Genomic DNA, 57,201 nt, shown 5'->3' on the forward strand with positions numbered 1-57,201 from the left:
CCACGGCCGCCTGGATCTTTCCCGCGTCGATGAGCTCGCGCAGCCGACCGCCCGGGCCGCCCGACACGCCGCTCTCCTGGCGGATCGCGAAGACCAGCCGTTTGGCGTCATCCGGATCGAGGCCGAGGTCGTCGGTGGCGTGCCGCATCAGCGTGTGGTCGGTCGAATGCTCGCGGACGCGTTCGCGCAGTCTGGCGACGGTGTCGTAGAGCAGGAGCGCCGCGGGGTCCGGAGTGTTGCGCAGGGCGCTGAAGATCACGTCGGCGCTCACCGTCCACGGGCCCCGGGTCTTGCGCTGCGCGTCTTGTTCCAGCTTGGCGACCCGATCAAGGATGCCGGGGATCTCGCCCATGACCCGGATCCCGGTGCGGCGGTCGGGGAAGACGTACCCGGCGAGGTGGCGCTCGTCCAACGTGTCAAGCGCCGCGCGGACCTGGGCGTAGGCCGCGTACGGCGGCGACTGCGGCAGCGGGTCGGGTTCGCGCACCTCGATCCCCAGCGCGGCGGCCAGGCCGGTGGCGTCCTGGGCGCCGAGCCCCGCCGACGTGGCGATGCCCGCGACGACGCCGGGCGGCAGCAGCCGGAGCTTTCCCGCCGCGTCGTCCAGCCGCTGCCGCACATCCGCCAGGCGCTTGCTGTCGCGCTCGGCGGACCGCTTGATCTCGGCGTGCAGCGGGCCGCGATCACCGTCCGCCGCCGCCTGGAAGATCGAGGTGTAGTTCTTGGCGTGATCGGCTTCCAGGGCGTCGATCAGCTTGCGGAACTTCAGCATCTGCCGCGAACGCCGCCAGCACTGCCGGACCTGCCGGACGGTCTCGGTGACCTCGGCGGCGCTCATGTCCTCCGTGACCTGGTAGCGCTGCCGCAGGTCCACCGGGGGGGCGCCACCGGCCTGCCGGGCCGGATCGAGCACCTCCCGGACATATCTGGCCTCCTCGAACGGCATGGATCAGTCCACACGGATCTGGGACAGTGAGGCCCTCGACGAGGCGACCTCTTCCTCGGACATGCCGCCGATCTGGATGTCGAGGTCCAGTTGCTCGCCTCGTTCGTTCTCCCGGGCCGTGACGTGCAGCAGGCCAGAGGTGTCCAGCGTGAAGGTCACCTCGATCGGGAAGCCCGCGGGCTTGCCCGGGGGGATGCGCAGGTCGCCCTCTCCGATCTTGTCGTTGTCGTCGACCTCGCGGGACTCGAGGCTGCCGGCCTGCTCCATCACCTGGATGGCGACGGTCTCCTGGCCGTCGTCCAGGGTCACGAAGCGCTTGGTGACAGCGGCCGGGAGTGAGTCGTTGGCGTGCACGAGGTGGGTGACGTAGTCCCGCCGGGACTCGCCCTCCGTCGAGACGATGCCGAAGGCCCGCGAGGCGACCGTCTTGATCGTCCGGCCCTCGATCTGCTGCCGCTGCGTGCCGGACAGCCCCGCCTCGAGCGCCATCGTCTCGGCCTTGGCCCGATCCCCCGAGCTCAGCAGCCGGCGATATGTCTCCTCGAACGCGTAGAGGGCCGCGCCCTTGGCCACCGCCAGGTCGGGGTCCTGGAGCCGTGGCGTCAGTCCGAGTTCCTTCTGCAGGGTTTCGGCCACCGCGGGCATCCTCGACGAGCCGCCGACCAGCACGAGGTGGTCGAAGGCGGCGACCCCCTTCGTCCGCGCCGTCTCCTGCGTCCGCCGCACGATGGCCACGGTGCGCTCCAGCAGGTTCCGGGTGAGCGCCTCGAAGGCGTCCCGGGTGAACTCCACCGTGGTCGCGCGCCCTTCGTGCATGACTCGGGCGTTCTGCTTGACCCGGGTGGACAAGGTCTTCTTGAGGTTTTCCGCGATCTTGCGCAGGTCCTGCTCGGTGGCCTTGCTGTCCAGCGGATCGCTGACGTCGGGGTGCTCCCGCTTGAAGCTGTCCGCCAGGTGCTCGACCAGTTGGTCATCCCAGTCGGCGCCACCGAGGCTGTGGTCGCCGTCGGTGCACACGACCTCGATGTCGCCGCCGCGCAGAGTGATGACGGTCGTGTCGAACGTGCCGCCGCCCAGGTCATAGACGAGGATGTGGCAATCCTCCTCCGGGTTGAGCACACCGTAGGTGATCGCGGCGGCTATCGGCTCGGAGACGATGTCGATCACGTTCAGGTCGGCGATCTGGCCGGCCTTCCTGGTGGCTTCGCGCTCGGCCGCGCCGAAGTACGCCGGGACCGTGATCACCACGTCGGACACGGTCTTGCCCGTCGCGACCTTGACGTCTTCGGCCAGTTTGCGCAGCACCAACGCCGAGATCTCCTCCGGCGAGTACGCGCGACCGTGCAGGGTCCTGGTGACTTCGTGACCCATGTCGCGCTTGATGCGGCTGATCACGAGGTCCGGCTGGGCGACCGCGCTGTCCTTGGCCTCCTGGCCGACCACGACGTTGTCCGGCGTCTCGAAGAAGACCACGGAGGGCGTGGTGTCGACCCCCTCACTGTTGCGGTGCACCTCCGCCCGGCCGACCTCGTCGATGCCGGCGATGCATGAGTAGGTGGTGCCGAGGTCGATCCCGTATACGGCCATCTATCCGTCCTTCCTCTGCTCTTCCGCCGCCCCCTGCGGCTGTGCGTCGACGGCGCGGCCGACCACCACGTCGGCCTTGCGCAGGACTCGCTCTCCCTGCTGGAAACCGGCCGAGAGCACCGCCATGACCTGACCGTCCGGCCCCGGCTCCGCCCTGGTCGCCCGGTGCCTGGCGGAGTCGTACGGGTCGCCGGGCTCGACCTCGATCAGCTCGGCCCCGGTCCTGGCCAGCACCTCGGCCACCTCGGCGGCGATCGCCTCCAGGAGTGAGCCGACGTGGCGATCATTGCCCGGCGTCCCCCGGAGCCTGGCCGCTTCCCGGTCAGCCAGGTCGTACAGGCGGTAGAGGCCGGCCCGCACCGGTGCCAGCGCCTCCTGGAGCAGACCATGACGGAGTGCCTTGTTCTCTTCGAAGAGCCGGTCGATGATCTCTTCCCGATGAACGGCACGGTCATGGTCATGCTTGAACTTCGCCCTGATTTCCGCGGACAGCTGTTCGAGTGCGGCCGCAGTTGGGCCGATATCCGACATAGTGCTTATTTCAGGAGATTCTGGGTCGGATGGGGGGATTGTCATAACGAGTTTCCGTTTGCTAGGGGGACGGGGAAATTCGTGAACCAGAGTGTATCGGGCCGCGCCGCACAGTGAATACCAATAAAGGATGCGATTTTCGATTAAAACGGTATTTGGTCACCGACCTTATCCAGATTCGGCGCGTGCTTAATTCCGGTTTTCGGCTACCGATGCGCGAGCCGTTGGCCGGTGGCCGCGGCGAGCGCCTTTCCGTACAGCAGGCTGAGCGCCTCGGCGTCGTCGAAGCCCTCGGTGACGACCGCGGCCAGCCTGGCGTCGGCGGCGAAGCGTCTCGGCCGGTAGCCCGAGGGCTGGTCCGGCACGGCCAGGTAGACCCCATCGAAGTGGCGGACGAGCGGGACGAGCTGGTCCATGTCATCCGCGAACTCACCGTCCGTGATGGCGACGAGGACCCGCCTGGCGCAGGCGCCGCCCTCCTCGTCGTGGCCGCGATCGAGAGCCTTGATCGCGGGGATGAAGTACGTGTACTGGCCCGATTCCACGTTCCCGAGCTCTTCGGCGGCCCGCGTGAGGTCTGCCGCCCGAGTAGGAGCGAGGGTCAACGAGGCCGTGTTGGCGAACCTGACCGTCGTCAGCAGATCGTCCGGCCGCATCTCCCGGGCCATGAAGGGCTTGAGCAAGGCCAGCGCCGAGTTCCGCGTGTCGACGCTGTCGTCCATCGAGGCGGAGAAGTCACCGGCCACATCCAGGCATACGACGCCCTTGGTCTGCCGCGCCCCGGCCAGGGTGGCGTCTTCCAGCGAATCCCCCCGCCCGCTCAGATACCAGATCACCCCCGCCCCAACAACAGTCAGGAAAAGCACCCCAACTACGGCAATTCCGGCTAATCTTCCCGAACTGCCCGACAGGTCCCCACGCCCACTGCCGGGCAGCCGTCCCGGAGAATTCCCCGGGAGACCGGGGCGATTTGCGAACATCACTGACCTCCATCACGACAGAGCGCGGGGAATGCAGGATATGACGCTGTATGCCAGATGGAGTGATATTCCTCGAGAAGGGATCGAATTTGATATACGGGCGATTCACCTAAAACGCGAGAGCGACCGCGCGCATGTCACCTGACGCCCAAGACGCCACCTTAAGGTCACTTGGACCATATCGCGGCCGCCCGCTTTAAGTCAAGTTGACCCTAAAGAGGGGCAGGCTTCATGATCGACGGGGAGGCTGGTCCAGCCCGCCCGTACGCAGCACGTCGCGGACGAACTCGGCCGCGTTGTGCGCCGCCCGCTCGTGCCAGTCGTCGTCCTTGGCCATCCCCCAGTCGCAGATGGCCTTCACGACGATCCAGTCGACCTTGCCCTTGGCCGCCGCCGCATAGACGCCCAGCCCTTCCATCTCGCCGCCGATCGCGTCGGGATTCGCCTCGATCATGAGCCGGCGTGCTGTCTCCGAGTTCAGCAGCACGTTCCCGGAGAGGAGCGGGCCGTAGTGGATCTTGGGGCCGTCCTGCGTCAATCTGGCGTTCTGGCATCGGTCGAGCAGCGTCACCGACGGGGCCACCCGCTCGCCTCGCGGGATCTCGACCGGGGTCCCGGGCGTGGGCTCGACGATCTTCTTGTGATCCGTGATTCGCAACTGGGTGCACACCAGGATGTCCCCAAGCCGCTGCTTGCCCTCGCGCAGGCCGAAGCAGATGCCGGTGAGCAGCAGGTAGTCGGGGTTGAGCTGGGAGATCAGGGATTGGGCGGTCAGGGCGGCGCCGCCGGGACCGGTGGAACCCGGCTGGGTCTGCGCGAGCAGCACCCGGGCGCGGCTCACGATGCCCAGTTCGAACGCGGTGTGAAACGCCAAGAGGTGACGTCGCGGGGTCGTTCCGGTGACGCCGGTGACGGCATCGATCACGGCCTGCTTCTCCTCGGGCGTGGCGACCATGATCAGGACGGTTGATGTTCCGAGCACCGGCCGCATCTCCTCCCGGAAGTTGTCCATGCGCTCCCTCTGCATCACTGCCGCTCGCCGCAGCGTGACCACGAAGAGCAGCACGGCCATGATCCCCAGAATCGTGTTGAGCCACCCCACCACCCATGCCTGCGTGGTCGCGGGCACCAGATCGGCCGGGTTGCCACCGACGAGGCGCCAGGCGAGCCAGCGCAGGGCGGTGCCGTAGCTCGCGGGCCTGCCCGCGCAGTCGGCAGCACACTCCGCCCGCTCCCAGTCGGCCAGCAGACACGCCTCAACCGCCACGGAGACCGCGACCGCGAAGACGTAGAGGCCGAACCCGGGGACGGGGTTGGCGGACTTCGGGGTTCCCACGTCCGATGCCGACCCCATCGCGAAGAACGTCACCCCGGCGGTGCCGGCGCCCACGGTCGCCGTGATGGTCTCGCGCATCGCCCCGGTCGTCGCCCCGTCGAGAAGGCAGAGCAGCGGCCTGTTGACCTCGACGGTCTCCGTACGCGCTCCCAGGTCCCCGGCCGCCCGTGCCACCTGGGCCCGCACCAGCGCGCGCAGCCGATCCGTGACCTGGCCCAGCAGCGCGGGCGCCGCCGTGGTGTCGTCGCAGTGGCACAGCGGCATGGACCAGTACTGGAAGATCATCTCCTCAGCCGCCCACCGCTCCTGGCGACCGCGAGCCGGCAGGTTCAGGATCCACCTGACGGTCATGGTGCAGATCATCGCGCCCATCAGCACCGTGACGTACAGCAACGCCAGCACGGAGAGCAGCAGCCCGATCAGCCACGCGGCATACCAGTGCCAACTCGCACCCAGCAGCACCATCAGCGCCGCCACGGCCAGCGACACCGCTGGAGGCCCCATGAACATCATGAGGTCCCAGCTCTTGCCGACCAGGTGCAGCAGTTTGCCCGGCCGACCGGTGACCCGCTCGCCGCGAGGAGGCTCCAGCAGCGCGAAGGCGTCCAATCCGTGCCAGACGAGCCGCCCTTCGCGCGCGGCCGCGTACAGGATGATCGACAGTGGCGCCCGCTCGCGGATCAGGCCGAAAATGCCTCTTGGCCGGATCGTCCGGAGCACCTCGCGGCCGCGCTCGGCGCGGCGGAGCACCGCGGCCGCCTCACGCGCGGTACGGAACGATATTCGCAGCCGATCCGAGCTCGCCTCCCCCGGCGGGCGAGTCTCCGGCGAACGCTCAGGAGACACGGGATCCACCATGCCGCATCGACGGACGGCGCGCGACGGGTCGTCGTGGACGGCAGGTCAGGCGGTGACCGTTGACGGGTAGGCGTCGCGATCCACGTCGCCCGACCGCGGCAAGGGCGGGAACAGCAGCGCGGCCGCGCCCCGGCGGTAGAGCGCGGCGGGCCGGCCGATCTCGGGCGTGCTCAACTCTCCGGTAGGCACCACGAAGTCGGCCGCCTTGGTCACCTTGCGGCGGAAGTTGCTGGGGTCCAGCGGGAACCCCCAGATGACCTCGTAGATGTGCCGCAGGTCGGCGATGGTGAAGGGCTCGCGGCAGAACGCCGCCGCCGCCGTCGTGTATTCGAGTTTCGAGCGGGCCCGGTCGAGCCCTTCCCTGAGGATCGTCAGGTGGTCGAAGGCCAGCTCGGACGCCAGCGCGGTCTCGACGGGCACCCAGTGGGCGGTCGCGGCGTCGGTGCCCGCGACCGGCGCGGGCAGGTCGGGGCCGAGCGCGAGGTAGGCGACGGTGAAGGTCCGGCCGCGCGGATCGCGTTCGGGGGCCCCGAACGTGCGCAGCTGCTCCAGGTAGAGGCCGCGGCCGTCGACGCCCGTCTCCTCCGCCAGCTCGCGGAGCGCGGCCTGGTCGAGGTCCTCGCCGACCCGCACGTAGCCTCCGGGGAGGGCGAGCCCACCCTCGAAGGGCGGCTTTCCGCGCTCGATCAGCAGGACACGCAGGCTGGCATCGCGCACCGTGAAGATCACCAAGTCCACGGTGACCGCCGCGGACACCGTCCCGTCATGCTTTGATGCCCGGTTCACCACGCTCACAGAATATCTAAGGTCACCTTGACCCAATACCCGCCACCATTTATGGTCAAGTAGACCTTAACTAGAAATGAGGGCGGTATGAGCAGATCCGGGAGAGATCACGCGGGAGCCCTGCGCCAGGACGCGGCAACGAGGCATCTGTGCACAGGCGTGTATCTCGATCCCGAGCTACGGACCGTCGTCCTCCGCAAGGTCCACAACGACCCCCGGCACATGGTCGCGCCCTCGTACGGCTTCGACCTCGTGCCCGTCGTCGGGCACGCCTGGCTGGCGTGGCGGCTGGAGACGGCGCAGCATCTCGGCGTCCTCGCGGTGTTCACGGCCGGACTCATGATCCGCCCCGCCTCCGCCATCGTCGTCCTCAGCGTGCTCGCGTTCTGGTGGTCGGGCCGCCTGTTCCTCAGGAGCGCGCTCGTGGTGCTCCCCCTTCGCGCCAAGGAGATCGCGGACCACTGGCTGCGACGGGCGAGGTGGCGGAGCGAGGGCGAGGAGTTGCGCCGGCACGAACGCTTGTTGCGCCTGTGCGGCATGGGGTGCGTCGTTCTGATCGTCGTGGTGTTCCTGGCCGCCTCACTCTCCGATGCTCCGCTGGGCGAGACGGCGGGGACGGCGGGACTCCTCCTCCTCTCGATCGCCGTCGTGGTGGGAGGAAGAGGCGCCGCGCATCAGATATGTCTCAACCGCATGTACCACGCCGTCTCGTTGCTCCCGGCGAGGCTCTCTCCGCGGCTGCGGGCGATCTCCGAGCAGCAATCGCACCCGTACGTCGTCTACCGCAGACCTTCACCACCGGACCCGGAAGAGGAACAGGAGAGACCGGCCTGGGATTTGATCGACGAGGATCAGAGTCCCTTCGTCGGTAGCGGCACGCTCGTGCACCGATGGCTTCCCCCGCTGACCATTCAGCTGCTGGAGGCCATGAACGTCGTGGACGCCATGGAGCACAGGTCGATGGAGGAGCGCGAGTACGCCGGCCCCGCTTTCCAGGCGCACGAACTCGTGGACCATCTGAAAAAGGCCATGGCGCCCATGGGCGACGCCAACGACCCCAACGCGTTGAGCGGATTCACGGTCAACGACCGCGTGTACATAGCCGAGTCCGACGTGCCACCGCACGCCGAGTGGCTGCGGGAGTTACCCGACCGGCACAAGATGAACAGCATCATCGACGCCCCCTACGGGGCCGAACACCATTTCCTGGAGATCGGCGCGAGCCTGACCGGTGAAATAGTCACGACGGTCTTCGTCAGAGTCACGGTGAAAGGCAAGGCCTTGAGCCTCGACTTCGCCGCCTGCGCGCTGACCAGAACCCCCAGCGAATATCACGTGCTGAACGCCTTCGCCGAGAGCGGCGCGACCGCGGTTCTGCGGTCCGCGCTGCGCGAGCTGGGCGTTCTCCCCGACCGGGTCGCCGCCGTGCGGAGTCTGGCCCAGGCGCCCGCGCTCCTGATCGGAGCCGTAAGAGCCAGGAAGAACCGCTTGCTCAAACCCCGTCGCGGAATGGCCATCGGCGCCCAGCTCAGCATCAGACAGGAGAAATCTACTCCGTGGCGACAGTCGCAATTGGACGAGGTCACGATCCACGACCACATGAAACTCATCGAGCAACGCCTGCTGAAAGCCGTCGAGGACTTCCTCGAAGACCACAAGATCGACACCTCCGCGTTCAAGAGGCGGGCCATCGGCATCATCAATTCCGGCGTCCTGAACATGGGCGGCAAGGTCGAAATGAAGCAGTCAGCGGTGGGCGTCAACGCCCGGGTACGCGCGGACAGCCGCGAACCAGACAAGAACGCCGAGCAATCCTCGGCGCACGAGGGAGGCGAATGATGACCGGCAACAGCGGCGTCATCAATTACGGCGGCTCCATGAAGATCCGGCAATCCGCCGTCGGGGACGGAGCGACGGTCACCGTCCGCGAAAAGAACCGGACATCCGCCAGGCGAGCCGACGTGGGGGTCATCACCATACTCGGCAAAGAGGCCGGCGCGGTCCACGAAGTGCTCGGCCTGCGGCAGGTTTCCGACAGCTCGCTGCCCTTCTTCGAGGGAACCGTAGCCGCTCAGGGGACGAACCACCGGATCGTCGCGATCCGCGCCCTGGAGCAGGGGCAGCGCTCGACCGTGGTCGCCTTCGAGCAGCTCCGGCGGCATTACAACCCGGCCATTGTCGTACTGGCGGGAATCGGCGGCGGCATCCACCGCGACGTCAAAGTGCGCGACGTCGTGGTGACCACCCGAGTCATCTATTACGACCTGCGCAAGGAGACCCCTCACGGGCGGCGGCGCAGAGGGGAGGAGCTGAAGGCGCCCGCCACGACGGGGCACGCGGTCAACTCCTTCTTCACCGCCCACGGCGAGCCCGCCAAGTTCCCCTCTCTCGACGGCTCAGGTCACTTCCAGGTGCTGCCCGGCCCGATCGGCTCGGGTGACGCCGTCATCGCGGACGCCGAGTCGGAGATCATCCGGTATCTGAAGGCGTACAACGACAAGATCCTCGCCGTGGACATGGAGGCCGGCGGCCTGACCCAGGCCTTCCACGAGCAGGACGGCCCCCAGATCGTCCGCGGCTGGGTCGTCGTACGCGGAATCTCCGACGATTCCAGCGCGGGCAAGAACGACGACCACCAGGACCTCGCCGCCCGGCACGCCGCGCTCACCCTGCGCCATCTGCTCCCCTACCTGCCGGCCGCGAGCACGTGACGTCATGGCGGAGTTCGTGCTCGGCGTGGTGAGCTCCATGTTCGCGACCGCGCTCACCATCGTCGGCGGCTGGGCCTTCTCCCTGCGTTCCCGCCGATGGCCGGCCATCGTCCTGGCCCATCTGACCGGTCTGGGAGAGCTCCACGTCCTCCCGCGCCAGCAGTTGGCCGCGCAGGATCTGGCGGCCGAGCTGGGCCGCGCGCGATGGGTACGCGTCCTCGCCGGCCGGGGCAACGAGCTGACGCGCGACAGTTTCGCCCCGGTCTGGGAGGCGGCGGGCAAGGGCCTGACGTCCGTACAGGTGCTCCTGCCCGACACCACGAGCGGCAACGACTACTGGATCTCACAGCGAGAGTCGGACCTGCGCCGCGCCGACCTCGGCTTCTCCCCCGGTCTGCTCGCCGACCAGGTGCGGATCAACGCCGCGTACGTCAGCGAGGTCACGCGGCATCGGGGACCGATCTCGCTGCGCTTCTACGACCTGCCGAACCTCCACCGCATCGTGATCACCGACAACGTCGTCTACCTCACCGTGTACCGCCCCGCCGAGCACGGCCGCAACTCGCCGTGCATCGTCGCCCACCGGCCCGGGGTGCTGTACGACTACGCGTCGCAGCTGTTCACCATCGCCTGGGAGCACAGCCGTCCGGCGGAGTGAAGAGATCGCGATGGCGGTTTCAGCGCCTTCGTCGCCGGGCTTCCGCAGGTGCTTTTCGACGGCTTCATCTGATCATCTATCGACATAGCGAGGAACCGGTGAATCCATCTCCAGATTCCGCGGCCGCGCAGGGCTGGCATGACTCCTGCGTCCTGCGCGCCTCCGTACTGGCGGGAAGTCCGTTACCGACGTTCTCCGCCGGCAACGTGCGGCTCAACGCCTACGAGGTGGTCCACGGCGACACCCAGTTGATGCACGAGACCTGGTGCGGAATGGACGTCACCTACGAGCAGAACCGCATGGTCTTCGGCCATCCAGCCGTGATGGCGGCCGGGTTCGCGGCCAACCTGGTGGGCAACTCCATCCGGCGGGCGCGGGCAGAGCGACAGGCGCGAGAACAGTGGCGGCCGCTCGGCTGGGCGCAGACTCTGGTGACCAATCAGCGCGTCCTGGCGTTCATGGGCAACCAGTGGCGCGGTTGGCCGCTTGACTGGGTCATGGAGCTGTGGCCGGCGCCGAGCGGCTATGCGTTCACGGTGCTGCTTCAGGGAGAGGATCCGCTGCGCTTGTCCGGTCCCTGGGCGCCGTGGCACTGCGTGGTACTGGCGTACCTGCTGTATGGACCGGATTATCTGGCCGGGCATCCCGAGTTCCAGGCCATGGGCCGGCCACAGAGCCGGCAGCCGCCGACCGACAGGGCGCCAGGGACGTGATCGGCGCATCGGCCTAGCCGAGCCGCCGCGCGATCGGGCGGCCAAAGCGGCATGAGCCCGGACACCTTACGAACGGTCATGCCTCGGCGAGCAGGCGGCCCACCCCCGCCTGGCTGAAGGCCTCCCGGCTGGCCAGCGCGATCGCGCCGAAGATCCCCGCGTCGGCGCCGAGCTGGCTCGGCATGATGATGAGTTTGCGCGTGGCCAGCGGCAACGCCTGTTCGTACACCGCGGCGCGTACCCCCGACAGGATCTCGTCCTGCAGCTCGCTCAACGGGCCGCCGAGCACCAGCGTGCGCGGATTCAGCGTGTGGATCAGCATCGCCACCACCTCGCCGATGTCGGTGGCCGCCTGGCGGATGCGGTGCAGTGCGCTGGTGTCGCTGTCGGCGACCAGGCGGGCCAGCTCGCGCGAGGCGTGCAGCCGGTCGTCGAACGAGGACGGCGTGATGCCGAGGTCGGCCAGGACCGCGCGATGGCTGGCCACTGCCTCCAGGCAGCCGGTCTTGCCGCATCTGCAGACGACGTCGCGGCGCGTGGGCGCCCGAATGTGCCCGATGTCGCCGGCCGCGCCGTCGGCGCCGCGATGTACCGAGCCGTCGGCCGTCACGATGCCGGCGCCGATGCCCGAGGCGACCTTGATGAACAGCAGGGGCGTGTCGGCCATCTCCTGGGTCGCCTCGCCCAGGGCCATCAGGTTCACGTCGTTGTCCACCGTGACCGCGGCGCCGAACTGCCCGCGCAGGTAGTCCCCGACGGGGTAGGCGTCCCATCCGGGCATGATCGGCGGGCGTACCGCGCAGCCGCGCTGGAAGTCGACCGGTGCGGGCAGGCCGGCGACGACGTGGCGCACCCGAGCCGGATCGTGGTCGTGCTCGTCGAGCATCGAGCGCAGCCGCTCCGCCACCACGGCCAGCAGCTTCTCGGGGCCGCCGTCGACTGACATGTCCACGGTGTCGCGGGCGATGACGGTGCCGCTGAGGTCGGCGATCGCCAGCTGGGTCGCGGAGACGTCCACGTCGGCCACGGCGATGGTGCCGGCGCGCGGGCTGATGGTGAGCGCTCGTGGCGGCCGCCCGCGTACGGACTGGCTCGACTCGGTCTCCTCGACGATGCCGAGCTCGATCAGCCTGTCCACCTGCTGGCTCACCGTCGATCGGGCCAGTCCGGTGAGCCGCGCGATAGCCGCGCGGCTGGTCGCCTCGCCGGTGGCGATCATACGGAGCACCTTGCGCAGCGCGATGGCCACAGGTGTCGGCCCGTGCTCGTCGTCTTTTTGCATGCGACGAAACTAAAGACGGCATCTTGTGGCTGTCAATGGCCTCAATCATGCTCTTATACGGCAATACACCCGTCCGGAGGTCTGAACGTGGCGCATCCGCATATTCAAGCCGTGATCGTCGGCGCCGGCTTCATCGGTTCGGTACACGCGGCGGCCGTGCGCGGCGTCGGCGCGACCGTGCGCGGCGTCGTCGGCTCCACCCCGAGCCGTTCGGCCGCGCTCGCCGACGAGTGGAACGTCCCGGCGCGCTACCCGGACCTGGCGGCCGTACTCGCCGATGACGCGGTCGACGTGGTGCACATCTGCACGCCGAACGCGCTGCACGCCGACCAGGCGGCGGCGGCGTTGCGGGCCGGCAAGCACGTGATCTGCGAAAAGCCGATCGCGACGTCGCTCGCCGACGCCGAGCGGCTCGCCGCGGTGTCCGCCGAGACCGGCCGGACGCTCGCCGTCCCGTACGTCTACCGCTACCACCCCCTGGTACGCGAGATCCGGGCCCGCCGGATGAGCGGCGACTTCGGCGCCTGGCAACTCCTGCACGGCAGCTACCTGCAGGACTGGATGCTCGACACCGGCACCACGAACTGGCGCGTCGACGCCGCGCGGGGCGGGCCCTCCCGCGCCTTCGCCGACATCGGGTCGCACTGGTGCGACCTCGTCGAGTGGGTGGCCGGGGTACGGTTCCACGAGGTGACGGCCCGGCTCGGCGTCACCATCCCGGCGCGCCCGGCGGGCAGCGGCAACACTTTTAGTGCGAATGGTCCGGACAGTGGAACAAGCAGTGAAACGAGCAGTCCGGACGGTCCGGAGAGCGGGACGAACGGAGCGGCAGCGGACGAACTGCGGCCGGTCTCGACCGAGGACGTCGCCGCCGTCCTGCTGCGGACGGCCGACGGGGTCCTGGGCTCGCTGACGGTGTCACAGGTCTCCGCCGGACGCAAGAACCGCCTCTGGTTCGAGCTCGACGGCGCGGACGGCAGCGCCGTGTTCGACCAGGAGAACCCCGAGTCGGTGTGGCTCGGCGACGCCTACGGCGCCCGGCTGGTCGTACGGGACCCGGGCCGGGGCTCGGCCGAGCAGCGCCGCCTGGCCACGCTTCCGTCGGGACACTCCCAGGGGTACGGCGACTGCTTCCGCGCGTTCGTCGACGACGCCTACTCGGCCATGGCCGGCCACCAGGTGGAGGGACTGCCGACGGCCGCGGACGGTGTCCGCTCGGCGCACCTGATCGACGCGGTGCTGCGTGCCGACGACAGCCTCGCCTGGACCGTGGTCGAGCGGGCCCCAGCACGCATGTGAGGCAGGCCCTCACGATCAGGCACCTTTGAATCCCCTAAGGAAGGACAGCGAAAACATGGCGACACACCACCGCATCGGCATCCTCGGCAGCGGCAACATCTTCGGCCGGTACGTCACCGGCATGGCCCGCTACCCGGAGCTCGAGATCGTCCGCGTCGGCGACATCGACGTCGACCGGGCCAAGCGGGCCGCCGGCGAGCACGGCATCCCGGGGTGGGGGGACGCCGACGAGCTCTACGGTGACGACTCGATCGACATCGTGGTGAACCTGACCCCGCCGGCGCACCACGCGAGCACCATCATGCGGGCGCTCGACGCCGGCAAGCACGTCTACGTCGAGAAGCCGATCGCCACGACCGTCGCCGACGCGAAGACGGTGCTGGCGGCGGCCGCGGCCAGCGGGCGCGTTCTGGGCTCGGCCCCGGACACCTTCCTCGGCAGCGCCAGCCAGACCGCGCGCAAGGCGCTCGACGACGGGCTGATCGGCGAGCCCATCGGCGCGTCGGCGTTCATCCGGCACAGCAAGGCCGAGACCTGGCATCCGGACCCGCGCTTCCTCTTCCAGGCCGGCGGCGGCCCGGTGCTGGACATGGGCCCGTACTACCTCGCCATACTGGTGAACCTGCTCGGCCCCATCAGGTCCGTGGCGGGGGCCGCCCGCATCGGCGCCCCCGTACGCACGGTGACCGCGCCGGACCGGGCCGTGGACCACATCGACGTCGAGGTGGCCACCCACGCCTCAGGCGTCCTCGTCTTCGATTCCGGGGTCATCGGCACGACGCTGATGAGCTTCGACGTCTGGGACAGCGATCTGCCCGCCATCGAGATCTACGGCACCGAAGGCACGCTGTCGGTGCCCAACCCCAACCACTTCGACGGCGACGTCCGGGTGCGGCGGCACGGCGAGGCGGACTGGACCGTCCTGCCGCCGGTCGTGGAGTTGTTCGGCGCGGTCGGCACCAAGGAGCAGGCCCGCCGGGGGCTCGGCGTACGGGATCTGGCCGACGCGATCGAGGGCGGCCCGCACCGCGCCAACGCCGCGTTCGCCTTCCATGTGCTCGAGGCGCTTTCCGCGATCGACGGATCCGCGCAGGTCGTCACCTTGGAGAGCACGTGTGAGCGTCCGGCGGGCCGCTTCGAGAGCTGACCGTGATGGCGGACCTGACCGCTTTACAGGTCGCGACCCTGAGCGCGGTCGTCGACACGATCGTCCCCGCCGACGAGCATCCGGGCGGCGTCGAGGCCGGTGTCCTCGACTACCTCGAGGGGCAGTTCGGGCGCGACCTGGCGGGTCTGCGCGCGTACTACGGCGCCGGCCTCGACGCCCTCGACGCCGAGGCCGGCCAGACGTACGGCGTGCGGTTCGGCCTGCTCGAACCCGACCGGCGGGAGGCTCTGCTGCGCGCCGTCGAAGCCGGGGAGACGCGCACGCCGTGGCCGTTCGACGCGCCGGCGTTCGTGAGCACGGTGGTGGAGCACGTCATGGAGGGCTTCTACGGCGATCCGGGCAATGGCGGCAACCACGACGCCGTCTCATGGCGGATGATCGGGTTCGAGGTGAGCGACTGATGCGGGAAGACGCCGGGCGGGGCGAGCGGGTGGACGCGGTGGTGATCGGGTCGGGCGCCGGCGGCGGGGTGGCCGCCGCGGTCCTCGCTCAGGCGGGCAAGCGGGTGCTCGTCCTGGAGCGCGGTCGCGACCTCACCTACGAGCAGATCGGCCGCGACCACCTGCGCAATCACCGGATCGCCCGCTATCCGCACCGGTCCGGACCGGACCTCGAGGGGAGCCCACGCGTCGCCGTCGACATGACGGGCCGCGAGCAGCTGGTACGAGCACACGAGCCGGGCTTCCACGGCAACGCCACGCTGGTCGGCGGCGGCACCCGGCTCTACGGGGCCCAGGCGTGGCGCTTCCTGCCCGCTGACTTCACGATGGCCGGCACGTACGGCGTCCCCGCGGGCAGCAGCCTCGCCGACTGGCCCATCGGCTACGACGACCTGGCACCCCACTACGAGCGCGCCGAATGGGAGATCGGGGTGTGCGGCGACCACGCGGCGAGCAGCCGTCACTGGGCGCGCGCGAAGGCATACCCGATGCCCCCGCTTCCCGAGGGCCCGCAGGCCAGGGCGCTGCGGCGGGGCGCGGCCGCCCTCGGCTGGGACGTGCTGCCGGTGCCGCTGCTGATCAACTCGGTGCCGTACGCCGAGCGGGCCGCCTGCACCCGCTGCCAGCACTGCGTCGGCTTCGCCTGCCCGGTGGACGCCAAGAACGGCTCGCACAACACCGTCCTGCGCCGCGCGCTCGCCACCGGCCACGCCCGGCTGCAGCCGGAGGCCGTCGCCGAACGCGTCATCTGCGACGCTGGGGGCCGCGTCACCGGCGTCCGCTGGGTGGACCGCTCGGGAGCACGTCACGTGGTCGAGGCCGAGGTGGTGGTCTGCGCCGCCGGCGCGATCGAGACCGCCCGGCTGCTGCAGAACTCACCGACCCGGCGCGAGCCGTACGGGCTGGGCAACAACCACGATCAGGTGGGGCGACATCTGCAGGGCCACGCCTACGTGTGGGCGCTGGCCGAGATGGACGAGCCCATGCACGACGGACGCGGCCCCGGGGTCTCGGTCGCGACGCTCGACTTCGCGCATCACAACGACGGCGTCGTCGGTGGTGCGATGCTCGCGGACGAGTTCACGGTGCTGCCCATCGCCTTCTGGGCGCGGAACCTGCCGCCGGACCTGCCCCGCTGGGGCGCGCTCAACAAGCGGTACATGCGCGACAATTACCGGCGTGTCATGCGTGTGGGAGGGCCGGTCCAGGAGATCCCCAGCCCGCACGCGCGGACCCGGCTCGACCGCCATGTACGCGACCGCTGGGGCATCCCCGTCGCCCGCCTGTCCGGCACGACCCATCCCGAGACCCTGCGGACCGCCGCCCACCTCCGGGAACGGGCCCGCGAATGGCTCGTCGCCTCGGGCGCGCGCCGGACGTGGAGCGGGCCGGTTCCCTTGGCGTTGCACGGCGGACAGCATCAGTCGGGCACGTGCCGGATGGGCGACGACGAGCGGACGTCGGTCGTCGACCGGTGGGGCCGGGTCCACGGCCATGACAACCTCTACGTCGTGGACGCCTCGGTGCACGTCACCAACGGCGGCGTCAACCCGGTTCTGACGATCATGGCCCTCGCCTTCCGCGCGACCGAACGGCTCTGCGCGGAGTGGTGAGCACGGCTCTCAACGAGCCGCCGGCGTAAGCGTAAGTGAGTCTCAGCGACGCCCGGCGACGTCGAGCACGACCTTGCCGGACACGTGGCCGGACTCCACCAGCGCCAACGCCTCAGCCGCCTTGGCCAGCGGAAACACCCGGCCGACACACGGATCCAGCTTCCCGGCGGCCACGAGCTCGGCCAAGGCCGGCAGCGTCCCCGTACCACCCGTCCGCTTCAGCGGGCGCGCGCCGAAGCGGGCGGCGATCTTCTCGTCGGCCACGGTGGTCACCCGTGTCCGTTCGGTGATCACGCCCGCCACGCCGGTCAGCGCGTCACCACCGACCAGGTCGAGCACGGCGTCGGCGCCCGCCGGAAGTAGATCGCGGAGCCTATCGGCGACGTCGTCGCGGTCATAGGCCACCGCTGTGGCGCCGAGGGACAGGAGAAACGCGCGCTTCGCCGCGCTCGCGGTGCCCACGACGGCGACTCCGTCCATGGCCGCGAGCTGGACCGCGATCGTGCCCACTCCCCCACCGGCGCCCAGGATCAGCAGCCTCTGCCCCGGAGCCAGGCCGAGCTCGGCGAGGCTCTCATAGGCGGTGCCCGCCGCGATCGGCAGCGCCGCCGCGTCCGTGAACGACAGTCCGTCCGGCATGCGCGCCGCCTTGGCGGCCGGCAGCAGCGCCAGCTCGGCGTACCCGCCGCTGCCGCCGACCGTACTGCCGAAGACCCGGTCACCGGCGGCGAGGCCGGCCACTCCGGGGCCGGTCCGCACCGCGGTCCCCGCGACCTCGCGGCCGAGGGTCGCGGGCAGCCGCAGCGGCAGGAAGGCACGGTGCATGCCCTCACGGACCTTCCAGTCCACCGGGTTGACGCCGGCCGCGCGCACCTCGACGAGCACCTCGCCCTCGCCCGGCTCGGGCGCGGGAACGTCCAGGAAACGCTGGACGTCCGGACCGCCGTACTCGATGAACGCGTATGTCAGAGGCATGATCCCGGAGGCTACCCGGCTCCGGCCGACCGGCGTGGCGCCCCGTCTCGGTCAGTGAACCGGCGAGCAGGGGCGGGGACCACGGATGGGCTGTTCCGGTGAGCGAACCGGTGCGGGGGTACGTCGGAATCCTCCGGTCCTAGGGTGTGAGGCCACCACCTGAAGGACGGTGACGCGACGGTGCGAATGCCTGGCGATCACGCTGCCGACACCCGTTCGGCACCTGGTGATCATCTCGGCCGTCCTCGGCTACGGATGGCGTGGCCGTACCGAAAACGCTCCCTTTATGACGGGAACAAAACTAAAAGCGGCGGGTTGTGCCTGTCTGAGTCGCGAACCATGCTCCTCGCCAGGGGACAAATCGGGCCGACTGTACAATTCCCGACACCCCGGCATACACACCCCCCAGAACGTCTCGAGGAGTATCGATGTCAGTGACGAATTGGCGCCGCCGGCTCACAGCAAGCGCTGCCGGCGCGGCGCTGCTCGCGTCCGCCGCGTGCAGCGCCGCCACCCAGGGCGCCCCGGGGAACTCCGCCTCCGCCGGCCCGGCCACCCAGGGCGGCAACCTGGTCGTCGGGCAGACCACAGAAGCCGAGCCGGGCTCCTTCCTCAAGACCTCCTTCGGCAACATCCTGTGGGAGTACGCCGTTTTCGAGACGCTGACCCTTATCGATACCAAGACCGGGCAGCCCAACGGTGTCCTGGCCAAGTCGTGGACCCTGGCTCCCGACGGCAAGAGCATGGACATCAAGCTCCGTGACGACGTGACCTTCCACAGCGGCCGCAAGCTGACCGCGGCCGACGTCACCTTCGCCATCGAGAAGGTCCAGGACCCGAAGACCGGGGCGGCCAACCAGTCGATCGCCGCGCAGATCTCCGAGATGAAGGCGAAGGGCGACTACGAGCTGACGCTCACCTTCAAGCAGCCGCTGCCGAACATCTTCGACCTCTTCGAGACGATGCCGATCCCGAACAAGGACGCCTACGCCGACTACGCGGCCGGCACCAAGGTGGACGGCACCGGGCGCTTCGAGTGGAAGTCGTGGACCCCGGGCGGCAAGCTCCAGCTCACCAAGTACGCCAAGTACCGCGATGTCCAGAACACCCGCCTGGACAGCATCGAGGTCAACCTCATCAAGGACCCGACGGCGATGGTCGCGGCCATCCGCAGCGGCCGGGTCCAGTACGGCGTCGGCCTGGCGGGGCTGGACGCGCGAAGCCTGAGCCAGCAGCCGGGCTTCTCCCTCGTGTCCTCCGGCGGCGCGGCGATCCCGCTCGGGTTCGACGTGACCAAGCCGCCGTTCGACAACAAGGCCGTGCGCCAGGCGATCCACTACGCGATCGACCGCGACCGCATCGTGCAGCAGGTCGAAGGCGGGCAGGCCCAGGCGACGAACCTGCCGTGGCGGCCCTCCACGATCGGCTACGACGCCGCGCAGACCAAGCAGTACACCTACCAGCCGGACAAGGCCAAGCAGATGCTGGCCGCGGCGGGTGTGAAGGCGGGCACCTCGTTCGAGGTGACCATGCTGAACACGCCCGAGGCCACCGGAGTCTTCCAGATCGTCAAGAACAACCTGGCCGCCGTCGGGCTGGAGGCCAAGCCGGTCATCGCCACGGCCGACTATGACGCCAAGGTCGCGGCCAAGGACATGGGCACGCCCGCCTTCCTGATGATGAACAGCAACGGCCTCTCGCCGGCCAGCGCCGTCGTGAGCCGCCCGGAGCTGCTGGCGGACGAGAACGTCTCGCACTTCAAGAGCCCCGAGTACACCAAGCTCGTGAAGGCGGTCACCACCGCCAGCACCACGCCCGACCAGCAGAAGGCGCTCCACGACTACAGCGCCTACTTCGCCGACCAGGCGTTCGTGCTCCCGCTGATCACGCGCCCCACCCTCACGGTGCGCTCCAACGCCCTGAACGGCCTCGCGCCGACCCAGATGGGCTTCCTCGACATCAGCCGGGCCTGGCTGTCCAAGTAATCGACCTCTAGACCGACTGGCGGTATCGAGACGATGGTCCGGTTCCTGATACGCAAGATCCCATCGCTGGTGTTCGTGCTCTTCGCGAGCTCGATCGTCGCCTTCGCCCTGCCTCGCCTGGCACCGGGGGATGTCGCCGTCACCCTCGCCGGCACGGATCCGACCGCGGCCACCATCGCCGCGATCCGGGAGCAGCTGGGGCTGGACCGGCCCCTGGTGCTCCAGTACTGGGACTGGATCGCCGGGCTCCTCCAGGGCGACCTCGGAGAGTCCTACCTCCTGCACCGCAGCGTCGCGAGCCTGATCGGCGACCGGCTCAAGAGCACCGTGGAGCTGTCGGTGTTCGCGACGCTGCTGGTCATCCTGGGTGGAACGCTCCTGGGAGTCCTGGTCGGCTCCGCCAGACGCCGCTGGGCGCGGGCCGGCCTCGACCTGATCAACAGTTTCTTCGTCGCCATCCCGTCGTTCCTCACCGGGCTGGCGCTGATCCTCGTCTTCGGCGTACTGAACCGCTGGCTGCCCGTCAGCGGCGAGGTCAGCTTCGTCGACGATCCGGTGATCGGCTTCCAGTTCCTGATCCTGCCGGCCATCGCGCTGGCCCTGCCCTCGGCGGCGGTCGTCGCCCGCCTGTTGCAGGCGGAGATGCTCGCCGCCAAGAACGAGGACTACGTCGACCTGGCGCTGAGCAAGGGCGCGTCGGCCGCGCGGATCACCGTCCGGCACGTGCTGCGCAACAGCGTGGGCACGGCGGTCGTCGCCGTCGGGCTCCAGGTGGGCAACCTGCTGGCCGGCGCGGTCATCATCGAGGCGATCTTCAACCGCAACGGCCTCGGCCAGCTGGCCGTCTCCAGCGTGCAGACCCGCGACTTCACCGTGCTGCAGGTACTGATCCTCGCCATCGTCTTCGTGGCGGTGATCTGTCAGATCCTCACCGAGGTCGTCCTGGCGGCCCTCGACCCGCGCATCAAACTGGGAGAGTAGGGATGGCAGACCTTCCCCTGACCACCTCCGACGCGGCGCCGCCACAGGCCCGCCGTCGGCTGAACCCGACCCTGGCTCGCTACCTGTCCGCCTTCCGTACACCGAAGGGCGTGGTCGGGCTGTCGATGCTCCTCCTCCTGGGACTGGCCGCCCTGCTGGCGCCCGTGCTGTTCCCCGGGGGCTACGACCAGCAGGGCCCGCAGTCGCTGACCGGGATGTCGGGCGCGCACATCTTCGGCGTCGACGAGTTCGGCCGGGACATCTTCGTCCGCAGCGTCTACGGCCTGCGCATCGACCTGAGCCTCATCCTCACCGCGGTCCCCCTCAGCATGGCGATCGGCACGCTACTCGGTCTGACCGGCGCGATCTCCGAACGCCTGGGCGCCGCCGTGCAGCGACTGCTCGACGTGATCATCGGTTTCCCCGGCCTGATCCTGGGGATCTGCCTGGTCGCCATCCTCCAGCCGGGCTGGCCGGCGCTCTTCCTGACGATTCTGATCAGCGGCCTGCCCACCGCCGGGCGCCTGGCCCGCGGCGCGTGGCTGAGCCAGCAGAGCAGGGAGTACGTCCTGGCCGCCCGGGTGATCGGCGTCTCGCGCCGGCAGCTGCTCGTCCGCCACGTCCTGCCGAACGCGATGGACGCGATCGTCGTCAACGGCGCCGTCTGGATGGTCGTCGGCGTCTACATCGAGGCCGGACTGAGCATCGTCGGCCTCGGCGTGCAGCCGCCGACGCCCTCGCTCGGCGTGCTGCTGAACAACGGCCTGCGCTTCGTCACCCAGGCGCCGACGTACATCATCGGCCCCGCCCTGCTCCTTCTCCTGCTCGCGATCGGCTTCAGCCTGCTGTCGGACGCGCTCAACGAGGCGGTGAACCGCCGATGACCTCCCCCAACACCACCGAGTCACCGCTGCCGGCGACGGGCAAGGGCATGCCGCTCCTGCGGGTCGAGGGCCTGCGTACGGAGTTCCGCCTGAAGAAGGGCGGCGTCAAGGCCGTCAACGACGTCAGCTTCGACATCTACCCGGGCGACGTGCTGGGCATCGTCGGCGAGTCCGGCTCGGGCAAGTCGGTGACGGCCCGATCGATCATGCGCATGCTCCGCCCGCCGGGCGAGGTCGTCGCCGGCTCCATCCGCTTCGACGGCGAGGACCTGCTCACGCTGCCCGAACGCGAGATGCGGCGCCGGCGCGGCAGCAAGGTGGCGATGGTCTTCCAGGACCCGCAGTCCGCGCTCAACCCCGTCATGAAGGTGGGCGACCAGATCGTCGAGGCCATGACGGTACACGGCGTCGACAAGCGGGCGGCGCGCGAGCGCGCGATCGAACTCCTGGAGCAGGTCGGCATCCCTGACGTCCAGACGAAGATCAACCACTATCCGCACCAGTTCTCCGGCGGCATGCGCCAGCGCGTCGTCATCGCGATCGCCCTGGCCAACGACCCCGCGCTGCTGGTCGCGGACGAGCCGACCACGGCTCTCGACGTCACCATCCAGGCGCAGATCCTGCGCCTGCTGGCCAGGCTCCGCACCGAGCTGGGCATCGCCATCGCGATCATCACCCACGACATGGGAGTGGTGGCCGAGCTCTGCACGGACGTCGTCGTCATGTACGGCGGCCGCACGGTCGAGAAGGGGACCGTCGAGCAGGTCTTCGAGCGTCCGCGCCACCCCTACACGGCGGCGTTGCTGGCGGCCATGCCCCGCCTCGACGACGACCGGATCGGCCGGCCGCTGCCCGCGATCCCGGGAGCGCCGCCCGACCCCGCCGCGCCGCCACCCGGCTGCCCGTTCGCCCCTCGGTGCCGTTTCACCGAGGAAGCCTGCGAGCAGGAGCCACCGGCGTTGCTCCAGATCGGTGACGCGGGTCAGGCGGCGGCCTGCTTCGTCGCCCAGCGGGCCGTGGACATCTCGGTCAACGAACCCGCCGCGCCTGTGGAGGACGAACCCACCGTCACCGTACAGACCGAGCAGGCCGTTCCCCCTGCGGCCACGGCCGTGCTGGAGGTACGGGACCTGAAGGTCGACGTCGGATCCCGGCGGCGCGGGCTGTTCCACCGCGAGCCACCCGTGTACGCCGTCGACTCGGTGAGCCTGACGGTGCACCAGGGCCGCACGCTCGGGCTCGTGGGCGAGAGCGGCTGCGGCAAGTCGACGCTGTCGCGCAGCATCGTCGGCATCAACCAGGTCGCGGACGGGTCGATCCTCATCGACGGCGCCGACGTGAGTGGGCTGGGCGAGGAGGATCTGGGCCGGGTCCGCTCCTCGGTGCAGTACCTCTTCCAGGATCCGTACGCGTCGCTGAACCCGCGCCGCACCATCCGGCAGTCGCTGGCCGAGGCGCTCGCGTTCAGAGGCATCGGCCGGCGGGAGCGCGAGGACGAGGCGCGATCCCTGATGACGCAGGTCGGGCTCCGCCCCGAGTACCTCGACCGCTACCCCCACGCGTTCTCCGGCGGCCAGCGCCAGCGGATCGGCATCGCCCGCGCGCTGGCCCGGCAGCCGCGCGCGCTCATCCTCGACGAGCCGGTCTCGGCGCTGGACATGTCGATCCAGGCGCAGATCATCAACCTGCTGGAGAAGCTGCAGAACGAACTCGGGCTCGGCTACCTGTTCATCGCCCATGACCTGTCGGTCGTGCGTCACCTCAGCGACACCGTCGCGGTGATGTACCTCGGCCGGATCGTGGAGCACGGCGACGCCGCCGACGTCTACGGCAACCCGCAGCACCCCTACACCGCGGCCCTGCTGTCGTCGTCGCCCGTCCCCACGGTCTCGGCGCGCTCGCGCGAGCGCATCGTGCTGCCCGGTGATCTGCCCAGCCCGGCGAACCCGCCCTCCGGATGCCGGTTCCGTACCAGGTGCCCGATCGGCCCGCTGGCGAACCCGGAGCGGACGATCTGTACCGAGGTCGACCCTCAGCTCACCCTCACGGCCACCGGCCAGCGGGCCGCCTGCCATTTCGCCGGCGAACTCGCCCCCAAATCCTGACCCCCCATCTATTGAAAGGAAGCCATATGTCCGGCACACCGAAGATCGCGCTCAACCCGATCCAATGGATGGCCAGCGCCGACGGATGGCTGGACCCGTCCCTCGCGCCCGAGCCGAAGCAGCGGCTGTCCCTGATCAAGCAGGCCGGATTCGACGTCGTCATGGCGGAGGTCCCGGCCGGCTGGACCGTGGAGCAGTACCAGGCGCTCCTGGACGAGACCGGCCTGACGCTCGCTCCTGGCTACTTCGTCTGCCGCTCGGACGGCAGGGACGGCACCGAGGACGACGTCGTGGCCGGCGCCGCCGAGACCGCCCGCCAGCATGCCCGGCTCGGCCTGACCGAGATCGGTCTGGGCATGGGCATGGGCAAGGACAAGCCGCGGGTGGCGCACCCCGCGCAGGCGTACGACGCCGACGACTCCCGTGTGGAGGCGGTGACGGCGCTGATCGGACGGATCGCCGACGCCATGGTCGCCGAGGGCGTCCGGCCGTCGCTGCACCCGCACGTCGGCACCTGGATCGAGACCGAGGAGGAGGGCCGGGCGGTGCTCGACGCCATTCCGGCCTCCCGGCTCGGCTTCCTGCCCGACACGGGGCACCTGGCGTGGGCCGGCGCCGACGTCGGCCGGTTCGTAAAGGACTACGCCGAGCGGATCCCGTTCGTGCACGTGAAGGACTGCCGGCTCAGCGTCGCCGCCGAAGGGCGCGAGAAGGACTGGGGTTACCAGCAGACCGTCCTCGCCGGGCTGTGGGTCGAACCCGGCCGGGGTGAGCTCGACCTGCCCGGCATCATCGGCAACCTGCCCGGCGACTTCGACGGGTGGCTGATGGTCGAGGTGGACCGTCCCGACATCGCCGACCCCTACGAGAGCGCTCAGGTGTCGGCCCGCTGGATGCACAGCACGTTCCCCTCGCAGACCCAGGGCTGACGCCCACCGCCGGCGCGGCCCCCTTCCGGCCGCGTCGGCACTTCTGAACGACCCATGTCAAGAACTGCGAGAGGAGCGATTGTGGAGCCAGGCTCCGTGGAGAAGGCCGCCGCCGATCTGCTGGCGGCGTACCGTACCGGCGACCCGATCCAGCCACTTACCACCACTTATCCGGAGCTGTCGGTGGCGGACGCGTACGCCATCCAGCGCCACCAGATCGACGCCCTGGTCGCGGACGGCGCGGTCGTCAAAGGTCACAAGGTCGGCCTGACCTCGGCGGCGATGCGCCGCCAGCTCGGCGTGGACCAGCCCGACTACGGACACCTGCTGGACTCCATGTTCCACCTGGACGGCGCCCCGATCGACACCCGCCGCTTCCTGCAGCCGCGGATCGAGCCGGAGATCGCCTTCGTGCTCAAGCGCCCCCTGTCCGGGCCCGGGGTGACCACGGCCGAGGCCGTCGCGGCGGTGGACTTCCTGCTGCCCGCTCTGGAGATCATCGACTCCCGGATCGCGGACTGGCGGATCACCCTGGCCGACACCATCGCCGACAACGCCTCCAGCGGCGGCGTGGTGCTCGGCACCCGCCCGATCCGGCTGGAGACCGTGGACCTGGCGCTGGCCGGCTGCCTGCTGCACCGCAACGGCGACCTGGTCCAGACGGGGGCGGGCGGCGCCGTGCTCGGTTCCCCGCTCAACGCGCTGGTCTGGCTGGCCAACACCCTCGGTGAGCAGGGTGTCGCCCTGGAGGCGGGACACGTCGTCCTGCCCGGCTCGATCACCGTGGCCATCCCGGTCACCGCTGGGGACATCGTCAGCGCCACCTTCGCCGGGATCGGCACCGTGACCGCCCGTTTCCAGGAGGAGATCGCTTGACCAGGCTGAGCGCCGCCATCGTCGGCCCCGGGAACATCGGCACCGACCTGCTGGTCAAGCTGCTGCGCAGCGAAGCGATCGACGTGCACTCCATGGTCGGGGTGGACCCGGCCTCCGACGGCCTGGCCCGTGCCCGCGCCCTCGGCGTCGAGGCGTCCGCGGGCGGTGTGGACTGGCTCCTGGCCCAGGACCGGCTGCCGGACCTGGTCTTCGAGGCCACCTCGGCCAAGGCGCACCTGGCCAACGCCCCGCGCTACGCCGAGGCCGGGATCAAGGCCATCGACCTGACGCCCGCCGCCGCCGGACCGTTCGTGTGCCCCCCGGTGAACCTGGCCGGCCTGTCGGACGTGCCCAACCTCAACATGATCACGTGTGGCGGGCAGGCGACGATCCCGATCGTGCACGCGGTCTCCAGCATGGTGCCGGTGCCGTACGCCGAGATCGTCGCCTCGATCGCCTCCCGCTCGGCCGGGCCGGGCACCCGGGCCAACATCGACGAGTTCACCCAGACCACCGCCCGCGCGATCGAACAGGTCGGCGGCGCGGACCGCGGCAAGGCGATCATCATTCTCAACCCGGTCGACCCGCCGATGATCATGCGAGACACCGTGTTCTGCGCGATCCCCGCCGACGCCGACACCGACGCCATCGCCGCCTCGATCCACGCGATGGTGGCCGACGTCGCCGCGTACGTGCCCGGCTACGCCCTGCGCGCCGATCCCCAGTTCGACGGCCCGCGCGAGGTCTGGAACGGTCATGCCCGCGTGGCCGTGTTCCTGGAGGTGCGCGGCAACGGCGACTACCTGCCGCCGTGGGCCGGCAACCTCGACATCATGACCGCCGCGGCCGCCCGCGTGGGCGAGCAGCTCGCGCTCGGAAAGGTCTCCGCGTGACTGACAAGAGTTTTGGCGACAAGATCAGGCTCACTGACTCCACACTGCGTGACGGCAGCCACGCCATGGCCCACCGCTTCACCGAGGAGCAGGTACGTGGTGTCGTCCACGCCCTGGACCAGGCCGGGGTAGAGGTGATCGAGGTCACGCACGGTGACGGTCTCGGCGGTTCGTCCTTCAACTACGGGTTCTCTCTCGAGGACGACATCAAATTGGTCGCCGCCGCGGTGGACGAGGCGGTCTCCGCCGAGATCGCCGTACTGCTGCTGCCCGGCCTCGGCACGGTGGAAGATCTCAAGCAGGCGCACGGCGCGGGCGCGTCGGTGGCCAGGATCGCCACCCACTGCACCGAGGCGGACGTCTCCCTCCAGCACTTCGCCGCCGCTCGCGAGCTGGGCATGGAGACCGTCGGCTTCCTCATGCTGTCGCACCGCGTCGGCCCGGCCGAGCTGGCCCGGCAGGCGCGGATCATGGTGGACGGCGGCGCCCAGTGCGTCTACGTGGTGGACTCCGCCGGCGCCCTCGTGCTCGGCGAGGCGCAGGCGCGCGTCAGCGCGCTGGTCGCCGAGATCGGCCACGAGGCGCAGGTCGGCTTCCACGGCCACCAGAACCTATCTCTCGGCGTGGCCAACTCGGTCCTGGCCGCCCAGAACGGCGCCCGCCAGATCGACGGCGCTTTGTGCGCGCTCGGCGCCGGGGCGGGCAACGCGCCAACCGAGGTGCTGGTCGCCACGTTCGAACGGCTCGGCGTCCCGACCGGCGTGGACGTTCAAGGCGCGCTCGCCGCCGCCGAGGACGTGGTCAAGCCGTTCCTGCCGCGCCTGCCGTTCGCCGACCGCTCCGCGATCACCCAGGGGTACGCCGGGGTGTACTCCAGCTTCCTGCTGCACGCCGAGCGGGCCGCGCTGAGGTACGACGTGCCCGCGCACGAGATCCTGCAGCGGGTCGGCGAGGCGGGGTATGTCGGCGGGCAGGAGGACATGATCATCGACGTGGCCCTCCAACTCGCCGCCGACCGGGACCGCGTCGCCTGAGCTCTTCTGAAGCGAGGCCGGGCCGGGACCGCGTCGCCTGAGCCTCCGAGGCCGAGAAGTCCTCGGCCTCGGCCAGGTCATGTCCGGCGGTCGATGGCCAGGGCGATGCCCGCGGCGGTCGAGCGGAGTTCGGGCAGCAGCCGCCTGGTCACCAGGCGCGCCACCGGTGCCGCGGCCGACACCGACGCGACGACCGTTCCGTCGGCGAGCGCGACGGGCACCGCCATGCTGCCGAACCCCAGCAGGATCTCCTCCGTCTCGACCGCGTAACCGCGTTGCCGGACCACCTCAAGCTGCCGCCGCAGGTCTTCGACGGACCCGACCGTCCGTGGCGTCAGGGAGGGCCAGCCGGTCAGCGCGAGGCGGCGGAGCCGCTCCTCCCTGTCGGGGCACGTCGCGAGCAGCACCTTCCCCGTCGCCGTGCACGACGCGGGCAGCCGCCCGCCCACCAGGGAGTGCGTGTGGACGTTCGCCTCCCCCGCGACCTTCTCCACGTACAGCACATGGCCGCCGTCGAGGACCGCCAGGTGGATGGTCGCCCGGGTGGCGGCGAACAGGTCGATGAGCAGGGGCCGGGCCACCCGGCGCAGCACCGCCGCCACCGGCACCCGCTGCCCCAGCTCGAAGACCCGCATGCCGAGCTGGTAGACGTCCCCCCTGCGTTCGAGCAGCCCCCATTGCACCAGCTCCTGCGCGAGCCGGTACGCCGACGCCTTCGGCACCCCTGAGCGCCGGCTGAGCTCGCTGAGCCGGAGCTCGAAGGCCCCCGACTCGAAGGCGCCCAGCAGGAGCTGGGCCTTGCCGAGGACCGAGTTGGGATAGTCCGCGCCATCGCCGGAGCCGGACGCCTCAGCGAACATCTGTGACGACATCGGGACTCCTTCACGCCGGTCCGGTCACCGGTCCCCTCCGGTAGTGATCGCCGATGCGCCCGGCAAGACTCCGGATGGGAAAGCCAACCTTACCTCCGGCCGACATAAGAGGACGTTTTGGACATTACGCCGCCCCTTCGATTCGGGTACGCCGACTCGCCGTTCGGCCAGCTGCACTACGCCGAGCAGGGCGCGGGCCGCCCTCTCTTGCTCCTGCATCAGACCCCCAGGTCCTGGGACGAGTTCCGGGAGCTGATCCCCCTCCTGGCGCCGCACCGGCGCGTCATCGCCATGGACATGGTCGGTTTCGGGGCCAGCGCGAAGGCCCCGGCACCCCACACGATCGAGCTCTTCGCGGCGGGCGCGCTGGCCCTGCTGGACGCCCTGGACATCGAGTGCGCCGACGTCCTGGGCCACCACACCGGCGGCGTGGTGGCCGTCGAGCTGGCGGCGTCCGCGCCGGAGCGGGTCGGGCTGCTCGTCCTGTCGTCGACTCCGTGGACCGACTCCCGATTCCGCCGGTCCCACGCGGACGGTCCGGGGGTGGACGAGGCCGTGCACTCCCCCGGCGGCGACCACCTGCTGACGCTGTGGCGGCTGCGGCAGCCGTACTATCCCGACCCGGCCACGGGCCTGCTCGACCGGTTCGTCCACGACGCACTGGCCCCTGGAGTCGATCCGGCGGAGGGGCATCGGGCGTGCGCGCGGTACTACATGGAGGACAAGATCGGCTCGGTCAAGACATCCGTGCTGCTGCTGGGCGCCGCGGCGGACCCGTTCGCGCTACCGGCCATGGCCCCGCTCCGGGAGAACCTCACCGGGGCGCTGAGCGTGACGTCGGCCGTGGTCGACGGCGGCATGATCCCGCTCATGGAGCACAAAGCCGCGGAAGTGGCCGAGATCGTGACGATGTTCCTGACGGACCCGCCGGTCGAGGACGCCTCGTAACCTGCGGCCCTGATGAGCCTGGCCGGTCGAGGGCGCTTCGTGGCCGGTGTCAGCTTCTGCCGCCGTCGGCGACCATGATCGACTTCGTGATGCGCCTGCTCACCATGCTCAACAGCCCCACGTACTTGTTGACGTCGGCGCGGAAGGTCGGCGCCGTCACCGACAGCGCCGCGACCACCGTCCCGGTGGCGCCGGTCAGCGGGATGGCCACGCTGAGATAGCCGACGCGGGTCTGCTCCCGCTCGATGGCGTACCCGGCCTTGCGCGCCTGCTGGATCTCTTGGGCCAGCAGCTTGGGCGCGGTGATCGTACGGGGGGTCACGCGCGTCAGGGAGGTGGCCACGACGTCGTTGAAGAGCGCCCCCGGGCCGAAGGCGATCAGGGCCTTGCCGGTCGCCGTGCAGTGCAGCGGCATGCGTCCGGCGATGCGCGACGGCCTGGACACCTGGCCGTGACCGGACACCTTCTCCAGGTAGATCACTTCCAGCCCGTCCAGCACCGCCAGATGGATGGTCTCGCCCGTCGCCTGGTAGAGGTCCTCCATGAAGGGCCGCGCCGCGTCACGCAGAATCCGCTGGCGCGGCACGCGCTGCCCGATCTCGAACAGGCGCATGCCCAGCCAGTACTCGGAGCCGCGCCGCTCCAGCAGGCCCCATTGCAGCAGTTCCTGCGCCAGCCGGTGGACCGACGCCTTGGCGACGCCGGTGCGGCGGACGATCTCGGACAGGCCGAGGCTCTCGTCATCCGGGCCGAACGCCTCAAGGATCAGCCGCACTTTGCCCAGCACGCTGTTCGCCGACCCGTCGGGCTCGGCCGGGGAGGCGATCGCCACCGGCTGGGGTTCACCGTCGGCATCGGAGACGGGGAGGGGAGACGACGACGGGTAAATAAGGGACATTGGGTGATAATCAGGCCAATGTCCGGTTTCGTTCAACGGGACTGTTCCGGTGAGCGAGACAGCCCAGCGTGATTCTTCTCAGCGCCGATTTCGACGGTCTCGAACTACCTGTCCCCCGCGCAGTGCACCGGGATGGGCCACCATCGGACACACGCATCACGCCCGCAGGTTGATCCCCCGGCTGATCGGCGCACAGGACATACCCTCAGTCCCGAGGGCCTTTGCCCATAGAGGTACCCACCACGGCGACCGGGCACGGAGCGTGCTGGAGGAGCGAGGCGATCATTCCGAGATGGTCAGCCCTCTTGCGACCGGCCACGATGAGCGCCGGCGTCTCGCGCGCTTCCTGAACTCTGGAGGCGACGTTCGGATGGCTCTCCTGCCAGGTCTGAGGTTCGGCGGTGGTGACCAGGGCGAGCCGGCGCATGTCCGCCTCGCCGACGGCGAACTCCAGGACCGAGGCGGTCGGTTCCTTGTCGGCGACCACGATCGGCCCTGGATGCGCGGGGGCGGGCAGCGGGCCTGGTCCGCGTACGACGATCACCGGGCATTCGGCGTGCGCGGCGACGTATCGGGCCACTGAGCCCACGAGGGCCCCGGGCAACCCGTGCAGCCCTCGCGAGCCGACCACGACGAGGGCGGCGCCGCTGGACAGTTCGACGAGCCGCTGTGCCGCCGGGCCCTCGTGCAGGTCGGTCTCGATGCCGACGACCGAACTGGTCGCGCGGGCGCAGTCGGCACCGTGCCACAGTACGTGGTCGGCGGCCTTGCGCAGGTGGTTCTTGGTCTCCTCGTCGGCTTCGCCGTAGGGCCACTGCCAGGCGTGGGCGACGGTCAGCGGGAGTCTTCTGAGTTCGGCCTCGTCCAGCGCCCAGTCGAGGGCCTGCACGGAGAAGTCCGAGCCGTCGTAGCCGAGCACGATGTGGTTCATGGCAGTTGCCTCCTTACAGGCGGCGGTGCCGCCATAACAGATGCTGATCCGGTCGTCTCCGACGGAGAGCCCGCGTCCTCACGCGCGCGCTTTGCCTGCCACGCCTTGTGCGCGGTGTCGGCCAGGATCATGATGGGGATCGCCATCGCGGCCAGGGCCCATCCCGCGGCGGGTGGGAAGGCGCCGCCGAGCAGGTGCGAGACGGGCGGCAGGCCGAGGAAGGCCAGCAGCAGCACGGCTTCGACGGCGATCGCGCCGAGCAGCAGGGGGTTGGTGCGCCAGCGAATGCGCCCGATCCAGCGGGATTCGCTGCGGCAGGCGAAGGCGTTGGCGAACTGGCCCAGCACGACGGCGGCGAAGGCCGTACCGGAGGCTGCGGCGAGCAGGCCGAGGCTCGGGGCGGTGCCGACCTGCCAGCCGCCGAGCAGCAGGACGCCGATGAACGCGCCCATCTCGGCCAGGGCCTGGGCGGGCCCAAGCACGCCGAAGACGCGGATGAGTAGCCGCCGGTCGATGAGGTTTCCGGTGCGGGCGGGGCCGTGCATGGTGCGCGGGTTGGCCGGTTCGGCGCCCAGGGCGAGGGCGGGCAGCAGGTCGGTGCCGATGTCGAGGGCGAGCACCTGCAGCACGGTCAGGGCCAGCGGGATGGTGCCGCCGGACAGCGCCCAGATGGCGAACGGGGTGAGTTCGGCGACGTTGTCGGTCAGGTGGTAGGTGAGGAAGCGGCGCACGTTGGCGTAGGTGGCCCGGCCCAGCTCGACCGCGCCGACGATGGTGGCGAAGTGGTCGTCCAGCAGCACCAGGTCGGCGGCCTCACGGGCGACGTCGGTGCCCGACTTGCCCATGGCGATGCCGATGTCGGCCTCGCGCAGCGCCGGCGCGTCGTTGACACCGTCACCGGTCATCGCCACCACGTGGCCGCGCCCGCGCAAGGCTCGGGCGATGCGCAGCTTGTCCTCGGGCGTCACGCGGGCGATCACCACGCCGTCGTGGTCGAGCAGCTCGCCCAGTGCGGCATCGTCGGCGGGCAGTTCGGCCCCGGTGACCACCAGCTCGTCCGGGCCGAGCAGCCCTACCTCGGCGGCGATGGCGCGGGCGGTGCGCGGATGGTCGCCGGTGACCATGGCCAGCTTGATCCCGGCGATGCGGCATTTCCCGATCGCCTCGGCCACATCCTCGCGTGGCGGGTCGTACAGCCCGACCAAACCGAGAAGTTCCAGCTCCGACTCCTCGGCCGTGCGGCCACGCGCGACGGCGAGCACCCGCAGACCGTGGTCGCTCATCCGGGCCAGCGCCTCATCGGCCCCGGGTACGACCCGGCACAGCGGCAGCACGGCATCCGGTGCGCCCTTCAGATGCAGCCCGCCGTCCACCAGGACGGAGGCGCGGCGCCGTACCGGATCGAACGGGAAGCGCCGGGTGACCTGCCCTTCCACGTCAGCACCAAGACGCAGCGCTTCGACGTGCAGGGCCACCTCCATCGGGTCGCCCACGGGCTTGCCGCCGCTGAGGCGGCCGGTGGAGCTCAGCACCGCCGTGCGCATGACCTCGGCCGGTGAGCTCGACGGCGCCCACACCTCGGCCACGGTCATCTCGTTGCGGGTCAGCGTGCCGGTCTTGTCGGTGCAGATGAACGTGGCCGAGCCGAGCGTCTCGACCGCTTCCAGGTGGCGTACCAGGGCGTTGCGGGCGGCCATCCGCTGGGCGGCGCGGGCCAGGGACAGTGTGACGGTGGGCAGCAGCCCTTCGGGTACCAGCGCGACCGTGACGCCGATGGCGAACAGGAATCCCTGTCCCGGGTCCATCCCCAGCAGCACAGCCAGCCCGAAGAACACGGTGCCGACCGCCACCGCGATCCCAGCGACGATCTTGACGATCTTGCCGAGCTGGACGGCCAGCGGGCTGGGCGGCCTGATCGCCTCCCGGGTGAGCTTGGCGATCGCGGCGAGCCGGGTACGCGCCCCAGTGGCCACCACGACGGCCTCGGCCTCCCCCTCGACCACGAACGTGCCCGCGTAGGCCGGGCCACCCTCCCGTGGCCGGGCGGGACGGCTCTCCCCGGTCAGCATGGATTCGTTGACGGCCAGCGCATGCACCTCGGCCAGCTCCAGGTCGGCTGAGATCCGATCCCCCGCCTCCAGCAGCACGACGTCCCCGACCACCAGATCAGCCGCGCCGATCAGCATGCGCCTGCCGTCCCGCCGGACCACCACGTTGGCCGGGATCAGCTCCCGCAACCGCTGCGTGGCCCGATCGGCACGGTACTCCTGGGCGAAGGCGAAGCCACCGTTGAGCACCACGACCACCGCGATCGCCACGGCCAGCTGCGGCATCCCGGCCAACACGGCCAGCGCGGCGGCGCCCCACAACAGCAGAGCGAAGAAATGCACCATTTCGCGCAGCAGCAACACCACAGGCGAGACGTGGCGAGCCACAGGCAGGGCGTTCGGGCCGGCGGCGGCCAGCCGCTCCGCCGCTTCGACGGCGCTGAGCCCGCAACGGGATTGCGACAGGATGGTCATGACCACCACTCTTGCCGCGGCCCCCTGCGTTGGGCAGGGACTTTCGGCACCAACCCACGGGCCGTCCGGCACTGCCTGTGAGGCCCGGCCATACCCAGAAGCGGGCTGTGCTCGGACCCCGGCCGATGCCGCCTCATCTACGCCGGCCATTGGCCGGTCCGTCCGGGACTTCCTGCGAGACTTGCCGTCGGCCAGCCCCACACTGACCTCCAGGACGCCGCCGTTGTAGGTGGCCTTGACGTCATCCGTCTTGGCCGCGGCCGGCAGCGTCACCGATCGCGACAGTGACCCGTAGGAGAATTCCGATCGGTGCGCCTCGGAGACCTTGCGGGTCCTCTCTGCCCGGATGTGGAGTACGCCGTCACCCATGGTGACCTCGACGTCCTTGTCGGGGTCGATTCCGGGCAGCTCAGCGCGCAGCACGTACCGGCCGTCGGCGATGTAGTCCTCGACCCGGACGATCTGTCCGAACGGCAGGCGTGCCGCCTCGGCGTCGTTCAGCGCCCCAAAGGGCCTGCGTGATCACGTCCATGCCTCCACCTAGATGGCGACATTCGCCCCGGCGACCACTGTCGCCGTGGCGTCCATCCAAGTCGGCCTCATCACTGTCACCTCCTTTCCCCCGGGCATCCGCTCACCGGATCTGTGCGGCCAGTGTCTTTGGTCCTGCCACCCGGGGACGTTCGCCGCTGTCGCACAACGGCTGCGGGCGCCCACCATGTGCTTGTACCGTCTTATGGAGGTGAGCCGATCATGATCGGCGGACGCATGGTCATGGAGTCGTCGGCGCTCGACGTCGAACTGCTGTCGTTGAAGAGGCGGGTCGAGAAGCTGGAGGAGCTGGTCCGGACGCTGACCGCGGCAAACCTTACGCTCGTCCGGATCGTGGAGAACCTGCACCCCGCGTCAGCCGGCGTGGCTCCGAGCGACTGAGCGCACCGAGCCGACCCGAAGGCGCCATGCCGCCCGGCCGGTCGTCGTACCGTCCTCCTACGGCGAGTGCCGAGCGTTCGGCGCCGTGTGCACGGCACACGCTCTCACGTTTGCACGACGAGGAACTGTCCCCATCGTCCTACAGCTGTTGGCCACGGCGTAGCAGGCGCACCAGAGCGGCACCGGTGAGCGCCGCGACCGTGGCCGCCATGACCGCACCGCCGAGCACCCCTATGACGGCGATGAGCCAGCCCGGCTGACCCGGCTGCCACAACGGAGTGGTCACCGCCGTGAACGCGCCGAGCGCGACCAGCCACGCTCCCGCGGTCGCCGCCACCCACCGCCAGGCGCCTGGACGTGGCGCGCGAGCTGCTCGTCAAGCCAGTCGATGCCCTGCCAGGCGAGCAGGATCTTCGGGTACTGCGCCTGGAGTTCGTCGAACCACGCCTTCTCGGGCGGGGTGTGCTCCAGCGGAAGGATCAGCCTCCAGGCGATCGGCTTGTGCTGCGCGGCGGTGGCGAGTGACTTCTCGATCTGCCGCCTCGGGGAGGGGTCCACTGGATCACATGTCCTCCCCGGGAAACGATTCTGATCATCAACAGCGTCGAGGCTACGCCTCGTGCCGGCTTACGTCGTCTCGCTGATTCTCACCGGGGCGGCATACACCTTGCGCCATGAAAATGGCTCGTCTCACCTTCATGGCGTGGGACTGGTCGCCTTGCTTGCATCGGTACATGGTCGCTGTGTTGCAGCGTGCCGATCGAAGTACAGGCCAAGCCCCCCCACCAGCACCTGCCCAGTCTCGGCCGCTACGTACGCCTGGGCGAAAAGACCTCCGGCCCGCATCACGGCCGAGCACGACCCAGCCCGCCGCCGACACACCCGCTGACCAGACCAACCCTCACCCGATGCCGCCACTGCAGATCGCGAGCTCGGCCAAAACACCGGGACAAGCCTTGGATGCAACTTGCCTTCAGCGCCAGCCAACGTGCCCTACGTGCCTGAAAAGATCATCTCGCTCTAACCTGCGAGAAGTGGCAAAGAACCCCAGATAACGATCGCCGAGGCGGACCGGCAGATCAGGGTTTCAGTCCACTCGACTCAAGCTTCCAAGCGAGCCGACATGACGTGAGGATTCGACACGCCCGCGCGGACCAGCACAGCCGACAGATCACGCGGACTGTCCACCAAGCGCAGGTCCAGACGTTGCCATCCGACACGAAACTGCGGATCCTACAAGTGAGCTTCTACCTGGCGTTCTCCTCCCGAACCCGGCCCCAGCCCCAAAGTGGGCCGGTCCGCGCAGGTCATTGGACTTCCGAGAAGATCATGTTCTCGGAAGCGGAACGGCCACAACTTCCGAGAACATGCACGGCTGAGAGGCGGCTTCCCCGACGGCGCGAGATCACCTCAATGCGGGAGTTGCTTTGGTTCGGCTCAGGTTGGGCTCACCCAGTGCGCCGTGACTGTGGTCCGTCCGTCGGAGTTGCTGTAGACGCCGGCGGTGCCGGTCTGCCCGATGCGGAAGGCGTGGAGCGTCACGGTGTCCCCGGCGGCGAAGGTTTCTATGACCGTCTGCCCGATGGTGTTCTGGGTTCCCGGGACGTTCGAGGTGTTGAGGCCGGACAGTGCCTCACTTGCGGGGATGAGCGCGCCGTTCTTGAACAGCGCTGTGGTGACCCACAGTCCCGTGTTCGCGGTTGGGTAGGTCGCTGTGCGGGCGTGATAGGAGATCTCCCACACGCCGGGAAAGGGGATCGTGAGCGCCGGGACCTCGGAGACCTTCTCGTAGACATTGTTGGCACCGGCGAGGGCGTGTAGGAAGGTGAGCGGGCCGGTCTGGACCCATTCCTGGCCCCCCGATTGGGAGGCCACGGTGGCCGTGGATGCGCGGGCTTTGCCGGAGACGTTCGGCGTTCCGCCGGCGTAGGCCGGTGCGGCCATGAGGGCCGTCAACAGTGCGCTGCCGACGGCCGTGTTTGACGACGGCGATTGACCGTATGGATCGAGTGTGGGTTCGTGTGGTTGCTGCCCGCATGGCGATCTCCGTATCTGTTCGCGGCGACAAGGCTGGTGCATGCCCGCCGGGTACCACATGTCACCGAATCGTTACCATGTGTTACCGAACATGTCGATCACCAGGCCCATGCGGTTCGGCAATGCCTACCGCTTGGGCCCGTCGTAGGGGTTGATCTCGGAGTAGCGGTCATCGGCCTCGGTCAGGTCGAACCCTTCCGCCCATTCCTCGGGCGTGGGCCAGTTGCCGGGCGGACCGGCCCGCAGGTGGTCGTACTCCCCGCGCGGCCCGGCCTCGCTGAAGGCGTGCAGCCACGGCTGGTCGTCGTCGTGACGGCGGACGAACTTGGCGTCGTAGACCAGGAAGTGAAACCACCCTGGCCGCTCTCATTGACGCGCTGCGGGAACTGGACCGGCTGGAGCCGGTCGACCGGGCCCCCGAATACGGCCCCTGATCGACGCGGCCAAGAGTGTGCTCACCGAGGTCCGGGCTTCGCCCAGTTTCCAGGAGGGCTTCGGGTGCAGGTGCCTGGCGCCCTCGGACCATGGCTCTGGCCTCACGGTCGAGGATGTCTAGGCTGCGGCCTGGCGGTTGCAGAAACCGGCGATCTGATCCCACTCCTCGCGCAGGTTCGTCTCGAAGGTGCTCTCCAGCAGGCCGCCGACCCCGAACACCTTTGCTTCCAGCTCGTAGTCCACGATGATGCGGCAGCCGTCGCCGCGTTCCTCCGCTCGCAGGGTGCCTTCTTCGCGGAGCTTGTCGGTGATGGTGCTCGGCGTGACCTTCCACTGGTACACGCGGGCGGACTTGTTGAACTGTCCGTCCTCGGTCTGGCGGAAGCCCGAGCCGAGGAGCTTTGCCACTGGCCCGGGCAGTGACATCTGCTTGGCGAACGTGGTGGTGCGGGTCAGCTGCCCGTCAGCATCAGCAAGGCTGATAGTGCTGTAGTCGACGTAGCCCAAATGCCCCTGGTACAGATCTTCTGCCCGGCTCCGGTCGAAGAACCAGCCGAAGAACGCAGCCGGCTCACCGTGGAGGTCGTGGCTCACTGTGAATTTCCCCATCCCGCTACTATATGCGTTCGACTGATTACACAAAGGCGGCTTGCTGGACATCGCCTCGTCGGCCGTCTTCAGGCGACACCCGGCCTTGGGGCCCTTCGACCTCGGTCTCGCCGCCCGGGCGGCTGGAGGGCGATCCTGCAGAGGTGTCTCTTCGCCGAACCGGAGTGGAGATTACCTGCGACCACCTACCGTCACTTAAAGTCACAGAATGATCACACTTGGCAACATCACTCGCGAGGGAGACCCGCAGCGCCGGATGCGAGCGCTCGCAACGGTCCTGGCGGCCCTGGCGGTCGTCGCCGTCACGGCCGCCCCCACACCGGCCGCGGCACAACAGCGCGTACTCACCCGCGCCTGCGCCCCGAGCAGTGGTACGCAGACGATGGCATCCGAGGACACCTACACCAAGGCCAACGTAAATCTGTGCGTCAGCGTGGAGCAGCGCGACGACGGCACCAAGGTCATCAGGGCCGACCTCTCCGGCGACTACTTCTACTACTGGGGTGCGGCCTGGTACTCCGACTGCCCAACCTACTGCTACATGAAAGGCGCCTTCAAACTGCGCAAAGACGGCCGCGAGGTCGCCGCCGAGCCCTTCCATCGACGCTGGAGCGGCAGCAACCTCACCGTCACGCAGACCTTCGAGGCCGACAGCGGGCACCACGAGGTGCATTTCGAAGCACTCAAGTACGGCGGGTACTGGCGCGACGAACGCATCACGACCGCCTACGAGGGCGACCACATCTCCATGAACATCCACGTCGGGGTCGACGTCCCCTGAACGACGTCCGGCGCCGAGGCCCTCGGGCCTCAGCACCGGGCCCGGGACCACGGGCTACCCGTGGTCCCGGGGCATGTTTCAGAGGCCCAACGCCCGCACCAACGGCACTCGGGTGCACCTGTGGCAGTGCACGCCACAAGCAGGTCACGGCAAGAGCAACGCCGTGTGGCAGTTCACGAGCCCTCCGCTGACGATCGCGGAGGCCTGCTGGCCGAGGGTGCTCAGCGGCGACTGGAGCTGAAACTGGAAGTAGCCGCCATCACATGTCAGGTCGCCGGATGCCGCATGTGCCGGACCCGCCAGCACTGCGGTAGAGGCCACCAGCGCTGCACCAACCACCCATACGCCGATCCTCATCGCCCGTCTCCTTCCGCCGACCCCGAGCATCAATCTCTCACAGTGAACGTTCGTGCACGCAAGGTCAATATTGGTCTCAGCGGCAGAACCTGGTGCGGACGCTCGCCGCGACCAGACCGAGGGCGTAGCGCAGCGGTGTGCGGCTCTCGCGAAGATCGGCTTGCCATTCCTGCTGGCGAAAGCGGCGCGCCGGGCCGGCGATCAGGACGGCGATCTCACACAGTCCAAGGATGAGAACCTGGCGCGGCGGGTAGCGCCGCCACAGCGTGCGCGTGACGGCCAGAGGGCGTGGCGACCAGGGCTGGGCGTCGGCGTGGACCATGACCAGCGCCCCGACTGCCGCCGCGGTGCCGCCCGTCGCGGTGGCCACCTGGCCCAGAACGAACCAGAGCGTGGCGGAGGAGCTGAAGATCAGAACCACGGCGCCGGTGACCGACAAGGCGCCGCCCGAGCACAGCGCCGCGGCCGCCAGCTGGCGCTGACGACGCGTCTGGTCGACGAACGAATAGGAGTGCACTCATCCTCATTGGGGGGAGCCCGCCGAGCGCAGCCAGGCGGGACGAAGCAGGGCGCCACGGCGCGTGCTGCTGCGAGCCAGCGCCTCGGCGTACAACTGCCGCCCGGTGGAGGAGAAGGTGTACAACCGGCGGGCGGGCCTAGCGTGCGGAGTGTCCGCCTCCCACTGCCCGGTGATCCAGCCCGCCTGCTCGAGGCGTTCCAAGATCGGGTACACGGTGCCGGGGCCCAACTCGGTCTCGGCGCAGATCCGGTAGCCCCACGGCGGATCCTCCGCGTGGGCGGCCATTAATGCGCTGAGCACGAGCCGTACCGGCGTGGTGAGCCGTACCGGGCGAGTGGGCGTGGTCACACCGGGTCGCCTCCTTGTCGTCGGGGACCCTATATCGACAACGATAGTCACCTAGCGTCACGATGCGCAACTCACGGTGTGCAGTCGGGAGGGCTGCTTCCGGCAGCTGCCCAAACGGCACCTGGGCAGCCCGGTAGCAGGTGGCAGGTAGCAGGCCGATGGCCGTCTCATGCCGGAAAGCCCCAGGGCGTTCGCTCGGGGGCCCGTTTTCATTGATCCACCCACGAAGGCCCGCAGCCCATCCGGGCTGCGGGCGCCGTAGCAGCGCAAGGGAGTCAGTACCGCAGGTGCGCGGCGGTCACTCCGCCGTCCGCGCCCGCGCAGGCGGCCCGTAGCGCCGCCTGATGCACCTGCTCGGCGGAACGGCCGGCCAGTGCGACGGGGCTTCCGGTGAGGGTGTACCACTCCTCGGCTCCGGTGTACTGCACCTGCACCCGGACCGCCTGGGCGTCGTCGACGGCGGCTTCGGTGCGGATAGTGAGGTCACCGGTCACCACCCCGACCTCCTGGGTCATGACGCCGCCGGACCCGGCGGTGACCTGGTCTTCGTAAGAGGTGTTATCGGCCACGGCGAGCGCCGTCGGCCGGGCAGGTGTCCAGCATCCCAGCCAGGGCGGTCTTCTCCTCGGCCGTCACGGCCAGCGCGTAGCGCTGTTTGATGTCCACCCAGGCCCGGGAGTAGGTGCACCAGTAGCTGCGCAGCGTGGGCTACCACTGCGCGGGGTTCTGATCACCCTTGGCCCGGTTGCTCGCCGCGCTGACCGCGATGAGCTGCGGGTTTTGCAGGTCGTTCGCGAAGGCCTTGCGCTGGGGGGTGGTCCAGGTGTCGGCTCCGCTGCGCCAGGCGTTCGCCAGGGGCACGACGTGGTCGATGTCGACCTGGGAGGCGGCGGTGAGAGTACGGCCGTCGTACTCGGAATACCAGCTGCCGGCCGTCGCGCGGCACTGCTCGTCGCGCTCGACGCCCTGGCCGTCGCGGGCCAGCACGACCTCGCGTGAGTCGCACGCCTCTCCTTGGCCGCTCCAGTGCGGGAACTTGGCGCGGCTGTAGCCAGTCATTGGTCGCGGCTCTGCCACCAGCAGGACATCCAGTGCCGTCCGGGCGTCCGCCGCGGTGATGGGGGTCGGCAGCCCGGCCGGATGCGCGGGGACCAGAGCGCTGCGGGCAGCGGCGCCGGCGGGGTGGCGAGGACGGCCAGAGCGAGGGGCAGGGTGAAGACAGCGGCGGTGCGCCGCATTCAGGTAGACATGGATCACAGCTATCAGAGATCGTCGCTCTACGTGCAAGATCCATGACTTTGAGTGTCCGTAGAGGATTTTGGGACGAGTTTCGCGACGATCGCGGGAGTGGCGTGATCGCCTGAGCTGGAGAAGCGCGAAGAAGCCCCGGACAGGTTGAACCCGTCCCGTAAACGGGTCGAGCTCCGCAGAGGTCGCGGTCCGCTGCTTGGTACCGTGATTACGGCCCGATCTGTGTGATCAGGACAATGAGTTGCGGCAAGCCGTAGGCAACCGCCATGTTGCTGCGACGGTCTGGCTATTCTGCCCTAGCAACCTAAGGAGACTCGATCGCGGGACGATGGATCTGCCGCGCGAATGATGCCAGGGGCAGTACCAGGCAAGTCCGGGCAGCCTGCTGGAATATGTCCAACGCCGAGGTGTAGGCATCCAGGCCTAGCTGCCATTCCTCCGTCGAGCCGTTAATGGCCTCTCGCGCTATCCACTCCAGCCGCCAAACAGCCTTGTTAAGAATGTCGGCGGCATCTATGCAGTCCTGGCTGGCGAGCATGACCAGACGTTCGTACGCAGCTGTGCGAGTGCTCTCAAATCGATCCATCGCGGCGAGTCCGGCTTCGCGGTCGACCGGGCAGGCGATCTTATCCCAACCACGCCCCTGAGTGAGCTGGCCGGCCACCCGGGCCATCTGGGTGACCGCACCGATATAGTCCGCAAACGCTTCATATCTGCGAACATCCCAGCGGATGAGCATCTCTCTTTGGTTGCGCGCCTTCTCAGCACGCGATGTGAAGACGAAGGACACGCTTGCGCCGATCAAGACTCCTGCCAGAGTCAATATCTGAGCCCACACGCGCTGGCCCCCTTAATGATGGCGTGACGACAGTGTGGGCTCATCCCCTCAGGCCTGCAAGGCGCGCGCCTTTTTATCCTTATATGCGCCCTTTATTCCCGTTTCGTCGCCCTCAAGGTGATCTCGGCGGTGCCTGCAGCACCGGTGCCAGACGCCATCACCACCCAAAACATGACATTTTCGTGATCAAACGAGGATTGCCAGATTTGTATGCCTACTTTTACGCATTGCGCTCTGGTGTGGGCAAGCATTGCGAATACAGGAAACCCTGGGAATGCTGACCGAAATCGGCATCGAGCACTCCAGCGGCGATCGAGCTGCTCCTACGCGACCTCTAGCCGAGACGACGGCACCTGCCGAGACCCACCGGCCAGCTCACGAGCAGGCCGAGATGCCCGAGAGGCGGCGACAAGCGGCAGGGCACACGACCAATGACTCAACGCCGGCCTCGGTTGACCTCGCTGTCCACCACCTGCGCGACAGCCTGCGCCACGTCGTCCTGGGTGCGGTGAAGCCCGACGAACTGGGCGTAACGAACCAGGGCCGGAGCCATCGCATCACGACGCTCGGCGAAGGCCCTCATCTCCTGGCGCATCTCGGCGGAGACGGTAAGCTCACCGAGCAACTCCGCACCCTGCTCGGCGCTTTCGAACCGGAACTCTGGCCGGGCGCTGAAAGAGCTATCGTAGGCAGTGGACATGAGCACCGGCGTGCCAGCGCTGTTAGCGATCGCACGTCCTTGACCGTACGACTCGGCGTCCCGGGATTCCGGCTGGTTCTCCAGCCGTACTGGACTGACGCAGACATCCATCGCACCGTACAGCTCAGTAGCTTGGGCGCCGGTCAACTCGCCATGGATGCGCACGCAACCGGCGAGATCGTTTCGCGCCACGAAGGCGCGCATCTGATTCAGGTAAGGCTCCTCGGCGGAGTCCGACCGGCTCGGCAACTGCCACCCAGGCCCGCCGGCGAGCAGCAGATCGTGAGTGCGCCACAGCCCCGAGTCGAGGAAGATCTGGAGTGTGGTCAGCATGGCCTTGTTCGCATGGAAGTAGTCAATTTGACCAACCAGGGGACGCTCAGCGCGGAGGTGCAGGCCGGCATATGCGGGGTCACTGGATAGTCGGTTTCGCGTCAGCACGGGGTCTGCAGAGAATGGCACCGCATCAACCGGAATGCCGTCTGTCACGACCTCCATACGCTGCGCCAACGCGCCGAAAGAAGAGCGCTGAGCCTCACAGAGGCAGAAGAGCGTGACATCGGCGGCGGCGAGCAATGGCATTGTGTCGACGTTGTCAACCGGACCATTGTGCAGGACTGCTGCCGCCCGGGAATCGGCCGCTCGGGCGGCGGTCAACGTCTCCCGCAGGACCGGAAAGCTAGGGCCCAGCATCAGGACCGCATCCGCCCGTTCCACCTCGACAACTCGTCGCACATGATCACCGAAGCGGTCGAGCAGCGCCGTCGTGTCCTCGGCGTAGACCTGGGGCGTCCGATCCGGCCGACACCAGGACGGAACCGGCGACAATCCGCGCGTGGTGACAGAGGAGCCGAAGTCACTGTCGGCGGAGGCAATGGGCACCACGTCACAGCCGAGCGCTGTCAACATCCGCACCAACCGCCAGGCGACCCTTTCGACGCCGCCGTATCGCATTTCCGCAGGATTTTCGCATGCGACCGCGGGTGGAGCCACCACGATGACTTTCGCTGTACTCACCATGCTCCTCGGGAGAAGGCCACCGTATTACACAAAGATGGACAATGCTGGCCCCGCGCCGGGGCATGACGGCTCTTCGAACTTGATCGGGGTTGAGGCCTGACCGTTCGTGCTCGCGTGGCTGGGGTGCGGTCGGCTCTTGAGGGAGCTCGCGGCTTCCGTCGATCATTTCTGTTGTCGACGCAGAAGATCACGACAGAGAAGCCGCGAGCATGGTCAACGATACGACCCGATTACTGGGCTTGGATGGCCTGGCCGTCGCCGAGGTCATCGCAAGAGATGAACACGCTGGTCAGGGGCCAATCGTATGGTTGGCGACGATGGATGAACGGGCGAGGGTGTGCCCCGGCTGCGGGGTGCGGGCCACCCGGGTGAAGGAGTGGGTGACCACTCGGCCGCGGGATCTGCCGGTTGCCGGGCGTCGCTGTGAGCTGCTGTGGCGCAAGAGGCGCTGGATCTGTTCGACGGCGGTGTGCCCGCGCAAGACGTTCACCGAGCAGGTAACGATCGGCGAGACTCTCGCTCCCCGCTTGAACGCGATCGACTCCCTGACCTGCGTTCGAGCCTTCTACCTCGACATCGCTCAATGGGCCTTGGAAGACCCGGCTCGCTGGGGGCCCTGGGCCGCGCCCTGCCCGATCAGTTCGGCGGAGATCTCTCAGAAGAAGCAGCTCTCCCGCCGCAAGGCCCGCATGGATCAGCGCACTCGAGAACGGCTCCCGACCCTGCCGGACCTGGTCCGCGCCGCTGAGCAGCACCTCCGGAATGCTCAAGCACGGCTGGCCGCTCTGCGGCAGGCCCGCCCAAGCGAGGCCTTCACGGTCTTGGGCGAGACCTTCACCAAGGCCCGCGGCCACCACTTAGGCCGCCGCGACTCCCTGACCTCCTTCGACTCGACCGGGCGCCGCCGCGAGCTGGCCAGGGAGGAGAACCGAGCGTTTTGGGGCTGGGCCACGATCGAGATCCTTCGGCACACCGGTATCCGGATTGAGGAACTCCGCGAGCTCAGCCACCACAGCATCACCCAATACCGACTCCCCAACACCGGCGAACTGATCCCGCTCCTGCACATCGCGCCCTCCAAGACCGACGAAGAACGCCTGCTGGTCGTCAGCCCCGAACTCGCCGATGTTCTGAGCACGATCGTCTGTCGCATCCGCGGCGAAGACGGGGTGATCCCCCTGGTCTCCTCCTGGGACACCTCCGAAAAACTCCGGAACCCGCCCCTGCCGCTGCTGCTCCAGTGGACCAGCGGCGGCCAGATCCGAGAGATCTCGCCCGGCACCATCCGCCGGGCCTTGAACGAGATCCTGCTCTTCACCGACCTGACCGATGCCTCCGGCCGACCGCTCACCTACTCACCCCACGACTTCCGCAGGCTGTTCACGACCGAAGCCATCGTCAACGGGATGCCACCCCACATCGCCCAGCTCCTGCTCGGACATAAAGACATCAACACGACCATGGGTTACAAGGCGATCTATCCCGAGGAAGCGATCAACGGCCATCGCGCTTTCATCGCCCGCCGCCGCTCGCTGCGACCTGGCATCGAATACCGCACCCCGACCGACGAGGAATGGGATGAGTTCCTCGGGCACTTCGAACGCCGCAAGGTCGCGCTGGGCGACTGCGGTCGCGCCTATGGGGCCAGTTGCCAGCACGAACACTCCTGCGTCAGATGCCCACTTTTGAGAATTTCGGCGGATCAGCGGCCGCGTTTGGAGGAGATCCGCGCCAACTTGATCGCCCGCATCGCCGAAGCTGAACGTGAGGGCTGGCTCGGCGAGGCCGAAGGTCTGCGGGTCAGCCTGGCCGCGGCCGAAGGCAAGCTCGCCCAGCTCGACGAGCGGGCCCGCCGCGCGACCACCATCAACCTGGGCATGCCGGCCTTCCCGGACATCGCCGGCCGCACCGCCGTACTCCCGAAGAGGACCACATGACCCCGCCCATCGAGCTGGCTGCCGCATTGCGACACCAAGCCCAAGGAGTCCACTGCCTCCAAGCCGCCGCCGAGTTGCTCATCGCGCAGACCTGGCTGCAGCGCAGCGACTTCACCGGCCGGTTCGTGACCCTCGAGCACGGCCTGTTCGACGGCCTGCCGATGGCCACCGTCGACTGGACTGCCGCCATCACCGCCCTCGATAACGGGACACTGCCCTGCTCTGCAGGCGAGCAACGCATGCTGCGCATCATCGCGAGTCTGGCCGACGGCGTCCCGGTCGACCTTCGACAGACGGTGACTGGAATCGATCAGCACAAGGTCGATCTGCTGGTTATCGCCATACGCCGCGCGGTCGGCCAGCGCCGCATCGCCCTGTTGCCGGAAAGCCGTGGCCGCGATACCTGAAATGGGCCACGGTATGGACGTGAAGCCTGCCTCGATTGTGGTCCTCGTGGTTGGACTGGTGCTAGCCGCGGCGATCGGCTGGATGCTTGGCCCCGGCGCGTCCTGGTGGCTGGGGCACGTTGACGGCGTGACTGGCCTGACCGGCGAGAAGCTCGCCTCCGCGGTCGACGCGGTCCGCGGCCGCACCCTGGCGTTCGCCACCGGCCTGGCCGCCCTCGGCGCGGTCTACTACACCGCGCGCAACGCCGACACCGCCCGACGCACCTTCCAGCTCGGCGAGCGCGGTCATGACACCGACCGCTTCGGCAAGGCAGCCGAGCAGCTTGGCCACGATCAGGCTCCGGTCCGGCTGGCTGGCCTCTATGCGTTGGAACAGCTTGCCCAGAACAACCCTGCAATGCGGCAGACCATCGTGGATGTGATCTGCGCCTACCTACGCATGCCCTACACGCCGCCTCGGGACGGCAACCACGAGGATTTGGGCCCCGCGGTCCCGCGCGCGGCCATCGGTGGGATAACCAAATTGGACAGCACCAAAGGCCGCGATCCGCACGAGGAACGCCAAGTCCGGCTCACCGCCCAGCGCATTCTGGCCGCCCATATCCGCGATCCTGCTCCCGCGGCCCGCCGCTGGTGGCGACCCGCCACATCGCCTTCTGACGCCTTCTGGCCCGGCATCCGCCTGGACCTGACCGGAGCCACCCTCGTGGACCTTGACCTCAGCAGCTGCCGCATCGGGCCCGCTCTCTTCAACGGGGCGGTCTTCACAGACTTCACCACGTTCGAAGGAGCGACCTTCACAGACGCCGCTCAGTTCCCGGGGGCGGTCTTCGGCTTCACCACGTTCCAAGGAGCGACCTTCACTAATGCCTGGTTCGGCGGCGCGACCTTCAAAGGCAGCGCCTGGTTCAAAGGGGTGACCTTCACGAGTGACATCCAGTTCGTCCAGACGACCTTCATGAACGGCGCGAGATTCGACGGAGCGACCTTCACAGCTCCCGCCGCCATTGTCGCGGTGACCTTCAGGGGCTCTGCTCAGTTCGAGGGGGCGACCTTCATGAACGACGCCTGGTTCGAAGGAGCGACCTTTGCGAGTACGGCGGCGTTCAACGGGGCTGCCTTCAAGGGGGCAGCCAGTTTCAACGGGGCGACCTTCACCGGCGACGCGGGGTTCAACGGGGCGTCTTTCGCCGAAGAAGTCCGATTCCTCGGCGCCACCTTCACTGGCGAAACTACGTTCGACAAGGCGACTTTTGGCGGTATCGCCGAGTTCCCACGAGATGGCTGGGAACAGGCTGTCAACCTCGATGGGGCGTTAGTGACATCCTCGGCGATGGGCGCAAGGCACGTGTGGCCGCCCGGTTGGCAGGTGGAGCCAGAAGGGCGAAGTGGCGGAGTGCTGCGGCGAGATCCTTCATGCAACTCATAAACGAACAAACGGGCAGGCGGCGCCTACGCTCCATGCGCTAACAGGTCGCTTCTGACCAACTTCATGATCAATTTTTTAGTTCAGAGAAGGTGAAGGGCCAGCGTTCGAAGCCCTGCGACAGCAGGGCCACGCTGTCGAAGGCGCGGTCGCGGTCGAGGTGGGCGGTGTCGACGCCGTCCCAGGTGACCGACCCTTCCTCGGGCAGGTACAGGCCGGTGAGGAGTTTGGCGATCGCCACTTGGGAGCGCGCACTCCCAGGCTCGTCGCGACGCGGCCACGAGGAGCGCTTCCGCAATGATCACATCGACGCCTCGATCTCTTTGGATCCGATCGGGTTCCTGTTTTCGGCTCCATCGCCGGCGCGGGACGATCGCGCTATCGTCCGGGCTGGCCGCACCATGTCGAGTCCTTGGCGGACCGATGTCAGAACAGCTCGCTTTGCACCACTCGGGCTGCCTGGCGGCTGGGTTCGGGTTTGACGTACACCCCGCCGACGGCCTGCAGCTCTAGCAGAGTGCGCCAGCGGTCCGCCCGCACGCCCTCCACAGCCAGGCGAGTGAACACCTGCGCGGTCAGCTCGGCGTCGGGCAGGGCCCGGTGCCGGTCGGCCGGGATCGTCAGCCCCAGGCGGCTGGCGACACGATCCAGAGTGTGCGAACCCAGCTCGGGCAGCACGACGCGGGCCATCCGCACCGTGCAGATCAGCGGGATCGCGGCCACGGTCGGGCAGTGCCGACGCTGGCCGCCGATCAGCGTGGCCTCGGTATGCGCCGAGTGGGCAACCAGCCGGTACGGTGGCGCGACGAAGCAGGCATCCAGCGCGCACATCACCTGGTCCGCGGGCGGCGCCGCCGCGAGCATCGCCGCGGTGATGCCGCTCTGGGCGGTGGTGAAAGCAGTGACGGGCACGTCGGCGGGCGGGCTCATCAGCGAGGTGAACCGGCCGCTCTCCACCCACGCGCCGTCGCCGGTCAGGCGACCGGCCACAACGGCGACCTCGATCGGAACCGGCGAGCGGCTTGCGGGGGTGAGCCCCTCGAAGTCGATGACCGCCCACGTGACGCCCACCAGATCGCTCATGCCCAGGCTGCGCACACTCCCGCTCCCCTCGTGCCCCGCCAGGAACACACCCCGTCATCCACCGTCTCTGACCATTCGGCGATTCCTCGACTCGACCTATTTATCGCTGCTGGAACCGGGACCCTGCCAAGAGAACCTGAACCCTGCCAAGCCCGACCGGAACAGCTGGTACGGCAGCGTCTTCGGACTCCTCGGCACAGGCACCAGGGTGTCTCCCGGCCAGAACGCGCCCTGACTGCTGGCCTGCTTCACCAGCGCAGCGAGCTCGTCCAGGTGCCGCTGACGGCCAGCTGGATCAACGGGTACTCCGCCGCCGAAGCGGACGCTGGTCATGGGGCCGTTGGCCAGCAGTGCGGCCATCACATCCGGCAGCCCAAGCGGCATCGCATCACAGCGGCCGGCCCGCGTGAGTCCCACCAGGTGTTCGACGACCTGCTCCCAGTCGCCGATCTGTGCCCAGCTCCGGCCACCGTCCAGCTCGAACGTCAAGGTCGACAGCGGCACGACGCAGCCCGGCCGGCGATCGGGGAATTCGGTCAGGCAGCGGTAGATGAGCGCGCCGTCCGGCTGCGGCAGAGCCGAATGCAGCAGGGTACGGGCATGCACGATCGAGGCGTTGATCGCCACTGGATGCTGCGGCGAATGGTAGGGCTCATGCAAGGCGAGAAAGTAGACGTCCGAAACCATCAGAAAAGCTCCCTCAGTCACGACGTGGCCACGCGAAGTCGCAAGCACCTTCTCACAGGCTCTACCGCAATCGGCGGCGAACAGCCGGCGCATCGGTGCGGAGCCTGTGGCCGGCCCGGGTGTGGATGAGAGAGCGGTTGGTGCGGCGGACGGCGCCTAATTTAGTCGCGGGCGGCGGTCGCGCCCCTCGCCTGCCCGGTCCAGTTGGCGAGGGCGTGTCGGTTGGCCAAGGTGTGGGGGTGGTCGGCGCCCAGGACTCGCTCGCGTACGGGGAGCAGGGCTGCGTACTGGTCGCGGGCGGCGACGGGGTCCCCCGCCTGCCCCGTCCAGCGGGCGAGGGCGTGTCGAACGGTCAGGGTTTCGGGATGTTCAGGGCCTTCAACGCGTTCGCAGATGGGGAGTAGGGCAGCGAGCTGATCGCGGGCAGCGGCCGCGTCCCCCGCCAGCCCGGTGAAGTAGGCGAGCTGGTGCCATGTGTCTAACGTGCGCGGGTGCTCGGCGCCCTGGACGCGTTGGCGGATGGGGAGCAGGGCGGCGTACTGGTCGCGGGCGGCGGCCGCGTCCCCCGCCCACCCGGTGAAATGGGCAAGATTGTGTCGGGTCCTCAGGGTGTCGGGGTGCTCGGCACCCTGGACGCGTTGGCGGATGGGGAGCAGGGCGGCGAGCTGATCGCGGGCGGCGGCCGCATCCCCTGCATCCCCTATCCAGTCGGCGTAGTCGTGTTGGGTCCTTAGGGTGTCGGGGTGCTCGGCACCCTGGACGCGTTGGCGGATGGGGAGCAGGGCGGCGAGCTGATCGCGGGCGGCGGCCGCGTCTCCCGCCAGCCCGGTGAAGATGGCGAGATGATGCGAGGTCTCCAAGGAGTGCGGGTGGTCAGCACCCTGGACACGTTGGCGGATGGGGAGCAGGGCGGCGAGCTGATCGCGGGCGGCGGCCGCATCCCCCGACTGCCCCGTCCACTCGGCGAGGTTGTGCCTGGTGGTCAGGGTGTCGGGGTGTTCGGCGCCAAGGTGCTCGGTGCGGTGGTCGCACAGCTGCCTGGCCAAAGTGCGAGCGGTCCGGGAGTCGCCGGCGGCGCCGAGATACGTGGAGATTTCGTGGAGGGCATCAGACCCGGGAGGCAGGACGGTGAGGCCGTGCGGCAGCAGGCGCCGGTAATCAGGCCAGGCGGCAGGTACGTAGGGTGTGCCGGGGAGGGCTTGCTCCAGGATGGTGTTGGCGACGGCAGACCAGGCGTTGCGCTGGCCGTCGGTGAGCCGATCGAGGGTGACGGCCTGGACCAGGCGGTGCATCGAGACCAGCCCGTCATGCGGTCGGCTGATCAAGCAGTAGCGGCGCAGCGCGGCCATCGCGGTGTTGACCTGCAGGCGTCCGGCGGGGAGCAGACTCAGCTGTTTCTTGGCGCCCTTGCCCTCACCGAGTCCGACGAGCGAGTCAACGGTGAGATCGTCAAGCAAACGGTGGTAAGGGATGTCCTCAGGCGCGTAGCAGGCCAGCAGCCGCAGCAGGGCGATCGCCTGCGGGTGGGTGCCGGTGAGCTGGTCGAAGGCGGCCTGCCAGGTGGAGGTGACCTTCTCGGCATAACCCCAGGGCTTGCCCTCGGCGAGCAGCGCCGGCCGGTGGCGGGTCAGCAGGTCGAGGTAGCCGCTGGGGTCGGTGCCGGTTTCGGCCATGTAGGCGCCAGCCTGCTCCAGCGCCAGTGGCAGGCCGCCGAGTTTGGCCGCCACGGCGGCCGCCGCCTGCGCATCCTCGCGACCACTGCGCTCCAGCAGGAAGGCGGTGGCCGGACCGGAGTCCAGAACGGCCAGCTCCAGGCCGTGCGGGTCCGGCCAGCTTCCCGACCGGCTGGTGATCAGGACATGCCCGGAGCCGGTGGGCGGCAGGAGGCCGTGGAGGGCGTCGGCGTCGGGCGCGTTGTCGAAGATCAGCAGCCATCGGCCAGGATGGGCGTTGAGTACAGCGTGCACCTGACGTACGGGATCAGCCTGGTCAGCCTGCTGCACGCCGAGGTGGGCGGCTAACTCGGCGAACGCGGCCGACAACATGGTGGGATCCTCGGCGGGCAGATGCCACGCCAGTTGGTATTCGTGCTGGTAGCGGTGGCTGTATTCGGCTACCAGGCTAGTCTTGCCGATGCCGCCCAGGCCATGGACCGCCACCCAGTAGGGCAACGTCGAGGCGTTGGTCAGGCGGTCGTGCAGGCTGGGCAGCGTCTCATCACGGCCGACCAGGTGCAGCGGGCGCGGCATCAGGTGGAACGGTCGAGCAGGCGTCCGTGGCGCTGTCATGTCCACTGGCTCCAGGGCCTTGCTCGGTTCCGGCGGTAAGGACGCGGGAGCGGAAGGCGGACGTCGTTGCAGCCATACCCCTAGCCCACCGAACAGCAGCCCGGCCACCATGCTGATCACGCTGGCGCGCTTGTCGAGAACGTCCAGCAGATCTGTGGGGAGGTTCAGCGGGTCAGCCAGGAAGAACCCGGCCACGCCGGCCAGCAGCGTCACCAGGGCCGCCGTCCAGGCCAGCGCCCGCGGCCAGCGCCGAGGCCGTGGCTCACCCGGCAGAGGAGGAGAGGCCGTCACTCCTCCAGCGTGAGGCTACAACCACGCCCAGCGCGCATACGTCGCAAACCCGTTATCGCCCGCCGAGCATGTCTCGCTGAGCGCCGACCCGGTGGCTGTTCCATTCACGAAGGACTCGTGCCGTGCTGTGAACCGCCTTCGTCACAGCCTTCATGGTCCCGGCCTGGGCCAGCGCGGTCTCAAGGTCTGGCCAGTCCCGCCGGGCGAAGGCCGCAGCACGCCGGGGCCGGAGCCGTCCACCGGCTGTCTTCCACCCCTGTCCGAGAATCTTGGTTGGCCAGCAGGCCACCGTGCCCGGGTACCGGCCGACGAGCTCGGCCAGCGCGTACACGCTCACGTCCTTCGTCTGCCGGATCAGCTCATCCCAATCGTGGTATCCGAGCTCCACGGCCTTGCGGCACAGGACGTCGCGGGCATTCTGGTGCGCCTGCGTCCGCCCCTTCACGAAGCCGGCCTGGTGCGCTGTCCGCACACCAGGCCGGGGCGCCGTCTCGGTATGACGATTGCCGGTCCGGGTTGCTCGTCTGCGCGTGGCCGGATCTTGCTCCTCCATCGAGATCAGCACGCCCGCGTTCAGCCGTTCCTTGGCCTGCTCGCGCCACAGCTCGCTCAGGTCGGAGGAGGCGAGCGGCAGCGTCACGGGCAGGCCGTACTTCTCCCGGTACTGGTCAGCGGTCATGCCTTCACCCTGGTTGAGGTGCACGGCCAGCGACCGACACCAGCGCCCGCACTCGAGGCATTGCAGTCGGCCACCGCGGCTGGGCTGCACACCGGGCGTAGTGAGGGAAGGCATCAGGCGGTGGCGGGCCGAAGGTGGTCCCGGACGGCGTCGGCCGCCGTCTCGGTGATCGTGGTCTCGTACTGGTCGGTAGCGACGACGACAGCGTGGTGTATGGGCTGGCGTTCGGCCCGGACGGCCGCACCCCGGCCAGCCCGTGCGCCGGTATCGACCTCTGCCGCCATCGCGTGATCGGCCCAAACGCCTGGCCACGCTATCGATGCAACATGCCTTCAAGATCGGTCAACGTGCCTTACGTGCCTGAAAAGATCATCTGAGCTCTGACCTGCGAGAAGAGGCCAAGAACCCAAGATAACGATCGAACCGGCTCGACCGGCGGCTCCCGATCGCCGACGACACCGCCAAGCTCATCCTCGATCAGCAAGCAGTTGTCCGCGCTGCCTTCCCTGACACCTCGCCTAAAGAGCTGGCGCTGTTTCCCGGTACCTTGCGCAACCCCGACGGGAAGCGCTCGCTTCGCGCCACGTCACTGAGCAACTTCCACCGCGAGTGGGTCGACACCATGCCGCCTTTCCAACTCAGCGACGGAGGTATCTTCCCGCAGGAGGACGTCGTGGCGGCCGTCTACCGCCACACCTACGCCCAGCGGCATGCAGACGCCGGCACTCCGATCGACGTGCTGCGCGAGCTCATGGGCCACAAGAGCACGATCTCCACCCAGGTCTACTACCGCATCACCGAGAAACGCAGCCGAGAAGCCGTCGAGCAGGTCGCCACCCATCAATTCGACGGTGCCGGCAACCGCATCTGGCGACAGACCGCGCAGGTTCTCGACAGCGAACGCGCCCGGATGCGCGTCGGCCAGATCTCGGTCCCCTACGGGATCTGTGTGGAACCCGCCAACGTCCAGGCCGGAGGGGGCGCCTGCCCCTTCCGGTTCCGCTGCCTGGGCTGCGGGCACTTCCGCACCGACGCCTCTTACCTTCCCGAGCTCCGCACTTACCTTGACCGGCTGCTCGCCGATCGCGAGCGGGTCCTGGCCGCCACCGAGCTCACTGATTGGGCGCGTACCGAAGCCGCCCCGAGCGAGGAGGAGATCACCGCGATGCGCGTACTCATCCGCCGCGTCGAGAAACACATGGACGAGCTCACCGATGACGAGCGCGCCCAGATCGCCGAAGCGGTCAGGGTCGTGCGTTCCACCCGCCGCACCGTCCACCTCGGCATGCCTGCCATCCCTACCGACACCCGACACGTCACCATGCGCCCATGACCTCCACCGACGACACCCTGAACCCGCTGGTCAAGGCCCGGCACCGCGACACCCAGACACGCAAGCAACGTGTCCGGCAGGCACTCCAAATCCTCCATGAGGCCGGGGCCGACATCACCATCTCCTCCGTCGCCCGCGCCGCCGGTGTCCATCGCAGCTTCATCCACCGCCACTCCGAACTCCACGCGGCCGTCCTGAACACTGCCGCCGCCATACCTCCGGCACGACCAGCCCCTGCGGTCAGCGCAGCCTCCCTGCAGGCCGACCTGCTCAACGCGCGTCAGCACAGTGACCGTCTACGCCTGCGCGTCATCACCCTGGAAAGCCGCCTCTCCAAGACCCTCGGACAGTCGGTGGCCCAGGATGTCGGGCTTCAGCCGAACGAGGATCTGCATGTCCTCCGCAGCCGGGTCGCCGAACTCGAAGCACTCATCCAAAACCTGCGTAGTCAGATCTGCGACCTCACCGACGATCTCGACGCAGCTCGCGCGACCAATCGAGAACTGATGACACAGCTCAACATCACTCACGCGGCGAGCATCGCAGAAGTTCGCCTACGGTGAGCAAGATCAACGGCGAGGGTTAGCGTCCACGGGACCATTCATTGGAGCGTTTCGCGTGCCTACCCCGTTTGCACTCACCGGTGAAACGGTGTTCGCCCTCGACCTGGTCGGCCGCGTGCGGTGTCTCACGGATGGTCGCCTTTGAAACAGCAAGACAGACGCGGCGCCGGTCGTGGTGATCTTCAGGTCATCGAGGGTGGCAGCCCGGTCTACTGCGGGGCGTGCGGGGGCTCGGGCTGGGCGCTGAGGATGGTGAGTGTTTCCTGGACGGTGATGGCGATGACCTCGTCATCGTGAACGCTCATCGTGCGGGTACGCCGCAGCTCGGTACGGACGGTCCGGGTGACGACGTCCGCGGCCGGGGTGCTGGTCTTCTGCTTCAGGTCGGTGTAGACGGTCCAGGCGAGTGCGGCCACGCTGACGATGAGCGAGCTCAGGGAGATGGGATCGAGGTACTGGTCGGGCCGGCGGCTGGCGTCGCGAGTGTGGAGGGCGGCTTCGACGTCGGTGACGAGGCCAGGCCCGTACTGGGCGGTGAGGCGATGGGCGGCGGCTCGCGCGCCTTCGGCGGCAGGGTCGGTCATGGTTGGCTCCTGAGATCGGTCATGTGTCGGGAGCGAGGACATAGTCCCGCACGGCGGAGGGAAGCGGCCGGCCGGTGATCTTCTCCCAGCTGGCTTCAAGCGCGGGCAGGCCGGCTTCAGCGGTCAGGCGCTTGAGGTCGCGCGGTCCTGGGCCGGTGGCGGGATGGGGAAACTCCTCAAACACCGCCACACACCGGATCATCCAATGCAACGCCTGACCGAGCTGGTTCCGGGATTCGGCGAGAAGACCGAGCTGGTGGTAGCTGTTGGCTATGCCGGGCCGGTTACCGAGTTCCTCCTTGATGGTCAGGGATCGGTGGTACCAAGCGTCGGCCTCATCGAGCAGCCCTCGATCCTGCGCGACCATGCCGAGCTGGTGGTAGCTGGTGGCCATGCCGGGCCGGATGCCGAGCTCCTCTTTGATGGTCAGAGACTTGTGGTACCAGTCCTCGGCCTCATCCAGCAGCCCCCGCTCCTGCGCGACCACGCCAAGCTGGTGGTAGCTGGTGGCCATGCCGGGCCGGTTACCGAGCTCCTCTTCGATGGTCAGAGACTTGTGGTACCAGTCCTCGGCCTCATCCAGCAGCCCCCGCTCCTGCGCGACCACGCCAAGCTCGTGGTAGCTGGTGGCCATGCCGGGCCGGTTACCGAGCTCCTCTTCGATGGTCAGACACTTGTGGTACCAGTCCTCGGCCTCATCCAGCAGCCCCCGCAGCTGCGCGACCACGCCGAGCCGGTGATAGGCGGCGGCAATGGAGCCGAGGTGCAGGGGGGATTGCTGCTGGAGGGCCGTGAGAAGGTTCAGGTAGGTGTGCTGGGCCTGGTCGAGCCGATGAATCCGGAGGTGCCGGTCGGCTTCGCTGCCGAGGATGAACAGCCAGAGCTGACCGCCGTCTGTGTCGAGGCTGGGCGCGGCTCCGTCGGGCCCTTCGAGAGCCAGGCGAGCCCGGTCGGTCCAACCTTGGGCTTCCTCGCTCAGCCCCCGAAGGACCCAAAACCCATCGAGGGGTCGGATGATGTGCTGGGCGTGGTCCCACAGCTGGTGGTCCAGGGCGTAGCCGAGCATGCTGCCCAGGCTGCGGCGCTGCAGACCGATCACGGTGAACGCCAGTTGTGCGGCCCCGCTGGAAATCTGCTGGCGCAGCCATCGGCTGAGGGCGACGTAGGCGCTCAGGAGTGCTCGGGTCGTGAGGGTGTACTGCTGGTCGAAGCCAGCCGGGAGGTCCAGGCGCCAGCTGCTGGTCAGGTAGGCAGGCAGAGCGGGGTGGATCCGATACATCCCGACACCCAGCGAGGTGAGCAGTCCGACCGCGCTGGCCCCGTCCAGCACGCGTACCCAATCCTCGCGGCTTCGGCCCTGAAACAGCGCTGGGACCTCCGGCTGCTGCGACATGATCGCCAGGACGTCGGCGTCAGCGATGCCGTGGAACAGCGCGAGCGTGGTCAGGGCCTGCCGGTCGTTGGTGGGCAAGTGGGTGAAGGAGTAGGCGACGCAGGCCGACAGGGACGTGCTGCGGTCCCCATCGTCGCGGCCGGGGATCGGGGCGGCGCCCTGCAGCGCGGCCAGCAGCACGCCGGGTTCGGTGGTGTCCAGATGCGGCACGATCAGCCGCATGGCCAGCGGATGGCCATCCAGCCACTGCATCAACTCGGCGAACACCGGTGTCTGGCGGCGCGGCCGGCTGTTCGGGAAAGGCTGCAAGAGCTGATCGGCGTACTCGATCGCCTCGTGCTCGCCGAGGCCACCGACGTTCATCCGCCGAAGCTCCTTGTCCAGCCAAGTCTCGGGGCCGCGGGTGGTGATCAGGACCGAGCTCTTGCCCGAGCGGGCGAGCTCGGAAAGGAAGCGCCGTAACTCCTCCAACTGGGGGTCGGACAGCGGCGGGGTGGCCGCGGTCGGGTCGGGCATGGAATGCACCGATTCGAAGTTGTCCCAGATCAGCAACAGCCGATACTCGGACAGCAACCGCCGCACGATCCGGGAGCGCTCGCCGGGATCCTGCTGCGCGAAGTCGACGCCGAACACGTGTAGCCCGATGGCGGTGATGACCCCGTCCAGGTCGAAGGAGGCGACTCCGGGGGCGAAGGAGTGCCAGAGCACGAAGTCTGGGCGATCGACGCCGCCGGTGTCGCGCCACCACCGGCCGAACGCCTTGGCCAGCTCGGTTTTGCCCGTCCCGCCGGGCCCGTGCAGGATCACCACGCGCTGCAACCTGGCGGCGGCCTCCAGGGTGTAGAACAGGTCGTCACGGCCCACAAACGTGCTGGCCGGAGCTAGATCATCGTCTGCCTGGGTGCTGTCGCCGGGGCTGGTCCGCAGCCGGTCGAGCATCTCCTCCAGCGACGCCCCCCG

Annotated in this window: 54 protein-coding genes (2 of these 54 only partly in view); 24 read left to right on the forward strand and 30 right to left on the reverse strand. The window is 68.8% G+C overall.

The annotated features are described in order from the left end of the window. The 6 genes from AB0C30_RS41125 to AB0C30_RS41150 form a co-directional block, all read right to left on the reverse strand. Positions 1-946: the start of a hypothetical protein gene (locus AB0C30_RS41125; protein WP_357954287.1), read on the reverse strand. The gene continues 1,577 nt to the left of window position 1, outside the view; 946 of the gene's 2,523 nt are visible here — the first part of the coding sequence; it begins with the start codon at positions 944-946; its stop codon lies off the left edge, out of view. A 3-nt stretch (positions 947-949) separates the two neighbouring features. Further along, positions 950-2,533 (reverse strand): Hsp70 family protein, encoded by a 1,584-nt coding sequence (locus AB0C30_RS41130; RefSeq protein ID WP_357954288.1) that lies wholly within the window; start codon positions 2,531-2,533, stop codon positions 950-952. Beyond that, positions 2,534-3,064: a nucleotide exchange factor GrpE gene (gene grpE, locus AB0C30_RS41135; protein ID WP_357954290.1), complete on the reverse strand. Its 531-nt coding sequence runs from the start codon at positions 3,062-3,064 to the stop codon at positions 2,534-2,536. A gap of 206 nt (positions 3,065-3,270) precedes the next feature. Then, positions 3,271-3,900 carry a vWA domain-containing protein gene (locus tag AB0C30_RS41140; RefSeq protein WP_357954292.1) on the reverse strand — a complete coding sequence of 210 codons (630 nt, stop codon included), beginning with the start codon at positions 3,898-3,900 and terminating at the stop codon, positions 3,271-3,273. Positions 3,901-4,273: 373 nt separating this feature from the next. Continuing rightward, positions 4,274-6,226: a hypothetical protein gene (locus AB0C30_RS41145; RefSeq protein WP_357954294.1), complete on the reverse strand. Its 1,953-nt coding sequence runs from the start codon at positions 6,224-6,226 to the stop codon at positions 4,274-4,276. 57 nt (positions 6,227-6,283) lie between these two features. Beyond that, positions 6,284-7,024 (reverse strand): NUDIX domain-containing protein, encoded by a 741-nt coding sequence (locus tag AB0C30_RS41150; RefSeq protein WP_357954296.1) that lies wholly within the window; start codon positions 7,022-7,024, stop codon positions 6,284-6,286. Between the two features lie 87 nt (positions 7,025-7,111). Here AB0C30_RS41150 and AB0C30_RS41155 point away from each other — a divergent pair, with 87 nt between their 5' ends. The 4 genes from AB0C30_RS41155 to AB0C30_RS41170 all read left to right on the forward strand — a co-directional run bounded on the left by AB0C30_RS41155 (position 7,112) and on the right by AB0C30_RS41170 (position 11,106). Next, positions 7,112-8,863, forward strand: coding sequence for a hypothetical protein (locus tag AB0C30_RS41155; protein ID WP_357954297.1), 1,752 nt, complete (start codon positions 7,112-7,114; stop codon positions 8,861-8,863). Next, positions 8,860-9,735, forward strand: coding sequence for a hypothetical protein (locus AB0C30_RS41160; RefSeq protein WP_357954299.1), 876 nt, complete (start codon positions 8,860-8,862; stop codon positions 9,733-9,735). Before AB0C30_RS41155 ends, AB0C30_RS41160 begins: the two co-directional genes overlap by 4 nt. A 4-nt stretch (positions 9,736-9,739) precedes the next feature. Beyond that, positions 9,740-10,393: a hypothetical protein gene (locus AB0C30_RS41165; protein ID WP_357954301.1), complete on the forward strand. Its 654-nt coding sequence runs from the start codon at positions 9,740-9,742 to the stop codon at positions 10,391-10,393. 98 nt (positions 10,394-10,491) lie between these two features. Further along, positions 10,492-11,106: a hypothetical protein gene (locus AB0C30_RS41170; RefSeq protein ID WP_357954303.1), complete on the forward strand. Its 615-nt coding sequence runs from the start codon at positions 10,492-10,494 to the stop codon at positions 11,104-11,106. Positions 11,107-11,182: 76 nt separating this feature from the next. On the opposite strand, the gene AB0C30_RS41175 is transcribed toward AB0C30_RS41170, so the two are convergent. After that, a complete protein-coding gene (locus tag AB0C30_RS41175; protein ID WP_357954304.1) occupies positions 11,183-12,388 on the reverse strand; it encodes an ROK family transcriptional regulator in 1,206 nt (401 codons plus the stop codon). A 111-nt stretch (positions 12,389-12,499) separates the two neighbouring features. Between AB0C30_RS41175 and AB0C30_RS41180 the strand changes: the two genes are divergently transcribed. The 4 genes from AB0C30_RS41180 to AB0C30_RS41195 are packed head-to-tail and all read left to right on the forward strand — an operon-like array spanning position 12,500 to position 16,908. Continuing rightward, complete coding sequence (locus AB0C30_RS41180; RefSeq protein WP_357954306.1) at positions 12,500-13,687, forward strand: Gfo/Idh/MocA family oxidoreductase; 1,188 nt, start codon at positions 12,500-12,502, stop codon at positions 13,685-13,687. 55 nt (positions 13,688-13,742) lie between these two features. After that, on the forward strand, positions 13,743-14,834 hold the full coding sequence (locus AB0C30_RS41185; RefSeq protein ID WP_357954307.1) for a Gfo/Idh/MocA family oxidoreductase: 1,092 nt from the start codon (positions 13,743-13,745) through the stop codon (positions 14,832-14,834). A gap of 5 nt (positions 14,835-14,839) precedes the next feature. After that, positions 14,840-15,256: a gluconate 2-dehydrogenase subunit 3 family protein gene (locus AB0C30_RS41190; protein ID WP_357954309.1), complete on the forward strand. Its 417-nt coding sequence runs from the start codon at positions 14,840-14,842 to the stop codon at positions 15,254-15,256. Further along, positions 15,256-16,908, forward strand: a complete 1,653-nt coding sequence (locus AB0C30_RS41195; RefSeq protein ID WP_357954311.1) for a GMC family oxidoreductase — start codon at positions 15,256-15,258, stop codon at positions 16,906-16,908. Before AB0C30_RS41190 ends, AB0C30_RS41195 begins: the two co-directional genes overlap by 1 nt. A gap of 42 nt (positions 16,909-16,950) precedes the next feature. Here AB0C30_RS41195 and AB0C30_RS41200 read toward each other — a convergent pair whose 3' ends face one another. Continuing rightward, positions 16,951-17,883, reverse strand: coding sequence for an NADP-dependent oxidoreductase (locus AB0C30_RS41200; protein WP_357954312.1), 933 nt, complete (start codon positions 17,881-17,883; stop codon positions 16,951-16,953). 428 nt (positions 17,884-18,311) lie between these two features. Here AB0C30_RS41200 and AB0C30_RS41205 point away from each other — a divergent pair, with 428 nt between their 5' ends. The 8 genes from AB0C30_RS41205 (at position 18,312) to dmpG (ending at position 27,570) form a co-directional block, all read left to right on the forward strand. Further along, on the forward strand, positions 18,312-19,868 hold the full coding sequence (locus tag AB0C30_RS41205; RefSeq protein WP_357954314.1) for an ABC transporter substrate-binding protein: 1,557 nt from the start codon (positions 18,312-18,314) through the stop codon (positions 19,866-19,868). A 33-nt stretch (positions 19,869-19,901) separates the two neighbouring features. Beyond that, entirely contained in the window at positions 19,902-20,849 is a 948-nt protein-coding gene (locus AB0C30_RS41210) for an ABC transporter permease (protein WP_357954316.1), read from the forward strand. 2 nt (positions 20,850-20,851) lie between these two features. Continuing rightward, positions 20,852-21,733 (forward strand): ABC transporter permease, encoded by an 882-nt coding sequence (locus AB0C30_RS41215; RefSeq protein ID WP_357954319.1) that lies wholly within the window; start codon positions 20,852-20,854, stop codon positions 21,731-21,733. Continuing rightward, positions 21,730-23,838 (forward strand): ABC transporter ATP-binding protein, encoded by a 2,109-nt coding sequence (locus tag AB0C30_RS41220; RefSeq protein ID WP_357954322.1) that lies wholly within the window; start codon positions 21,730-21,732, stop codon positions 23,836-23,838. Before AB0C30_RS41215 ends, AB0C30_RS41220 begins: the two co-directional genes overlap by 4 nt. Before the next feature lie 26 nt (positions 23,839-23,864). After that, positions 23,865-24,767, forward strand: a complete 903-nt coding sequence (locus tag AB0C30_RS41225) for a sugar phosphate isomerase/epimerase (protein WP_357954324.1) — start codon at positions 23,865-23,867, stop codon at positions 24,765-24,767. Positions 24,768-24,848: 81 nt separating this feature from the next. After that, positions 24,849-25,643 (forward strand): 2-keto-4-pentenoate hydratase, encoded by a 795-nt coding sequence (locus AB0C30_RS41230; protein WP_357954326.1) that lies wholly within the window; start codon positions 24,849-24,851, stop codon positions 25,641-25,643. After that, positions 25,640-26,536, forward strand: a complete 897-nt coding sequence (locus tag AB0C30_RS41235; RefSeq protein ID WP_357954328.1) for an acetaldehyde dehydrogenase (acetylating) — start codon at positions 25,640-25,642, stop codon at positions 26,534-26,536. Before AB0C30_RS41230 ends, AB0C30_RS41235 begins: the two co-directional genes overlap by 4 nt. Beyond that, entirely contained in the window at positions 26,533-27,570 is a 1,038-nt protein-coding gene (gene dmpG, locus AB0C30_RS41240; protein ID WP_357954330.1) for a 4-hydroxy-2-oxovalerate aldolase, read from the forward strand. The genes AB0C30_RS41235 and dmpG overlap by 4 nt, the downstream gene beginning before the upstream one ends. A gap of 77 nt (positions 27,571-27,647) precedes the next feature. Here dmpG and AB0C30_RS41245 read toward each other — a convergent pair whose 3' ends face one another. Next, a complete protein-coding gene (locus AB0C30_RS41245) occupies positions 27,648-28,442 on the reverse strand; it encodes an IclR family transcriptional regulator (RefSeq protein WP_357954332.1) in 795 nt (264 codons plus the stop codon). Between the two features lie 117 nt (positions 28,443-28,559). Between AB0C30_RS41245 and AB0C30_RS41250 the strand changes: the two genes are divergently transcribed. Further along, positions 28,560-29,390 carry an alpha/beta fold hydrolase gene (locus tag AB0C30_RS41250; RefSeq protein WP_357954334.1) on the forward strand — a complete coding sequence of 277 codons (831 nt, stop codon included), beginning with the start codon at positions 28,560-28,562 and terminating at the stop codon, positions 29,388-29,390. A gap of 49 nt (positions 29,391-29,439) precedes the next feature. Here AB0C30_RS41250 and AB0C30_RS41255 read toward each other — a convergent pair whose 3' ends face one another. The 3 genes from AB0C30_RS41255 to AB0C30_RS41265 all read right to left on the reverse strand — a co-directional run bounded on the left by AB0C30_RS41255 (position 29,440) and on the right by AB0C30_RS41265 (position 34,164). Continuing rightward, a complete protein-coding gene (locus AB0C30_RS41255; protein WP_357954336.1) occupies positions 29,440-30,288 on the reverse strand; it encodes an IclR family transcriptional regulator in 849 nt (282 codons plus the stop codon). Between the two features lie 205 nt (positions 30,289-30,493). Then, on the reverse strand, positions 30,494-31,219 hold the full coding sequence (locus tag AB0C30_RS41260) for a universal stress protein (RefSeq protein WP_357954339.1): 726 nt from the start codon (positions 31,217-31,219) through the stop codon (positions 30,494-30,496). Then, complete coding sequence (locus AB0C30_RS41265) at positions 31,216-34,164, reverse strand: HAD-IC family P-type ATPase (RefSeq protein WP_357954341.1); 2,949 nt, start codon at positions 34,162-34,164, stop codon at positions 31,216-31,218. The genes AB0C30_RS41260 and AB0C30_RS41265 overlap by 4 nt, the downstream gene beginning before the upstream one ends. A gap of 330 nt (positions 34,165-34,494) precedes the next feature. On the opposite strand from AB0C30_RS41265, the gene AB0C30_RS41270 reads away from it, so the two are divergent. Continuing rightward, entirely contained in the window at positions 34,495-34,674 is a 180-nt protein-coding gene (locus tag AB0C30_RS41270; RefSeq protein WP_225296999.1) for a hypothetical protein, read from the forward strand. A 139-nt stretch (positions 34,675-34,813) separates the two neighbouring features. Here AB0C30_RS41270 and AB0C30_RS41275 read toward each other — a convergent pair whose 3' ends face one another. From AB0C30_RS41275 to AB0C30_RS41290, 4 genes are all read right to left on the reverse strand, one after another. Continuing rightward, the gene (locus AB0C30_RS41275; RefSeq protein ID WP_357954343.1) at positions 34,814-34,960 is read right to left on the reverse strand and encodes a hypothetical protein; all 147 of its coding nucleotides are present in this window, start codon (positions 34,958-34,960) and stop codon (positions 34,814-34,816) included. After that, on the reverse strand, positions 34,957-35,232 hold the full coding sequence (locus AB0C30_RS41280) for a hypothetical protein (protein WP_357954345.1): 276 nt from the start codon (positions 35,230-35,232) through the stop codon (positions 34,957-34,959). Before AB0C30_RS41280 ends, AB0C30_RS41275 begins: the two co-directional genes overlap by 4 nt. 879 nt (positions 35,233-36,111) lie before the next feature. Beyond that, a complete protein-coding gene (locus AB0C30_RS41285) occupies positions 36,112-36,618 on the reverse strand; it encodes a hypothetical protein (RefSeq protein WP_357954347.1) in 507 nt (168 codons plus the stop codon). 645 nt (positions 36,619-37,263) lie between these two features. Further along, positions 37,264-37,755 (reverse strand): DUF2505 family protein, encoded by a 492-nt coding sequence (locus AB0C30_RS41290; RefSeq protein ID WP_357954349.1) that lies wholly within the window; start codon positions 37,753-37,755, stop codon positions 37,264-37,266. 208 nt (positions 37,756-37,963) lie between these two features. Between AB0C30_RS41290 and AB0C30_RS41295 the strand changes: the two genes are divergently transcribed. Further along, a complete protein-coding gene (locus tag AB0C30_RS41295; protein ID WP_357954351.1) occupies positions 37,964-38,536 on the forward strand; it encodes a hypothetical protein in 573 nt (190 codons plus the stop codon). A 144-nt stretch (positions 38,537-38,680) separates the two neighbouring features. On the opposite strand, the gene AB0C30_RS41300 is transcribed toward AB0C30_RS41295, so the two are convergent. The 7 genes from AB0C30_RS41300 to AB0C30_RS41330 all read right to left on the reverse strand — a co-directional run bounded on the left by AB0C30_RS41300 (position 38,681) and on the right by AB0C30_RS41330 (position 43,504). Beyond that, a complete protein-coding gene (locus AB0C30_RS41300) occupies positions 38,681-38,893 on the reverse strand; it encodes a hypothetical protein (protein ID WP_357954352.1) in 213 nt (70 codons plus the stop codon). Between the two features lie 76 nt (positions 38,894-38,969). Next, complete coding sequence (locus AB0C30_RS41305) at positions 38,970-39,410, reverse strand: hypothetical protein (RefSeq protein ID WP_357954354.1); 441 nt, start codon at positions 39,408-39,410, stop codon at positions 38,970-38,972. Positions 39,411-39,416: 6 nt separating this feature from the next. After that, positions 39,417-39,761, reverse strand: coding sequence for a helix-turn-helix transcriptional regulator (locus AB0C30_RS41310; RefSeq protein ID WP_357954356.1), 345 nt, complete (start codon positions 39,759-39,761; stop codon positions 39,417-39,419). Between the two features lie 275 nt (positions 39,762-40,036). Continuing rightward, positions 40,037-40,330: a hypothetical protein gene (locus tag AB0C30_RS41315; protein WP_357954358.1), complete on the reverse strand. Its 294-nt coding sequence runs from the start codon at positions 40,328-40,330 to the stop codon at positions 40,037-40,039. Between the two features lie 139 nt (positions 40,331-40,469). After that, complete coding sequence (locus AB0C30_RS41320) at positions 40,470-40,820, reverse strand: DUF1524 domain-containing protein (RefSeq protein ID WP_357954360.1); 351 nt, start codon at positions 40,818-40,820, stop codon at positions 40,470-40,472. Positions 40,821-41,316: 496 nt separating this feature from the next. Beyond that, on the reverse strand, positions 41,317-41,817 hold the full coding sequence (locus AB0C30_RS41325) for a hypothetical protein (RefSeq protein ID WP_357954362.1): 501 nt from the start codon (positions 41,815-41,817) through the stop codon (positions 41,317-41,319). Between the two features lie 469 nt (positions 41,818-42,286). Beyond that, positions 42,287-43,504: a hypothetical protein gene (locus AB0C30_RS41330; RefSeq protein ID WP_357954364.1), complete on the reverse strand. Its 1,218-nt coding sequence runs from the start codon at positions 43,502-43,504 to the stop codon at positions 42,287-42,289. Positions 43,505-43,887: 383 nt separating this feature from the next. Here AB0C30_RS41330 and AB0C30_RS41335 point away from each other — a divergent pair, with 383 nt between their 5' ends. Genes AB0C30_RS41335 through AB0C30_RS41345 form a run of 3 tightly spaced genes read left to right on the forward strand, consistent with a single transcriptional unit; the run spans position 43,888 to position 47,343 of the window. Continuing rightward, positions 43,888-45,507, forward strand: coding sequence for a tyrosine-type recombinase/integrase (locus AB0C30_RS41335; protein ID WP_357954366.1), 1,620 nt, complete (start codon positions 43,888-43,890; stop codon positions 45,505-45,507). Continuing rightward, positions 45,504-45,914 carry a hypothetical protein gene (locus AB0C30_RS41340; protein WP_357954368.1) on the forward strand — a complete coding sequence of 137 codons (411 nt, stop codon included), beginning with the start codon at positions 45,504-45,506 and terminating at the stop codon, positions 45,912-45,914. The genes AB0C30_RS41335 and AB0C30_RS41340 overlap by 4 nt, the downstream gene beginning before the upstream one ends. Before the next feature lie 13 nt (positions 45,915-45,927). After that, positions 45,928-47,343: a pentapeptide repeat-containing protein gene (locus AB0C30_RS41345; protein ID WP_357954370.1), complete on the forward strand. Its 1,416-nt coding sequence runs from the start codon at positions 45,928-45,930 to the stop codon at positions 47,341-47,343. 67 nt (positions 47,344-47,410) lie between these two features. Here AB0C30_RS41345 and AB0C30_RS41350 read toward each other — a convergent pair whose 3' ends face one another. From AB0C30_RS41350 to AB0C30_RS41370, 5 genes are all read right to left on the reverse strand, one after another. After that, complete coding sequence (locus AB0C30_RS41350) at positions 47,411-47,581, reverse strand: hypothetical protein (protein ID WP_357954371.1); 171 nt, start codon at positions 47,579-47,581, stop codon at positions 47,411-47,413. Between the two features lie 185 nt (positions 47,582-47,766). Further along, a complete protein-coding gene (locus AB0C30_RS41355) occupies positions 47,767-48,438 on the reverse strand; it encodes a 3'-5' exonuclease (RefSeq protein WP_357954373.1) in 672 nt (223 codons plus the stop codon). Between the two features lie 81 nt (positions 48,439-48,519). After that, positions 48,520-49,110, reverse strand: a complete 591-nt coding sequence (locus AB0C30_RS41360; RefSeq protein ID WP_357954375.1) for a hypothetical protein — start codon at positions 49,108-49,110, stop codon at positions 48,520-48,522. A 161-nt stretch (positions 49,111-49,271) separates the two neighbouring features. Continuing rightward, complete coding sequence (fxsT, locus tag AB0C30_RS41365; protein WP_357954377.1) at positions 49,272-51,689, reverse strand: FxSxx-COOH system tetratricopeptide repeat protein; 2,418 nt, start codon at positions 51,687-51,689, stop codon at positions 49,272-49,274. A 52-nt stretch (positions 51,690-51,741) separates the two neighbouring features. Beyond that, the gene (locus AB0C30_RS41370) at positions 51,742-52,482 is read right to left on the reverse strand and encodes a MucR family transcriptional regulator (protein WP_357954379.1); all 741 of its coding nucleotides are present in this window, start codon (positions 52,480-52,482) and stop codon (positions 51,742-51,744) included. Between the two features lie 433 nt (positions 52,483-52,915). On the opposite strand from AB0C30_RS41370, the gene AB0C30_RS41375 reads away from it, so the two are divergent. Together AB0C30_RS41375 and AB0C30_RS41380 are read left to right on the forward strand one after the other, a co-directional pair. Continuing rightward, positions 52,916-53,701: a hypothetical protein gene (locus tag AB0C30_RS41375; RefSeq protein WP_357954381.1), complete on the forward strand. Its 786-nt coding sequence runs from the start codon at positions 52,916-52,918 to the stop codon at positions 53,699-53,701. After that, the gene (locus tag AB0C30_RS41380) at positions 53,698-54,264 is read left to right on the forward strand and encodes a hypothetical protein (RefSeq protein WP_357954383.1); all 567 of its coding nucleotides are present in this window, start codon (positions 53,698-53,700) and stop codon (positions 54,262-54,264) included. The genes AB0C30_RS41375 and AB0C30_RS41380 overlap by 4 nt, the downstream gene beginning before the upstream one ends. A 209-nt stretch (positions 54,265-54,473) precedes the next feature. Here AB0C30_RS41380 and AB0C30_RS41385 read toward each other — a convergent pair whose 3' ends face one another. Continuing rightward, complete coding sequence (locus AB0C30_RS41385; protein WP_357954385.1) at positions 54,474-54,848, reverse strand: hypothetical protein; 375 nt, start codon at positions 54,846-54,848, stop codon at positions 54,474-54,476. Between the two features lie 19 nt (positions 54,849-54,867). Continuing rightward, positions 54,868-57,201, reverse strand: partial view of a tetratricopeptide repeat protein gene (locus AB0C30_RS41390; protein WP_357954388.1) — the 3' portion only. It continues 1,164 nt past the right edge of the window; only the last 2,334 of its 3,498 coding nucleotides appear in the window; its start codon lies off the right edge, out of view — the gene reads right to left on this strand; its stop codon occupies positions 54,868-54,870.

The organism is Nonomuraea sp. NPDC048901 (genome assembly GCF_040649695.1).
In the GTDB taxonomy this organism is placed as follows: domain Bacteria; phylum Actinomycetota; class Actinomycetes; order Streptosporangiales; family Streptosporangiaceae; genus Nonomuraea.

Bases quoted from the DNA above. Each gene is read 5' to 3' on its own strand.
- AB0C30_RS41130 (WP_357954288.1), bottom strand. From the start codon at position 2,533: ATGGCCGTATACGGGATCGACCTCGGCACCACCTACTCATGCATCGCC.
- grpE (WP_357954290.1), bottom strand. From the start codon at position 3,064: ATGTCGGATATCGGCCCAACTGCGGCCGCACTCGAACAGCTGTCCGCG.
- AB0C30_RS41155 (WP_357954297.1), top strand. From the start codon at position 7,112: ATGAGCAGATCCGGGAGAGATCACGCGGGAGCCCTGCGCCAGGACGCG.
- AB0C30_RS41160 (WP_357954299.1), top strand. From the start codon at position 8,860: ATGATGACCGGCAACAGCGGCGTCATCAATTACGGCGGCTCCATGAAG.
- AB0C30_RS41165 (WP_357954301.1), top strand. From the start codon at position 9,740: ATGGCGGAGTTCGTGCTCGGCGTGGTGAGCTCCATGTTCGCGACCGCG.
- AB0C30_RS41175 (WP_357954304.1), bottom strand. From the start codon at position 12,388: ATGCAAAAAGACGACGAGCACGGGCCGACACCTGTGGCCATCGCGCTG.
- AB0C30_RS41185 (WP_357954307.1), top strand. From the start codon at position 13,743: ATGGCGACACACCACCGCATCGGCATCCTCGGCAGCGGCAACATCTTC.
- AB0C30_RS41190 (WP_357954309.1), top strand. From the start codon at position 14,840: ATGGCGGACCTGACCGCTTTACAGGTCGCGACCCTGAGCGCGGTCGTC.
- AB0C30_RS41195 (WP_357954311.1), top strand. From the start codon at position 15,256: ATGCGGGAAGACGCCGGGCGGGGCGAGCGGGTGGACGCGGTGGTGATC.
- AB0C30_RS41200 (WP_357954312.1), bottom strand. From the start codon at position 17,883: ATGCCTCTGACATACGCGTTCATCGAGTACGGCGGTCCGGACGTCCAG.
- AB0C30_RS41205 (WP_357954314.1), top strand. From the start codon at position 18,312: ATGTCAGTGACGAATTGGCGCCGCCGGCTCACAGCAAGCGCTGCCGGC.
- AB0C30_RS41210 (WP_357954316.1), top strand. From the start codon at position 19,902: ATGGTCCGGTTCCTGATACGCAAGATCCCATCGCTGGTGTTCGTGCTC.
- AB0C30_RS41215 (WP_357954319.1), top strand. From the start codon at position 20,852: ATGGCAGACCTTCCCCTGACCACCTCCGACGCGGCGCCGCCACAGGCC.
- AB0C30_RS41220 (WP_357954322.1), top strand. From the start codon at position 21,730: ATGACCTCCCCCAACACCACCGAGTCACCGCTGCCGGCGACGGGCAAG.
- AB0C30_RS41225 (WP_357954324.1), top strand. From the start codon at position 23,865: ATGTCCGGCACACCGAAGATCGCGCTCAACCCGATCCAATGGATGGCC.
- AB0C30_RS41245 (WP_357954332.1), bottom strand. From the start codon at position 28,442: ATGTCGTCACAGATGTTCGCTGAGGCGTCCGGCTCCGGCGATGGCGCG.
- AB0C30_RS41255 (WP_357954336.1), bottom strand. From the start codon at position 30,288: ATGTCCCTTATTTACCCGTCGTCGTCTCCCCTCCCCGTCTCCGATGCC.
- AB0C30_RS41260 (WP_357954339.1), bottom strand. From the start codon at position 31,219: ATGAACCACATCGTGCTCGGCTACGACGGCTCGGACTTCTCCGTGCAG.
- AB0C30_RS41270 (WP_225296999.1), top strand. From the start codon at position 34,495: ATGATCGGCGGACGCATGGTCATGGAGTCGTCGGCGCTCGACGTCGAA.
- AB0C30_RS41285 (WP_357954347.1), bottom strand. From the start codon at position 36,618: ATGGCCGCACCGGCCTACGCCGGCGGAACGCCGAACGTCTCCGGCAAA.
- AB0C30_RS41290 (WP_357954349.1), bottom strand. From the start codon at position 37,755: ATGGGGAAATTCACAGTGAGCCACGACCTCCACGGTGAGCCGGCTGCG.
- AB0C30_RS41295 (WP_357954351.1), top strand. From the start codon at position 37,964: ATGATCACACTTGGCAACATCACTCGCGAGGGAGACCCGCAGCGCCGG.
- AB0C30_RS41300 (WP_357954352.1), bottom strand. From the start codon at position 38,893: ATGAGGATCGGCGTATGGGTGGTTGGTGCAGCGCTGGTGGCCTCTACC.
- AB0C30_RS41320 (WP_357954360.1), bottom strand. From the start codon at position 40,820: ATGACTGGCTACAGCCGCGCCAAGTTCCCGCACTGGAGCGGCCAAGGA.
- AB0C30_RS41330 (WP_357954364.1), bottom strand. From the start codon at position 43,504: ATGCGATACGGCGGCGTCGAAAGGGTCGCCTGGCGGTTGGTGCGGATG.
- AB0C30_RS41335 (WP_357954366.1), top strand. From the start codon at position 43,888: ATGGATGAACGGGCGAGGGTGTGCCCCGGCTGCGGGGTGCGGGCCACC.
- AB0C30_RS41340 (WP_357954368.1), top strand. From the start codon at position 45,504: ATGACCCCGCCCATCGAGCTGGCTGCCGCATTGCGACACCAAGCCCAA.
- AB0C30_RS41345 (WP_357954370.1), top strand. From the start codon at position 45,928: ATGGACGTGAAGCCTGCCTCGATTGTGGTCCTCGTGGTTGGACTGGTG.
- AB0C30_RS41360 (WP_357954375.1), bottom strand. From the start codon at position 49,110: ATGGTTTCGGACGTCTACTTTCTCGCCTTGCATGAGCCCTACCATTCG.
- AB0C30_RS41370 (WP_357954379.1), bottom strand. From the start codon at position 52,482: ATGCCTTCCCTCACTACGCCCGGTGTGCAGCCCAGCCGCGGTGGCCGA.
- AB0C30_RS41380 (WP_357954383.1), top strand. From the start codon at position 53,698: ATGACCTCCACCGACGACACCCTGAACCCGCTGGTCAAGGCCCGGCAC.
- AB0C30_RS41385 (WP_357954385.1), bottom strand. From the start codon at position 54,848: ATGACCGACCCTGCCGCCGAAGGCGCGCGAGCCGCCGCCCATCGCCTC.